This is a genomic window from Pseudomonas sp. TWI929, from assembly GCF_039673335.1.
Classification (GTDB): Bacteria; Pseudomonadota; Gammaproteobacteria; order Pseudomonadales; family Pseudomonadaceae; genus Aquipseudomonas.
Genome location: NZ_JBDJLK010000006.1, coordinates 1 through 55581 on the forward strand (window position 1 = coordinate 1; position 55581 = coordinate 55581).

The following is a 55581-nucleotide window of genomic DNA, read 5'->3' on the forward strand; positions in this document are numbered from 1 at the left end:
TTCGGCGCGCTGTCCCCCCCCCTCCCCGCCCCCCCCCGGCGGGCCGCGCCCCCGTTGTGCGCGGTGGTGGGCCCGCGACAGGGCTGCAAAGCAGCCCCAGATACCTCACCTGTATATGCCAAGGAGTCCCTGATGAAGAAAGCCCCCGCCTGGCTACAGATTCTCTCCCGCAGCGGCGCCGCGCTGCTCGGCGGCTATGCCCTCAGCTATGCCGCCAGCGCCTGCCTGGCGCGTATCCTGCCGCTGGCTGCCGCCGACGCGGTCATCGTCGCGACCCTACCGGCTTTTCTCTTCTACACCGCCGCCATCCTCTGGGCCTTCGCCAGCCGTGATGCCCTGCGTGCCTGGGCGCCGCTGGTGCTGGCCGCGCCTCTTGCCTTGATCGGCTTCTGGCCGCAGGCGCTGGAGTGGCTGGCATGAAAAACACCTTCACCCAATCGATGGCCTGGCTGCACACCTGGGCTGGGCTGATCTTCGGCTGGCTGCTGTTCGCCATCTTCGTCACTGGCACCCTGGCGGTGTTCGACAAGGAACTCAACCACTGGATGCAACCGGAAATCCCGGCCACCCAGGTGGCCCAGGCCGACGCCGCCCAGCGCGCCATCGCCTACCTGCAGGCCCATGAGCCGCAGGCGGGCAACTGGGGCATCAGCCTGCCGAGCGAGCGCTCGCCCGGGTTGCGTGTGTCCACCGGCGACCGGCGCCACGGCGGTGGCGTACAGCTCGACCCGCGCACCGGCGAAGCCATCGAGGTGCGCGACAGTGTCGGTGGCAACTTCTTCTTCCGCTTCCACTTCACCCTCGACCTGCCACGTAACTGGGGTATCTTCGTGGTCGGCGCCCTGGCGCTGGTGATGCTGGCTGCGCTGGTCACTGGCATCGTCGTCCATAAGAAGATCTTCAAGGAGTTCTTCACCTTCCGGCCGAACAAGGGCCAGCGCTCGTGGCTGGATTTCCACAACGCCAGTGCGGTGCTGTTGCTGCCATTCCACCTGATGATCACCTACACCGGCCTGGTGATTTTCATGCTCATCTACATCCCCGCCGGGGTCGATGCGCTGTTCGCCGGCGACACGCGCGCCTACTTCCAGGCCCAGGGCAATGCTCGCCTGGAACAGCCCCGTGGCCTGGCCAGGCAGCCGGCCACGCTGGTCGATGTGGCGCCGCTGCTGGCCCAGGCCGAGGGGCGCTTGGGGCCGATTGGTGGCTTGAACATCCGCAACCCCAATACTGCGGCGGCGCGTGTCGAAATCCGCCCCGAGCTGGGTAACCGCATCGCCTTGGCCAAGGGCCAGGCGATGGTCTTCGATGGGGTTAGCGGGCAATTGCTCAGCGACGTGCCCGAATGGCGCGCGGCGCCGTTGACCCAACGGGTCATGGTCGGCCTGCATTTCGCCCAGTTTGGTGGCTACCCGATGCGCTGGCTGTACTTCATCTGCGGGCTGGTCAGTTGCCTGATGATCGCCAGCGGCCTGGTGCTGTTCTGCGTGAAGCGTGGGCGCAAGTATGCCAGCGCCACCACCGAGGTTTCGGCGCGGCGCTGGTACCGGCTGGCCGAGGTATGCAACGTGGGTTTCATCAGCGGCCTGCTGTTGGCGTGTGTGGGGCTGTTGTGGGCCAGCCGCCTGCTGCCGGTGGAGCTGGTGCATCGGGAGAGCTGGGAAATACGCGCGTTCTTTGGCGTGTGGCTGCTGGCGCTGTTGCATGCTGGTATCAGGCCAGCGCGCCGGGCCTGGGTGGAGCAACTGCTGCTGACGGCGTTGCTGTGCATCGGCCTGGGTGCGTTTGGTGGCCTTGAAGATGCGATGCGCCTGTGGGTGGCGGCCAGTGCGCTGGTGTTGGGTGTATTGCTCGGGCTGGTGGCATGGCGGGTGCGGCAGGCACAGCCAGTAGCGCAGAAGGCCAGGGCGGGGCGGCATGTGGAGGCCGAGGCATGATGATGTGGATCACGGGCGGCGTGTTGTTCGCCTACGCCGGCATGCTCGGGCTGTGCCAAGGGCTGGAGCGGCATTACCAGCAGGTGTGGCACCGCACCTGCCCGCGCGCGCTGCGTATCGGTTTGCGGGGCGCTGGCTGGCTGGCGTTGCTGGTCAGCCTGGTGCTGTGCGCCCAGGCCTGGGGCTGGGCCATGGGGCCGGTGGCCTGGTTTGGTGCGCTGTCGCTGGCGGGGATGCTGCTGGTGATGTTGCTGCCGTACTGGCCGTGGCTGGCGGTGGGGTTGGTGCTGGCAGTGCCAGTGTGGAGCTTGGTGTTAGCGGTGGGCTGAACTGGCCTCATCGCCGGCGATGAGGCCGCCGCAGTAGATCGCCAAAAGCCTCGCGGCATGCTAAACCATGCGCCCCAGCCCGCCGCGAGAGAAACCTGGTGAAAGCCATCCGCCTGACCCTGATCTGCCACGCGCTGACCCAGGCGCAGAAGACCGGGCGCCTGCCCCATGCGGGCGACGGCATCCTGCCGTTAACCCAGCAGCCTTTCACCGACCTGCGCGCTGTGCAGGTGCTGACTGCGCCAGAGCAGCGCGCCTGCGAGACGGCGGCGTGGTTGTCGGAAGCTCCACAACTCGAGCCGGCATTGGCCGATTGCGATTTGGGCAGTTGGCAAGGGCTGGCACTGAAGCAGTTGCAGGCCGAGCAACCGCAAGCGCTGGCCGCATGGCTGCAGGATCCGGCCAGCGCGGTGCATGGTGGTGAGTCGTTCGCCGCGCTTTGCCAGCGCATGGCCGCCTGGTTGGCGGCCTTCGACAGGCCGGGGGAATGGCTGGCGGTGACCCACCCGATGGTCATGCGCGCTGTGTTGGTGCAGGTACTGGGCTGCCCAATGGGTGCCAGCCAGCGTATCGATGTGTTGCCGCTGTCGCGCCTGGAGCTGAGCTTTACCGGGCAGTGGCGCCTGCGCCTGGGCTGAAAGTCAGAACGCCAGTTTGTAGCCGATCAGCAGCAGCATCGCCGCCAGGCACGGGCGCAGCACGCGGTCGGAGATTCGCCCGGTGAGGTGGCTACCCAGGTAGATGCCCGGCAGCGAGCCCAGCAGCAGGTAACCCAGCAGCGACCAGTCCATGTTACCCATGCCCGCATGGCCCAGGCCCGCTACCAGGGTGAGCGGTACGGCGTGGGCGATTTCGGTACCGACCAGGCGGCGAGTGACCAGGAACGGGTACAGCAGGAACAACGCCACGGTACCCAGCGCGCCGGCGCCGATAGAGGTGAGGGTAACCATCACCCCCAGCACCACGCCGGTCAGCACGGTAAGGATGTTCAGGCTGCGGTCGCTGAGGTGGTAATGGTCACCGGCATGGCGGCTGGCGAAGGCTTGCAGGCGCGATTTGAACAGGATGGCCAGCGCGGTCAGGATCAGCACCACCGCCAGGCCTTGCTTGATGATGCCGTTCAGGGCAGAGGTGTCGGTATGCAGGGTGCTGAGGAACCACAGGGTAAGCGCTGCTGCGGGCACGCTGCCCAGGCTCAGCAGGCCGGTGATTTTCCAGTCGATGTTCTTGTTGCGCGCATGCACCCAGACACCACTGGCCTTGGTGATGGCGGCATAGAGCAGGTCAGTGCCGACAGCGGTTGCCGGGCTGATGCCGAACCACAGCAGGATTGGGGTCATCAGCGAGCCGCCACCGACACCCGTCATGCCGACGATGAAACCCACGACCAGTCCCGCAATGGTGAAACCAAAAGAACCTACATCCATACGCTACTCGACCGCCCAACTTGCCCGTTATCGGATGCAGCCAGCATATAGATTTTTTTATAGCCAAATAGACTTGTTCGTTATTAGGTTATAACCGAGGTGGCAGGGCAGACTATCGATCAGTCATCACCACCATCACATGTGCATCGCCGCCGTCATCACTCTCCGACAGGTAGATGTGCCCCACCTGGCTGTCGAAATACGCAGTTTCCTGCGGCCCGATGCTCACAGATTCACCCGTCTCGAATTCGATCCGCACGCGCCCGCTCAGCACCAGGGCGAACTCTTGCCCGGGGTGGCGGATAAAATCATCGAACTGGCCGCGTTCGCGGGCAATGATGCGGGCATAGGCCGGCGTCATGCGCCGCTCGGGGAAGTTGCCAGCGATCGGGTGGTAATCATAGGTGCCGGTCGAGTAGCCCGCCGCCGCAGGCAACGAGTCGACCACCACGGTTACCGGCACTGGCGCTGCAACCGTGCCGCTGGCACGCAACAGCTGGGCAATGTCGACATTCAACGCCCGGGCGGCGGCGGCGAGTTTTTCGTAGCTGACCGACACCTGCGCCAGCTCCATCTTCGACAGGGTGGACACCGGCACGCCACTGGCTTCGGACAATTGCTTGAGGGTCATCTGGCGCGCCTTGCGCACCTGGCGCAGGCGCTGGCCGACTACGGCGCGGTCAAGCAGGGGTAGGGCAGCGGGCATTCAGGGTTCTCGGCATGCGGCGTTGGTCGGGCATCTTACCTTGGACCCTTGCGCATTTCTAAATTCTCATATATTAGAATTCTCATAAATGATAATTAGCCTGGCAGGAGCGTGCATGACCCCGACCTACGACACCCTGATCATCGGCGCCGGCATTGCCGGTGCCTCCCTGGGCTATCGCCTGGCTGGCCAGCAGCGGGTGCTGCTGCTGGAGCGCGAGTCGCAGCCTGGCTACCACTCCACCGGGCGCTCGGCGGCGATGTTCATGGAGGCCTACGGTACCCCGCAGATTCAGGCGCTGACCCGCGCCAGCCGGGCCTTCTACGAGGCGCCACCGCAAGGCTTCTGCGAGCACCCGCTGCTGGAACCGCGTGGCTGCCTGTATGTGGCCAGCCTGGAACAGCGCGCGCTGCTGGAGCAGACCCATACGCAGAACCTGGCCAACGGCACCGAAGTCAGCCTGCTCGACCGCGACGCCGCCCTGGCCCTGGTGCCGAGCCTGCGTGGCGAAAACCTGGCCGGCGCGGTGCTGGAACCGGGCGCCATGGACCTGGATGTGCATGCCCTGCACCAAGGTTTCTTGCGCGGTTACCGCGCCGCTGGCGGTGAACTGCGCTGCAATGCCGAGCTGGTCCAGGCCCGGTACCTCGATGACCTGTGGCAAGTGGAACTGGGCGATGGCAGCCGGGTGCAGGCGCGCCAACTGGTCAACGCCGCAGGCGCCTGGGCAGACCGCGTGGCCGAGCAGTGCGCAGTGGCACGCATCGGCCTGCAACCCTGCCGGCGCAGTGCCTTCACCTTCCCGGGCCCGGCAGACCAGGACTTCGCCCGCTGGCCTGCGGTGATCGGCGTCGACGAAAGTTTCTACTTCAAGCCCGACGCCGGTCAGCTGCTGGGTTCGCCGGCCAATGCCGACCCGGTCGAACCGCAGGACGCCGCGCCCGAGGAGCTGGACGTGGCCTTGGGCATCTACAACATCGAAGCCATGACCACCCTGGCGATCCGCCGCCCCAGCCACACCTGGGCCGGGCTGCGCTCGTTCGTCGCCGACGGCGACCTGGTGATCGGTTTCGATAGCCACGCACCCGCGTTCTTCTGGCTGGCGGCCCAGGGCGGCTATGGCATCCAGTCCGCCGCCGGCGCCTCGCGCCTGGCCGCCGACCTGCTGCTCGGCCAACCCCTGTGTCCTAGCCTTGTCAGCCAGGGAGTGGTGCCCGAGCGCCTGTCCCCGGCCCGTTTCCAGCAACCCTGAAAGGAGCATCCCATGAGCAATGACATCCAGCGTTTCCCCAGCAGCCTGCCATTCCCGTTTTCCCGTGCGGTGAAAGCCGGTGGCTTCCTGTTCCTCTCCGGCCAGGTGCCGATGAGTGCCGGCGGTGAGGTAGTACGCGGTGATATCCAGACCCAGACCCGCGCTGCCTGCGAGCGCATTGCCGAAAGCCTGGCGGCCTGTGGCGCGCGTTTCGACCAAGTGGTCAAGGCCACCGTGTGGCTGTCGGACATGAGCCACTTTGCCGGCTTCAACGAGGTGTACAAGGAGTTCTTCGGGGCGGCGCTGCCGGTACGTTCGACCGTGGCCTCGGCGTTGGCGCTTGGGGTCGATGTGGAGATCGAAGTGCAAGCATTCCTCGGCGAAGCATGACCGAAGCACGAACCTGTGTGGGAGCGGGCGTGCCCGCTCCCACACAGATTGCGCAAGCCTTTAGATTTCCGAGCAAGACAGTTGCTCCTGCAAAAGGCATGCGGTGGCGGTAAGACAACAACAATAAATCCAGAGGTTCACATGCAAGAGCAGCTGAAGATTGCCGGCGCATTTGTCGGCGTGATCGTGGGGGCGGGGTTCGCTTCGGGGCGGGAACTGTTGTTGTTCTTTGTCGATTTCGGTGTATGGGGGCTGGTGGGTGCGTTGGTCAGTGCCGCCTTGTTCACTTTCCTAGGCATGGCCCTGGCGGGGTTGGGCAACCGCCAGCAGGCCACCTCGCACAAGGATGTGATCCAGGCTATCTGCGGCCGCCACCTGGGCCTGTTCGTCGACTGGCTGATCACCTTTTTCATGTTCGCCGTCACTGTGGTCATGCTGGCCGGCGGTGGCGCGCTGCTTGAGCAGCAGTTCGGCATCCCGGCATTGACCGGCAGCGTGCTGGTGACGCTGGTGGTAGTGGGTATCGTGTGCCTGGATGTGCGCAAGGTGATCCTCGCCATTGGCGCCATCACGCCGCTGCTGATTCTGGTGGCATCGGCAATTGCGCTGTACGCGGTGTTCACCCGTGAGCAGAGCTTCACCGCGCTCGACCAGCTGGCCAGCCAGCAGCAGGCCGGTACCCGCCACTGGTTGCTGGGCGCGTTCCTGTATGTGTCGTACAACATCGTTGCCGGTGCGCCGATCCTGGCCATTCTCGGCGGTTCGGCCAAGGGCGAGAAAACCGCGGCGTGGGGTGGCCTGCTTGGCGGCGCGGCGTTGGGCTGCCTGATGCTGGTGATGAGTGCCGGGCTGTTGTCGCGCCTGGACAGCGTGGCCGAGTTGCCGATGCCGATGCTGTCGATTGCCAACGAAGTGTCGCCGCTGCTGGGGCTGGTGATGTGCCTGATTATCTTCGGCATGATCGTCAACACTGCGGTGGGTACGCTGTTTTCGTTCCTTTCGCGGTTGTTGCCGGCGGGCACGGCGAAGTTCCGTTGGGGTTCGGTGGTAACCGGGGTGGTGGCGTTTGGCTGCAGCCTGGTGGGGTTCATCAGCCTGGTGGGCGAGGTGTACCCGTTGTTCGGTTATCTGGGCTTTGTGCTGATGGCGGCGGTGTTGCTGGCCTGGGTACGGCGGGGCAGGGCTGTTAAAGCGGCGGTGGCATAAGGGGGCTGCTGCGCAGCCCAATCGCGACACAAGGCCGCTCCCACAGGTGTTACGCGGTCCCTGTAGGAGCGGCCTTGCGTCGCGATTGGGGCGCGAAGCGCCCCCCGAGGTGATCAGATCCTGAAACTGCCCACCAACTGCTTCAAACGCCCGGCCTGCTGGGCCAGTTGGTCGCAATGGTGCAGGGTCTCGTTGAGGTTCTCCACCCCTTGCTGGTTCAGGGCGTTGATCTGGGTGATGTCCAGGTTGAGGCTCTCGACCACGGCGGTCTGTTCTTCGGTAGCCGTAGCCACCGACTGGTTCATGCCATCGATCTCGCCAATGCGCTGGGTCACGCTGGCCAGGCGCTCGCCGGCCTGGTTGGCCACCTGCACGGTCTGCTCGCTGGAAACCTGGCTGGTGTTCATGGTGTGCACCGCCTCGCGCGAGCCCACCTGCAGGCTGGTGATCATGCGGTGGATTTCTTCCGCCGACTCCTGGGTACGGTGCGCCAGGTTGCGTACTTCGTCGGCCACCACGGCAAAGCCACGCCCAGCCTCACCGGCACGCGCCGCTTCGATCGCGGCGTTCAGCGCCAGCAGGTTGGTCTGCTGCGAGATGCCCTTGATCACATCGAGGATCTTGCCAATTTCATCGGTACTGGCGTTAAGCGTTTCGATCTGCGCGCACGACTCGCTGATGCGCTGCGACAGGGCGGTCATGGCGCTGATCGCTTCTTCGACCACTTCACGGCCACCGTGGGCTTGCTCGCTGGCACCGCTGGCATGCTGTGAGGCATCGGCGGCGTTGCGGGCGATTTCCTGGGTAGCGGCGCCCAGTTCGTTGATGGCCGCAGCCACGCTGTTGGTGCGCATGCTCTGCTCTTCAGAGCCGCTGATCGACGCGTTGGAGGCACTGACTACCTTTTCCGACAGGTCATGCACCAGGCGGGTGGCCGAGGACACTTCGCTGATCGAAGCATGAATGCGTTCGACGAAGCGGTTGAACGAGGTGGCCAGTTCGCCGAATTCGTCCTTGTTCTGCACGTTCAGGCGGCGAGTGAGGTCGCCTTCGCCCTCGGCGATGTCGCGCATGGCGCGGCCCATGGTGGTCAGCGGGCTCATCAGCACCGGGATCAGCAGGCCGAGCAGGCCGGCGATGGCGGCCACGGCGATCAGCATGGCAATGATCGCCGAGGTGCGGAACTGGCTGAGCGCGGCGTAGGCCTTGTCCTTGTCGATCGACAGGCCGATGTACCACTGCGCCGAAGGCAAGCCGGCCACCGGGGCGAAGGAGATGATGCGGTCCTGGCCATTGAGGGTGACGTCCTGCATGCCAGTGGCGACCCGCAGGTTGCTACCGGGGTAGATGTCCTTGAGGTTCTTCATCAGCTGGTCTTTATCGGGGCTGACGATTACCTGGCCATTGCTGTCGGCCAGGAATGCGTGGCCGATGCCGCCGAAATCGACCGAGTTGATGATCTCGACCAAGGTTTCGAGGGTAACGTCGCCACCGACCACCCCTATCAGTTCGCCATTGCCCTTGCTCTTCACCGGCGTGGCGATGGTTACCATCAGGCCGCCGACCGCGCCTTGGTACGGGGCCGTCAGCACGGTTTGCCCGGCGCTGGCTGCGGCGCCGTACCACGGACGCTGGCGTGGGTCGTAACCGGCGGGCATCTGCGTATCGGGGCGCTGGGTGAACACCCCGTTGGCCTGGCCCAGGTAGGTGAACAGGAAATTACGCGTATAGGACGGCTGCTCGATCAGCCCTGCCAGGGTCTCGCCTGCACCCTGCTGGGCGATGTCCTGGGCCAGGTTTTCCAGTACCAGGATGCGCCCGCTCATCCAGTTCTGCACGCTGCTGGCGGTCAGTGCACCGGCCTGCTGCACGGACGCTTCGATGTTCTGGCGGATGGTGTTGCGTTGCAGGTAGTCGTTGTAGAGCGTGAACAGGGCAAATGCCAGGACCACGACGCTGCAGGCGCTAAGCAGGATCTTGTGGCGAAATTTCAGGTTCATGTTTCGAGACCTTGAGCCAATGAGGGGAGGGCGCGGCGCGCTTTTGACGCACTGCGGGGCCTGTCGACCGGGATATCGGCTCAAGGGGTAAAAGGTTGATGTGCCTACAGAAATTTCTTACGGACGTTTCGACAGACGGTATTCACCGGTTACACAACTGCTCGATCAACAGCCGTGCGGCTTGCTGCAGCGGCTGCTGCTTGCCCCAGAAAATGTGTACAGGCAACTGCAACTCATTGCGGGTGTTGCGGAAGTCCAGGCGCACCAGGCGCCCATTGGCCAGCAGTGGCGCTACCCGGGTCAGTGGCAGGTCGCCCCAGCCCAGGCCGGCTTCCACCATCTGCAGGGCAAGGTCGAAACTGTCGGTGGACCAGTGAGTAGCGCCGATCAGTGGGCGCGGGTCTGCCAGCGGCAGGTCGCGGCTACGCACCAGGATCTGGCGTACTTGGGTCAGGTCTTCGAGGTAGTGAATCCGCCCCTCGCGCAAGGCCGGGTGCGCCGGTGACAACGTGGCCACCAGCGACTCCATGCCGATGTGCTGGAAGCCGCGGCGGGCATCCACCTGCAGGCCGGCAAAGGCCACGCAGAGGTCGGCGCGGCCGCTGTCCAGCAGGTGCAGGGCTTCTTCCTGCGGGGCGCTGAGCAGGGCGATGTCCAGCAGCGGGTGGCGCTCACCAAGCTGGGCGATGGCCGCCAGCAGCGGGCGGTGGTCAATGTCCGGCACCACCGCCAGGGTCAGGCTGCTCTCCAACCCCTGGGACAGCTCCAAGGCATGCACCTGCAGTAGCCCCAGTTGTTCGGCGATCAGCCTGGCGTGCGGCTCCAGGGCCAGGGCTTGTGCGGTAGGGCGAACTTCACGCGAGCCGCGCTCGAACAGGGCGTAGCCTAGCTCGGCCTCAAGGTTGCCGATGGCCATGCTCACGGCCGAAGGCACCCGCTGCAGAGCGCGCGCGGCGGCGGAAAACGAACCGCGGTCGAGCACCGCAAGAAACAGCTGGATGTTGTCGCTGGAAAAGTTCATGGCAGCCTCCTGTCAGTAGATCTGACAGCTGCTGACTTTTACTGTCAAGCGCAGTGAAGCATGATCGTGCCCCATCGCTTTTGTCATTGGAGGTAACCCCGGGTGCAGGGACTGAAACGCAAACTGGTCTACGTGACTTTCTATGAACTGATCGGGCTGTGCATGTCTACCCTCGGGCTGGCCTACCTGTCAAACACCCAGGCGTCGCATACCGGGCCGCTGGCGGTGATGATCACCACCATCGCCATGCTCTGGAACCTGGTCTACAACACCCTGTTCGAGTATTGGGAGGGCCGCCAGGCCAAGCGCGGGCGCAGCGTGGCGCGGCGGGTGGCGCATGCCATCGGCTTCCAGCTGACCCTGGTGGTGTACCTGATTCCGCTGATTGCCTGGTGGCTGGGCATGACGCTGGTGGAGGCGTTGCTGGTGGACATGGCGTTCATTGTGCTGGTGCCTTGCTACACCTTTGCCTACAACTGGGCGTTTGACCGGATCTTTGGTTTGCCGAGCTCGGCCATGGCTACAGCCTGATTCAGCCTGTGCTGGCCTCTTCGCGGGCCCGCCCGCGAAGAGGCCAGCACAGGCAACCACTAAGGCGGCAGGCGAATAATCAGGGGTTCCTGCTGCTGCTTCACTTGCTGCTGTTCCACCGGTTGTTTCACCGGGCGCGGCAAGCTGGCCAGCAAATTGTCCTCAACCTGCCCCGACAGGTAATACACCCCTGCCATGGCCCCGCTCTGGCGGTTCTCCATCAGCTCCTGCCATTCCTGGTTCAACGCCACGTTCAAGATCACCCGCAACTGCTCGACCATCTGCGGGTGATCGCGGTCATGGGTCATCATCCCATAGCCGGCTGCCGCAATCGAAATCATCGCCCCCGCCACCTTGCCCACTGCCGACGCCACGGCACTGGCGATGCCACGTGGGGCCAGGGTGGCGCCGAGCTTTTCGCTGGCCTGGTTGGCCACCGAGTTCAGCCCGACATCAGTCTTGCCAGGGCCTTTGCTGGCCTGCTGGTGCAAGTGCTGGCGCATGGCTTGCCAGGCCGGTTGCTGGTCCAGCGACTTGGCCCGTAGCAGCTGATAGAGGCTGGCATTGCGCGCTTCTGGTGGCCCCAGGTGGATAGCGGGGATGCTGTTGAGCCGTTGGCTGACCTGTTCGGGTGGCGCGTTGTAGCGGCTGATGATGGCCGGCAATTGCTGGCCGAACAGTTGCAAGTACAGCTCGCAGGCACGGTCGCGGATGCCCTCGGGGTTGATCTGCTCGGCCACTGGTTCGATCACCCGCTGGTGGTACTGCTCCTGCAGGTACAGGGCAAGGCGCTTTTCCGCAGGTTCCCGGCCCTCGCCACTGTCGAGTTTGTACCAGGCCACCTTGAGGGTCAGCCACTGCTGGGTCCAGTAACCGGTGAACCAGGGGATGAAATCGCTTTCGGTGCGTTGCTGCACCTGCTCCTTCCATACCCGCATGGAGCGCCGGGCGTAGTCGTTGGCCGACCCGGCGGCGCCGACCGAGGCGTCGATCAGCTCCTGGTCGATGCGTTGCCAAGTGGCAGGGGTGAGCACTACGGGCGGCGGCGGGGCAGGCGGGCGCTTGCCCGCGCAGCCGCCAAGGGCCAGCAAGAGGCATAACAGTAGGAGGACTCGAACGCTCACGCAGCCGCCTCCCTGATAGAGGCTGTGGTGGTTCTTGGAGTATAGGGTGGGGGGCGGGGGGCTGCCGTGCAGCCCATCGCCAATCGCCCAGGTAACACGCTCCTACAGGGACCGCGTCAGCTTGTGCGGGTTATTCCAGGTCGAGTTTTTCTTCCAGGCGGTCGAGGTGCTTGTGCATCAGCCCCAGCGCCGTTTCGGCGTCACCTTGTTCCACGGCATCGATGATCGCCGCATGCTCCTCCCAGGCACAGTGGTCGCAGCACGGCGACTCGTAGCGGGCGATGATCAGCGAGGTCATCGGCACCAGGCCGTTGAGGAAGCGCGCCAGTGGCGCATTGGCCGCCACTTGCGCCAGTTTCAGGTGAAACTCGCCGCCCAGGCGGATCGCCGCGCAACGTTCGCCGTTTTCATGGTGCTGGCGCTCGCGCTCCACCAGTTGCCGCAGCTGGCGCACCTGCGCCGGCCGCGCACGTTGCGCCGCCAAGGTGATCAGCGTGGTTTCGGCCAGGCGTCGGGCGCTAAGCACCTGGCGTGCCTGGTCCGGGTCGGGCGCTGCCAGGTGTGCGGTGTGGCTGGGGCGTTGCACTACCACCTGCTGGTCGGACAGGCGCCCAAGCACGCGGCGGATCACCGTGCGGCTGACACCAAAGGCATGGCCCAGTGCCTGCTCGGGCAGCAGGCTGCCGGGCGGCAGGCGCTGTTCGAGAATGGCGTCGAACAGCCTTGGGTAGATCTGCTCGGCCGACAGGCGGGTTTCGCCGGCCGCAAGCAGGGCTGGCAAGTGGGGGGCGGCGTTCATGGTCGCTCTCCTGGGTTCATGGGTGCGGGTGTTCGTCCGGGATGTTCAGCGGGATGCCCATGCGCTGCCCTTCGGCGAGGATGTGTTGGCGCATCTGCGCACTGGCCTGGGCGCTGTTGCGTTCACGGATGGCGCGCACCACCGCTTCGTTTTCCTTCAGCCGCGCCGCCAGGTGCTCCGGCGAGTTGCGCAGCATGTCGGCGCTCTGCTTGAGGGCATTGCCGGTCTGCTGCACCACGCTCTGGAAGATCGGGTTGGTGGTCAGGGCGAACAGCGCCTCATGGAAGGCGATGTAGGCCTTGACCCCGGCTTCGCTGTCATCGGCCTCCAGTGCTTCGCGCATGTCCATCAGGGTCAGGCGCAGTTGGCCGATGTCCTGGCTGTTGGCCGACTGCGCCACCAGGCCGACGATGAACGGTTCGAGGGTGTAGCGCAGCTCCAGCACGTCGGCCAGGCTGGCTGCGGCGCTGCCATCCAGGCCCGGTTCGTGCGCGGCGGCATCGGCATCCAGCACCAGCACGCCCTTGCCCGGCAGTGAACGCACCAGGCCCAGGGTTTCCAGCACAGTCACTGCTTCGCGCAGGCTGGGGCGGCTGATGCCCAGTTGTTCGGCCAGCTCGCGCTGGCCCGGCAGCATGTCGCCGCTGCGCCATTGGCCGCGGGCCAGGGCCTGGCGCAGTTTTTCCACCACTGAGTTGACGACGGTCGATGAGCTGATCACGGTTCGCTCCTGGAAGGGCCGGCATCATTGCCGGCCACGTTCGCTCAGAATTCCTGTTGATGGGCGTTGGGCTGTTTGCGTGGCGTGGGGGCGAAGCCTGGCTTGCCGTCGAGCACGTTCTGCGCGCGCTCCAGGTCGATGTCCTTCTCCCAGCGGGCAATGGCCACGGTGGCCACGCAGTTGCCTATCAGGTTGGTCAATGCCCGGCCAATGCCCATGAACCAGTCCACCGCCAGCACCAGCACCAGGCCGACCACAGGAATCGCCGGTACGGCGGTCAGGGTGGCGGCAAGGATCACCAGCGCCGAGCCTGGGATGCCGTGAGCGCCCTTGGAAGTCACCAGCGACACCAGCAGGATGGTCAGCAGGTCGGTCATTTCCAATGGTGTACCGGTGGCGTTGGCGATGAACACAATGGCCAAGGTCAGGTAGATGGAGAAACCATCGAGGTTGAACGAGTAGCCGGTAGGGATCACCAGGCCGACGGTGGAGCTGCCAATGCCCAGGTGCTCCAGCTTGCGCATGATCTGTGGCAGCACGGCGTCGGAAGAGGCGGTGCCAAGGACGATGGTCAGTTCTTCGCGCAGGTACTTGATCAGCGGCAGCAGCTTCAGGCCCGACAGGCGCATGACCGTGCCCAGCACGATCAGCACGAAGCCGGCGCAGGTCAGGTAGAACAGCGCCACCAGCCCGCCCAGGTGTTGCAGCGATTCCAGGCCGTACTTGCTGGTGGTGAAGGCGATGGCGCCGAACACGCCGATGGGGGCCAGGCGTACGATCATGCCCATGATGCGGAAGATCACATGGCTCAGTTCGTTGATCAGTCGCGAAATGCCGGCTGCCGAGTCACCCACAAGATTCAGCGCACTGCCGAACAGCACCGAGAACAGCAGCACCTGGAGGATGTTGTTGTCGGCGAAGGCACCGATCACCGAAGTGGGGATCAGGTCCATGAAGAATGCCGTGGCGCCATGGATGTGCTGGCCGCGCTCGGCCAGGCTGCTGGCGTCGGCGCTGGCCAACTGGTCCAGGTGGATGTTGGCGCCGCTGCCAATGCCGCTACCGAAGGCGAACACCAGGCCGATCACCAAGGCAATAGTGGTCAGCACTTCAAAGTAGATCACCGATTTCAGGCCGATGCGCCCAACCTTTTTCAGGTCGCCAGCGCCCGAGATACCGCTTACCACCACACAGAACACGATGAGGCCGATGAGCATCTTGATCAGCTTGATGAAGCCGTCGCCGAGGGGTTTGAGTTGCAGGGAGAGGTCGGGGAAGCTGAGGCCGCAGGCGATGCCGAGGGCAAGGCCGAGCACGACTTGCAGGAATATCGAACGCGAGCACCATTTGAGCATGGGAGGAGTCTCAGATCGGTGTCCTTGCTTCGGTAGCCGCACGGGGCGAAAGAGCGCAGGACTTAATTATTGTGGTCTTACCGGTTTGTTCAGCGCGAAGCCATAAAAGCGCGAAAAATCCCGTTTGGCAAGGTTTTTTGGCCTTACCGGTCTGACCAGTTATGGGGCAATCTGGCCTGCCAGGCTCTAGTTCGGTGCGCGCCGGGAATGAGCTACGTGCGAATCAGAGCAGGCTGTGGCCAGCGCCTGGGAGCAGCGTTGCAAGCAGCTTGCCAAGCGGCTAACCAATCAGGATGGTCTGACCGGCCTGGGCTTTGATACCCGTTCAGCCGACCGTGAGTTTGACCTCGGCCAGCACCGGGTGCGCCACCAGCTTGTCGATGTGCAGGGCGTCGTCATTCATCCAGCTTTCGCTGAGCAGCCGGTAGTGCTCCATGTCGCGGCAGCGCAGGCGCAGGCTGTAGTCGAAGTGGCCGCTGATCAGTTGGCACTCGTGCACTTGGGGGCAGTTGCGCAGGGTGGCTTCGAAGGCCTTCTGGGCGGCGCGCCCGCTTTGGTTGGAGAGGGCGACCAGCACCAGCAGCGACACCCCGGGAGCCACCTTCTGCTGGTCGATGATTGCCCCGTAGCCACGGATCACGCCGCGGCGCTCCAGCTTGCGCACACGCTCCAGGCAGGGGCGCGGGGTGAGGTGGACGAGGGTGGAGAGTTTTTCGAAGGTGATGCGGCCGTCGTGGCGCAGGATATCGATGATCGCTTCGTCGATGCGGTCGAGAGGGTGGGCGTTGGCGTCCTTGGTGTCCATGCGCTTTGGCTTCTTTCGAAAGTGGGCATGGACAGGTTAGGCGGTAATGGGGGCCGCTGCGCGGCCCATCGCGACACCAGGCCGCTCCTACAGACGAACACATTTCCCTGTAGGAGCGGCCTGGTGTAGCGATGGGCTGCGCAGCAGCCCCAGGATCTATCAGGCGCAGGCGGAATCAGCTTTGGGCACCGCCCGCAACTCCACCACCTGCGGCTGCAGCAGTGCATACAAATCCTTCGGGTCCTCCAGCACCGGCACCAGCCCGATGTCCTTGCCGATACCCAGCGCCTGCGCCGCATCCAGCACATAGCGCAGTGCCGAGTAGTCCTCCAGGGCAAACCCGACCGAGTCGAACAAGGTCACCTGCCCGGCGTGCTCGCGGCCCTTGGTCTTGCCGGCAATCACCCGCCAGAACTCGGTTACCGGCGAGTCCGCCGGCATCTGCTGGATCTCACCTTCAACCCGGCTTTGCGGCTCGTACTCAACGATCACCCGGGCCTTCTCGACAATCGCCCGGTGCAGTTCGGTCTTGCCCGGGCAATCACCGCCCACGGCGTTCAGGTGCATGCCAGGCTCGATCATTTCCGGAGTGAGGATGGTGGCGTAGGCCTTGTCGGCGGTCACCGTGGTGACGATATCGGCACCGCGCACCGCTTCGGCCACGGAGCTGGCAATTGTCAGCTTGAGCCCGGGGCGGTTGGCCAGGTTGGCGACCAGCTTGGCCGAGGCGGCGGGGTCGATGTCGTACAGGCGGATTTCATCGATGCCCAGCAGGGCATTGAAGGCGATGGCCTGGAATTCACTCTGCGAGCCATTGCCGATCAACGCCATGCTGCGGCTGTCCTCACGGGCCAGGTAGCAAGCGGCCAGGGCCGAGGTGGCTGCGGTGCGCAGCGCCGTGGTCAGGGTCATTTCGCTGAGTAGCAGCGGTGCACCGGTAGCGACGCTGGCCAGGGCACCGAAGGCCATCACCGTGGGCAGCCCATGGCGGGTGTTCTTCGGGTGGCCGTTGACGTACTTGAAGGCGTAGTGGCTGGCGTCTGAAACCGGCATCAGCTCTATCACCCCATCCGCTGAATGGTTGGCCACTCGGGCGCATTTGTCGAAGTCGGGCCAGCGCAAGTAGTCCTGGCGGATGTACTCGGCCATTTCCAGCAGGCAGGTGGGCAGGCCTTTGCGGTTGACCAGGCGGGCCAGGTCTTGCACATCGATATAGCGGGTCATGAGGGGTCTCCCTGCGGCGACGCTTCCAGAGTGGGCTCTGGGTTCATTGTGCGGCGGGCGGGGCGGTAAAGCTGGCTGTACCGGGGTGTGCTGGCAGCGGCTTTGGCTGAATACGGGGCAGCGGCAGCCGAATCGGCTGTGGGGGGCGGTACAGGTCAAGGCAATCATTGCTCACGCAAGCGCTTGTACAACGTAGTGCGGCTGATCCCCAATCCACGTGCCACCGCCGACAGGTTGCCATTGGCCTGTGCCACAAGCGTCTGCAAGTCCGCATCCTCGGCCGCCACCCGCACCGGCCCCTGCAACTCGGCCAGAAAACCCGCAGGCAGGTGCTCGACACCGACCGGTCCATTATCCGCCAGGGCCAACGCCACCTGCAGAACACTCACCAGCTCGCGCAGGTTGCCTGGCCAGGGGTGCTGATCGAGCAGATCGATGATGGCCGTGGGTAGCCGCGCAGGCTGCCCAGGGTCGCGGTAGCGGGCATGTACCTGTTCGATCAGCTGTCGCCGGTCACTGCGCTCACGCAGCGGCGGCAGTACTACCGCCAGCCCGGCGATACGGTAATACAGGTCCTGGCGAAAGCGCCCGGCGCGCACTTCTTCGGCCAGGTCACGGTTGCTCGCCGACACCACGCGAATATCCACTGCCACCGGCTCGCCGCTGCCCAGTGGCTGGATGCTGCGCGACTGCAGCACACGCAGCAGGCGGGCCTGGGTGGGCAGCGGCATGTCGCCAATTTCATCCAGGAACAAAATGCCGTGGTCGGCCTTGCGGATCAGCCCTGGGTTGCCCTTGTGGTGGGCACCGGTGAACGCGCCCTTGTCGTAGCCAAACAGCTCCGACTCCACCAGTTCGGCCGGGATCGCCGCGCAGTTGACGGCGACCAGGGGCTGGCTGGCACGGCTGCTGGCTTGGTGCAGGGTGTTGACGAACACTTCCTTGCCCACGCCGGTTTCACCCTGCACCAGCAGCGGGATGTCCTTTTCCAGCAGCAGACTGGCCTGTGCCAGGGCCTTCTCCAGGCGTGGCTCGTTGCTGCCAGCAGTGGGGCTGTGCCTGGCTTCGCGCGGGGCCTGCCACTGGCAATGAAAACGGTTACGGCCGGTGGCCTGCAGGGCGAAGGGCTGTTGCCGGGGGTGGCTGAACAACTGCGCCATGGGCAACTGGAACAGCTGCTCGATGTTCTGCCGCAACGGGTTGGTGCCGAGCAGGCTGTCGGCCCGGTGATTGGCGGCCAGCACCTGCCCCTGCTCATCGAACACCAGCAGGCCGGCCCATGGGCTGTCGAGGTTATCGGAGGCGCTGTTGAAGATCAGTTGCGCGTGCTGGTTGGCATGTTCGGCGAGGATCAAGCGGTTCTCCAGGCTCTGGCCCATCATGCGCACCAGGCCCAGCGTCTGGCTGGCCGGCAGGTAGCCGTCGCTGGCCACGTCGAGCACCCCGACCAATAGCCGCGCAGCGTCGAACAGCGGCGCGGCGGCACTGGACAGATACCGGTTCTGGCGCAGGAAGTGCTCGTCCTGGCCAACGTGAATCGCCTCCGCGCAGACCAGTGCGGTGCCCAGTGCGTTGGTGCCGACGCCACGCTCTTGCCAGTGGGCGCCAGCGCTGAAGCCATGTTGCTGGCGCGGTTCGATGAAGCGCCGCGAGCCCCAGGTGTCGAGCAGGCAGCCACTGGCATCAGCCAGCATCACCAGATAGCTGGCGTTGCCCAGCAGGTGCGCGTATTGCGGCAGTACTTCCTCGCGGGTCAAGCGCAGCAGGGCCTGGCGCCGTTCCAGCACGGTGCTAAGTTCGGCGCGGGTCAGGCAGTCGAAGTCCGGCGCGTGCTGCGGTTGCAGGCCATGCTCGCGGCAGCGGGCCCAGGAAGCCTGGATCAGTTGGGCGTGGGTCGAAGCGGATGCGGCCATGGGCCTGTCCTGTGTGGTTGTTGTTATGGGCCGACCGCTGTTCAGTGTTGTTCACCGGTGTTCATTGTCAAACCGGCAAGTGTTCAGTTGTTCAGTGATTGTGTTCACTTGTGAACCCGCGATTTGCCAGCGCTGGCGCCCAGCTCCCGGGCCAGAGCGCCTGGGCGCAACTGGCACGGAACTGGCTGTGCCCGGCAGACGACAACTACAAAAAGGCCACGCCATGTCATTGGTGCTGGAACAGGTCAGCCGCAGCGTCGACAACCAGGCCTGGATCGTCGATGCCTCACTGCGTTTCGAGCCCGGTTCGTTCAACGTGCTGCTGGGCCGCACCCTGGCCGGCAAGACCAGCCTGATGCGCCTGATGGCCGGGCTCGACCGCCCGGACCGCGGGCGGGTGCTGATGGATGGCCAGGATGTCACCGGTGTGCCGGTGCGCCAGCGCAATGTATCGATGGTGTATCAGCAGTTCATCAATTACCCGACCTTGAGCGTGTACGAGAACATCGCCTCGCCGCTGCGCCAGGCGCGCATGGCCGAGCCGGAGATTCGCCGGAGGGTGCAGGAAACCGCCGAGATGCTGCGCATCGAAACCTACCTGCAGCGCCTGCCGCTGGAGCTGTCCGGTGGCCAGCAGCAACGCACGGCGATGGCCCGGGCGCTGGTCAAGGATGCCTCGCTGATCCTCTTCGACGAACCCTTGGTCAACCTCGACTACAAGTTGCGTGAAGGCTTGCGCCAGGAGCTGCGCGAACTGTTTGCGGCGCGCCACTGCATCGCCGTATACGCCACCACCGAGCCCAACGAGGCGCTGGCGCTAGGCGGCACCACCACCCTGGTGCACGAGGGCCGTATCGTGCAAAGCGGGGCCACCGCCCAGGTCTACCAGCGCCCAGGCAGCGTGCTGGCCGCCGAGCTGTTTTCCGAGCCGCCGATCAACCTGGTGCCAGGCCGTATCAGCGGTAACGAGGTGAGCCTGGCCCAGGCCGTGCACTTTGCCCGTAATGCCGACTTGCAGCAGCTTGCCGAGGGCGACTACCGCTTCGGCGTGCGCCCCAGCCATATCACCCTGGTGCCAGCCCATGACGATGACCTGGAGTTGGCGGTGCTGGTGGAGCTTGCAGAGATCAGTGGCTCGGAAACGTTCCTGCATGTGCGCAACGAACACTGGCGCATGATCCTGCACCTGCCCGGGGTGCACGAATACCAGGTGGACACGCCGATTCGCGTATTCATCCCCACGCACAAGCTGTTCGTCTTCGACGGCGCCGGGGCGCTGGTGCAGGCCCCAGGGCTGCGCCAGGCAAGGAGAGGCTGATGGCCGAGATCCGCTTGCGCCAACTTGCGCACAGCTACAGCCGACAACCCACCAGCGAAGCGGACTATGCCCTGCATGCGCTGGAGCATGTGTGGGAGCAGGGTGGCGCCTACGCTTTGCTCGGGCCGTCGGGCTGCGGCAAGTCGACCTTGCTCAACATCATTTCCGGGCTGCTGACACCGTCCCACGGCGAGGTGCTGTTCGACGGCAAGCCGGTCAACCAGCTGTCACCGCAGGCGCGCAACATCGCCCAGGTGTTCCAGTTCCCGGTGGTGTACGACACCATGACGGTGTTCGACAACCTGGCCTTCCCGCTGCGCAACCAGGGGCTGGACGAAGCCCGGGTACGCGCCCGGGTGGAGGAAATTGCCGAGGTGCTCGACCTGGCTGGCGTGTTGCGCAAGAAGGCGCGCAACCTCAGTGCCGACGAAAAGCAGAAGGTCTCCATGGGCCGCGGCCTGGTGCGCGACGACGTGTCGGCGATTTTGTTCGACGAGCCGCTGACGGTGATCGACCCGCACCTGAAGTGGAAGCTGCGGCGCAAGCTCAAGCAGATCCACGAGCAGTTCAACATCACCATGATCTACGTCACCCATGACCAGCTTGAGGCCTCCACCTTCGCTGACAAGATCGCGGTGATGCATGGCGGGCGCATCGTTCAGTTCGGCACCCCGCGCGAGCTGTTCGAGCGGCCGCGACACACCTTCGTCGGCTACTTTATCGGCAGCCCGGGGATGAACCTGATCGAGGTGCGCGCCGAGGCGGACGGGGTAGCGTTTGGTGATATTCACCTGGCGCTGCCCGACGGCTTGCGTGAGCGCCTGGCGGCGACAGTGGGCGGACGCCTGCAGGTGGGCATCCGCCCGGAATTCGTGCAGTTGTGGGACAGCCCGTTCGATGCCGCCTACCCGGCACGGGTGCTGGACGTCGAGGACCTGGGCACCTATCGCATCGTCACGCTTGAACTGGGCGGCGTGGCGCTAAAGGCTCGCCTTGGCGAGGATCGCCCGCTGCCTGTGGCCGAGGCCTGGGTCAGCCTGCCGACGCAGTGGTTGATGCTGTATGTCGACGATGTGCTGCTGGAGGTCGGGCCATGAACAAGGTGCCCAACAACAAAGCCTGGTGGCTGGTACTGCCGGTGTTCCTGCTGGTGGCATTCAGTGCGGTAGTGCCGATGATGACGGTGGTCAACTACTCGGTGCAGGACATCTTCGACCAGTCCAACCGCTACTTCGTCGGCGCCGACTGGTACCGCCAGGTGCTGCGCGACCCGGCGCTGCATGACGCGCTGTTGCGCCAGTTCATCTATTCCGCTTGTGTGCTGCTGATAGAGATCCCGCTGGGCATCGCCATTGCCCTGACCATGCCGACCAAGGGGCGCATGGCCTCGGTGTGCCTGATTGTCATGGCTATCCCGCTGCTGATCCCGTGGAACGTGGTCGGCACCATCTGGCAGATCTTCGGCCGCGCCGATATCGGCCTGCTTGGCGCCACCCTGGCCAAGCTCGGGGTCAACTACAACTACGCCGGCGACCCGTTCGACGCCTGGCTTACGGTGCTGGTGATGGACGTGTGGCACTGGACGTCGCTGGTGGCGCTGCTGTGCTATTCGGGGCTGCGCGCCATCCCCGACGTGTACTACCAGGCAGCGCGCATTGACCGCGCCTCGGGTTGGGCGGTGTTCCGCCATATCCAGTTGCCGAAGCTTAAGAACGTGCTGCTGATTGCGGTGATGCTGCGCTTCATGGACAGCTTCATGATCTACACCGAGCCGTTCGTGCTGACCGGTGGCGGGCCCGGCAACGCCACCACCTTCCTCAGCCAGACCCTCACGCGCATGGCCGTGGGGCAGTTCGACCTGGGCCCGGCGGCAGCGTTCTCGCTGGTGTACTTCCTGATCATCCTGCTGGTGTCGTGGCTGTTCTACACAGCCATGACCCATGCCGACAAGGACTAGGCCATGAGCACCCGCAAAACGCTGGCCCTGCTGCTGTATTTCTTCTTCCTGCTGGTGCCGATCTACTGGCTGCTGAACATGTCGTTCAAGAGTAACACCGAGATCCTCGGCGGCCTGACCCTGTGGCCGCAGGCGTTCACCCTCGACAACTACCGGGTGATCTTCACCGATGCCAGCTGGTACAGCGGCTATATCAACTCGCTGTACTACGTGTGCCTGAACACGCTGATTTCGCTGCTGGTGGCGCTGCCGGCAGCGTATGCCTTCTCGCGCTACCGCTTCCTCGGTGACCGCCACTTGTTCTTCTGGCTGCTGACCAACCGCATGGCGCCGCCAGCGGTGTTCCTGCTGCCGTTCTTCCAGCTGTACTCGTCGATCGGCCTGTTCGATACGCATATCGCCGTGGCTTTGGCTCACTGCCTGTTCAACGTGCCGCTGGCAGTGTGGATCCTGGAAGGTTTCATGTCTGGCGTGCCGAAGGAAATCGACGAAACGGCCTACATCGACGGCTACAGCTTTGCGCGCTTCTTCGTGAAGATCTTTATTCCGCTGATTGGCTCTGGCATCGGCGTCACGGCATTTTTCTGCTTCATGTTCTCCTGGGTCGAACTGCTGCTGGCGCGCACCCTGACCTCGGTGAATGCCAAGCCGATTGCCGCGGTTATGACCCGCACCGTGTCGGCCTCGGGCATTGACTGGGGCGTGCTGGCGGCGGCGGGGGTACTGACCATTTTGCCGGGCATGCTGGTGATCTGGTTCGTGCGCAACCATGTGGCCAAGGGCTTTGCCCTGGGCCGGGTGTGAGGAGGGCAACGCATGGAATGGATGGCCTGGACCTTGCCAACGGCGCTGTTCTTCGCCGCCGTTGGCGTGCTGCTGCTGGGCATGACCCTGCTCGAACTGCGCCGCCCCTGCGTGGAGCGGCGGGGCTTGCTGCCGCTGGTCACCAGCCGCGGCGATCGCTTGTTCATCGGCCTGCTGGCCAGCGCCTACCTGCATTTGCTGGTGGTCGGCGTCAGCGAGTGGCCGTTATGGGTGGCCTCGCTGCTGTCGCTGGCGTGGCTGGTGCTGGTGCTGCGCTGGGGCTGAGCGAGCGGCCCTGTGGGATAACTGAAACGGGAGATCACAATGTTCGATAACAAGCACAACAGGCGACATTTGACCCTGGCCGCGTTGCTGGTACTGGCCAGCGTGCAGGGCACTGCCTGGGCCGACCAGTATGAGGACGCGGCAAAAAAGTGGATCGGCAGCGAGTTCAAGCCTTCAACCCTTACCCCTGAACAGCAGTTGGCCGAGTTGCAATGGTTCATCAAGGCGGCCGAGCCGTTTCGTGGCATGAAGATCAACGTGGTGTCGGAAACCATCACCACCCATGAATACGAGTCCAAGGTGCTGGCCAAGGCTTTCACTGAAATTACCGGCATCCAGCTGACCCACGACCTGCTGCAGGAAGGCGACGTGGTGGAAAAACTGCAGACGCAGATGCAGTCGGACAAGAACATCTACGACGGCTGGGTTAACGACTCCGACTTGATCGGTACGCACTTTCGCTACGGCAAGGTGGAATCGATCACCGACCTGATGGCCAACGAGGGCAAGAACTACACTTCGCCGACCCTGGACCTGAAAGACTTCATCGGCATTTCCTTCACCACTGCGCCAGACGGCAAGGTCTACCAGTTGCCCGACCAGCAGTTCGCCAACCTCTACTGGTTCCGCGCCGACTGGTTCGAACGGCCCGACCTGAGGGCCAAGTTCAAGGAAAAGTACGGCTACGAGTTGGGCGTACCGGTTAACTGGTCGGCCTATGAGGACATTGCCAAGTTCTTCACCGAAGACGTCAAGGAGATCGACGGCAAGCGCGTCTATGGGCACATGGACTACGGCAAGAAAGACCCGTCGCTGGGTTGGCGTTTCACCGATGCCTGGTTCTCCATGGCCGGCGGTGGCGACAAAGGCTTGCCCAACGGCCTGCCGGTGGACGAATGGGGTATTCGCGTGGAGGACTGCCACCCGGTGGGCTCCAGTGTGACCCGTGGTGGCGACACCAACGGGCCGGCCGCTGTCTACGCCACGCAGAAGTACGTGGACTGGATGCGTGCCTATGCGCCGAAGGAAGCCCAGGGCATGACCTTCTCTGAAGCAGGCCCGGTGCCGGCCCAGGGCAACATTGCCCAGCAGATCTTCTGGTACACCGCGTTTACCGCCGACATGACCAAGCCCGGGTTGCCGGTGGTGAATGCCGACGGCACGCCGAAGTGGCGCATGGCACCCTCGCCGAAGGGCCCGTACTGGGAGGAGGGGATGAAGCTGGGCTATCAGGACACCGGCTCGTGGACCTTCTTCAAATCCACCCCCGAGAAGCAACGCCTGGCAGCTTGGCTGTATGCCCAGTTCGTCACCTCCAAGACCGTGTCGCTGAAAAAGACCATCGTTGGCCTTACACCGATTCGCGAGTCGGACATCAACTCCCAGGCCATGACCGAGCTGGCGCCCAAGCTGGGTGGGCTGGTGGAGTTTTACCGCAGCCCGGCGCGGGTGCAGTGGACGCCAACCGGCACCAACGTGCCGGATTACCCGCGGCTGGCGCAGTTGTGGTGGAGCCACATTGCCGAAGTAGCCAGTGGCGAAAAGACCCCGCAGGAAGCCCTGGATGGCCTGGCCCGCGACCAGGACCGCATGATGGAGCGCTTGCAGCGGTCCAACGCCCAGGCCACCTGTGCGCCCAAGCTGAACCCGGAAAAGGATGCCCAGTACTGGTTCGACCAGCCCGGTGCGCCGAAACCGAAGCTGGCCAACGAAAAGCCCAAGGGCGAGACGGTCAGCTACAACGAACTGCTGAAGTCGTGGGAGGCGGCCAGGAAGTGACCGGCTGAGCACCGCGAAGAGGCCGGTGCAGCCAGCGAAAGCCAAGGCAAAAAAAACGGCACCTGCCAGAGGTGCCGTTTTCATTTCACGCGCTATTACTTGTGCAGCTCTTCCGCCGCATACAGCGTGTTCTCCAGCAGGCACGCCCGGGTCATCGGCCCGACGCCACCCGGTACCGGCGTGATCCAGCCGGCGCGCGGCAGGGCGGTCTCGTAGACCACATCGCCAACCAGCTTGCCGTCGTCCTGGCGGTTGATGCCCACGTCGATGACGATGGCGCCTTCCTTGACCCACTCACCCTTGACCAGCCCCGGCTTGCCGGCAGCCACGACCACCAGGTCGGCGCGGCCGACATGGCCGGCCAGGTCCTTGGTGAAACGGTGGCAGACGGTTACGGTGCAGCCAGCCAGCAGTAGCTCCATGGCCATCGGGCGACCCACGATGTTGGACGCGCCAACGATCACCGCGTTCATGCCGTACAGGTCCTGGCCAGTGCTTTCCAGCAGGGTCATGATGCCTTTCGGCGTGCATGGGCGCAGCAGCGGGATGCGCTGGGCCAGGCGGCCGATGTTGTACGGGTGGAAGCCGTCCACGTCCTTGTCCGGGCGAATGCGCTCGAGCAGCAGCGAGGCGTCCAGGTGCGCCGGCAGCGGCAGCTGCAGCAGGATACCGTCGACGGCCGGGTCGTCATTGAGGCGATCGATCAGCTCGGTCAGGGCTTGCTGCGTGGTTTCGCTAGGCAGGTCGAACGCCTGCGAAATGAAGCCGACCTCTTCGCAGTCCTTGCGCTTGTGCGAGACATAGACTTGGGAGGCGGGGTCGGTGCCGACCAGGATCACTGCCAGGCCCGGCGTACGCAGGCCTTGCTGGCGACGCTCCACGACACGTTGAGCGATCTGCTGGCGCAGCTTGGCGGCGATCGCCTTGCCATCGATTAGGTGTGCAGTCATAGACGCGTGATTAACCATCGAGAAGGAAACAATAAAGAACGCGCATTCTCGCACGACACGGGCCAAGGGCAAAGGCGGGTGGTCGGGCAAATCCCCTAAGCCCTTAAATAATTTAAATTTTTTTTAAAAAGGTGTTGACGACTTTCGGGGTCGCCTATAAGATTCGCCGCACTTGTCGGGCACAGCCTAGCACTGGTTGGCTAAGTCGGGCAGAATGAGTGGTTTAGCAGTTACCTGTTAAATGCTTGTTCGGTTAGGCTTCAAGCTTAAGCGCCCGTAGCTCAGCTGGATAGAGCATCCGCCTTCTAAGCGGATGGTCGCAGGTTCGAGTCCTGCCGGGTGCGCCATTAGGCAGCTTTGGCAAGCAAGTAGGCTGTAATGCAATATGGTGGGCGTAGCTCAGTTGGTAGAGCGCCGGATTGTGATTCCGGTTGTCGTGGGTTCGATTCCCATCGTCCACCCCATATTCTTCAAAGGCGCCTCGATAGCATCTGGCGCCTTTGTTTTAAGCGTTACGCGGACGTGGTGAAATTGGTAGACACACTGGATTTAGGTTCCAGCGGCGCAAGCTGTAAGAGTTCGAGTCTCTTCGTCCGCACCATGCTTCTGTAAGGTTGTACCGCAACACCGCAATATGGTGGGCGTAGCTCAGTTGGTAGAGCGCTGGATTGTGATTCCAGTTGTCGTGGGTTCGATTCCCATCGTCCACCCCACATTCTTGAAAGGCGCCTTGATCGAAAGATCGGGCGCCTTTTTGTTTTCGGGCTATGCGCATGGCTTGGGTGGTTGGGCGCCTGGGCGACCGAGCGCCGCCCGCGCGGCGCATCACGAGCGAAGCTCGCTCCTGCATCTGTTTCGGGCCAGTTATTCCTGGAGCAGAGGTGCGCGATCCCTTGGAGCACCCTTCGATACCGTGTCGGGCAAGCAGGGCGGTTGTGCGCGCTGATGCGGGCAATATTGGCCCGAAACAAATGCAGGAGCGAGCTTCGCTCGCGATGCGCCGCGCGGGCGGCGCTTGATCTCGCAGGCGCTGAAAATGTCTCAGTGAACCGCCTCCCGGCCAAATCACCTCCCGCCCCCTTGCAATCCTCTGGTGGCGGCCCAATAAAAGCTGTTAGATTTCAGCCGGTTGAAACGCCGGCCCAGTTGGCCGACAGAGGAACAACCCAATGATTGCAAAAGAAGCCCGTCAGGCCCTGGCGCTGCAGCGCTTTGCCGAAGCCAATCCGCAGCTGCTCGAAGAGATCCGCGAGCTGGATGCGCGCGAGCAGGCCCAGCAGATCGAATGGGCGTTCGAGGATGCGGCTGATGAGCAGGGTATCCAGCCTTGGGAGCTGGCGCTGCAATTGATCGCCGAAACCCCGGAGCAGCTGCAGGCCATGCGCCTGGAGACGCACCGTGAGGTGGCCGAGGCGCTGGGGCTGGAGTGGGAAGAGTACTGCCAGTTCAACGAAATCGACCCTGAATAAAGGCAGCGAATTCGCCGCTGGCAGTTGTTTGACAAGTTATTTCGGCTGCATTGCGCCATTGGCGTGGTGCGGCCCTTGATGAAGGAGGCCTGGCGGCATGCCGTGCGGGCCTTGAAAGTTAATCGACCGGCGTGGCTTCCCGTCGTCCCGGGTGGGGTGACTTCTGCTGCGCGACTCACTAGAATGCTTGCCCTTGATTCTGGAGTCGGGCTAACGCCGGCTAACGTCTGTGCAACGAGGAATATCCATGCAAGTTTCTGTTGAAAACACTTCCGCTCTCGAGCGCCGCATGACCATCGCCGTTCCGGCCGAGCGCGTCGAGAACGAAGTCAACAAGCGTCTGCAACAGACTGCCAAGCGCGCCAAGGTTGCCGGCTTCCGCCCAGGCAAGGTGCCGATGAGCGTGATCCGTCAGCGCTTCGAAGCCGATGCCCGTCAAGAGGCTTTCGGTGATCTGGTTCAGGCTTCCTTCTACGAAGCCATCGTCGAGCAGAAGCTGAACCCGGCTGGCGCCCCTGCCGTTGAGCCCAAGTCCTTTGAAAAGGGCAAGGACCTGGAATTCGTCGCCATCTTCGAAGTATTCCCAGAGTTCACCGTTGCTGGCCTGGAGTCGATCAACGTCGAGCGCCTGAGCGCCGAAGTGGCTGACGCCGACCTGGACAACATGCTGGAAGTGCTGCGCAAGCAAAACACCCGCTTCGAGGCCGTCGAGCGCGCTGCGCAGAACGACGACCAGGTCAACATCGACTTCGTCGGCAAGGTCGACGGTGAAGTGTTCGCCGGTGGTTCGGCCAAGGGTACCCAGCTGGTACTGGGCTCCGGCCGCATGATCCCAGGCTTCGAAGACGGCCTGGTAGGCGCCAAGGCTGGCGAAGAGCGCGTTGTCAACGTGACCTTCCCAGAGGACTACCAGAACCTGGACCTGGCTGGCAAAGCTGCCGAGTTCACCATCACCGTCAACAGCGTTTCGGCTCCAGCCCTGCCAGAACTGAACGAAGAGTTCTTCGCCCAGTTCGGTATCAAGGAATCGACCCTGGAAGGCTTCCGCGCCGAAGTTCGCAAGAACATGGAGCGTGAACTGCGCCAGGCGATCAAGACCAAGGTGAAGAACCAGGTCATGGACGGTCTGCTGGCCGCCAACCCGATCGAAGTGCCGAAAGCCCTGCTGGAAAACGAAGTCAACCGTCTGCGCGTGCAGGCTGTTCAGCAGTTCGGTGGCAACATCAAGCCTGAGCAACTGCCAGCCGAGCTGTTCGAAGAGCAAGCCAAGCGCCGCGTAGTGCTGGGCCTGATCGTTGCCGAAGTGGTCAAGCAGTTCGAGCTGAAGCCAGACGACGCCAAGGTTCGCGAGATGATCGAAGAAATGGCTTCGGCTTACCAAGAGCCTGAGCAGGTCATCGCCTGGTACTACAAAAACGACCAGCAATTGAACGAAGTGCGTTCGGTTGTGCTGGAAGAGCAAGTTGTAGATACTGTTCTGCAGAAAGCGACTGTGACCGACAAGTCGGTCTCGTACGAAGATGCCGTTAAACCAGCTCAGGCTCCTGCCGACGCTGAGTAACAGGCTTCTCTCGTAGGAAACCCCCACAAGCCAGCCTTCGAGCTGGCTTGTGCGTATTCAAGCCATGACTATTTGGGAGTGAGCGCAGGACATGTCCCGCAATTCTTATATTCAGCAGAGCTCTGACATCCAGGCCGCAGGCGGCCTGGTCCCGATGGTTATCGAGCAGTCCGCCCGTGGCGAACGCGCTTACGACATTTATTCGCGCCTGTTGAAGGAGCGAGTGATCTTCCTGGTTGGCCCGGTAGAGGACTACATGGCCAACCTCGTCGTTGCGCAACTGCTGTTCCTTGAGGCGGAAAACCCGGACAAGGATATCCATCTGTACATCAACTCGCCGGGCGGCTCCGTCACCGCCGGCATGTCGATCTACGACACCATGCAGTTCATCAAGCCGGACGTGTCGACCATCTGCATTGGCCAGGCCTGCAGCATGGGCGCCTTCCTGCTGGCAGCAGGTGCCAAGGGCAAGCGTCACTGCCTGCCCAACTCGCGCGTGATGATCCACCAGCCGCTGGGCGGCTTCCAGGGTCAGGCTACCGATATCGAGATCCACGCCCAGGAAATCCTCAATATCAAGGCTCGTCTGAACGAGCTGCTGGCCTACCACACTGGCCAGGAGCTTGAGACCATCAAGCGCGACACCGAGCGTGACAACTTCATGAGCGCCTCGCGCGCGGCCGAGTACGGCCTGATCGACTCGGTCTACGACAAGCGGCAACTGGCCTCCTGAACCGGGGTGCCAGAGCAGGTAGGCGCGGAATGCGCCTACCTGCGGACTTGAAAAAGCCCGCAATTGCCTTCATCTTGTGTTGCAAGCCTACCGGATTGGATCGATCGAATGACTGACACCCGTAACGGCGAGGACAGCGGCAAATTGCTCTATTGCTCCTTCTGCGGCAAAAGCCAGCACGAAGTGCGCAAATTGATTGCCGGGCCCTCGGTTTTTATCTGCGACGAGTGCGTCGACCTGTGCAATGACATCATCCGTGAGGAGGTGCAGGAAGCCCAGGCCGAGAGCAGCGCGCACAAATTGCCTTCGCCGAAAGAAATCAGCGGCATCCTGGACCAGTACGTCATTGGTCAGGAGCGCGCGAAGAAGGTGCTGGCCGTAGCGGTGTACAACCACTACAAGCGCCTGAACCAGCGTGACAAGAAGGGTGACGAAGTCGAACTGGGCAAGAGCAACATCCTGCTCATCGGGCCGACTGGCTCGGGTAAGACCCTGCTCGCCGAAACCCTGGCACGCCTGTTGAACGTACCGTTCACCATTGCTGACGCCACCACCCTGACCGAAGCCGGTTATGTGGGTGAGGACGTCGAGAACATCATTCAGAAGCTGTTGCAGAAGTGCGACTACGACGTGGAAAAGGCCCAGATGGGCATTGTCTACATCGACGAAATCGACAAGATCTCGCGCAAGTCGGACAACCCGTCCATCACCCGTGACGTCTCGGGCGAGGGCGTGCAGCAGGCACTGCTGAAACTGATCGAAGGCACCGTGGCCTCGGTTCCGCCGCAAGGCGGCCGTAAACACCCGCAACAGGAGTTCCTGCAGGTTGATACCCGCAACATCCTGTTCATCTGCGGTGGCGCGTTCTCGGGCCTGGAAAAGGTTATCCAGAACCGCTCCACCAAAGGTGGTATCGGTTTTGGCGCCGAAGTACGCAGCAAGGAAGAGGGCAAGAAGGTCGGTGAGTCCCTGCGTGAGGTCGAGCCGGACGATCTGGTCAAGTTTGGCCTGATCCCGGAGTTCGTCGGCCGTCTGCCGGTACTGGCGACCCTCGACGAGCTGGACGAGGCTGCGCTGATGCAGATCCTCACCGAGCCGAAAAACGCCCTGACCAAGCAGTATGCCAAGCTGTTCGAGATGGAAAGCGTCGACCTCGAGTTCCGCAGTGATGCGCTCAAGGCCGTAGCACGCAAGGCCCTGGAGCGCAAAACCGGCGCCCGTGGCCTGCGTTCGATCCTCGAAGGCGTGCTGCTGGACACCATGTACGAGATCCCTTCGCAGAAGGATGTCAGCAAGGTGGTGATTGACGAGAGCGTCATCGAAGGCACCTCGCAGCCGCTGATGATCTACGAGAACAGCGAGCCGCACGCCAAGGCCGCGCCAGACGCCTGATTCAGGTAATGGCCGGTGACGGTTGCAAGCAAGAAGGGGGCCTACGGGCCCCTTTCTGCTTTTCCTGCGCTAGCGCTTGTAATTTCCCAAGCGTGCCCCCACATTAGGTCCAAGCATCATTTCCACCGGTTTCCGGCCATAAGGCCGCTGTAGAGGCGAAATCATGAAGACCACCCTCGACTTGCCTCTTTTGCCATTGCGCGATGTCGTTGTTTACCCGCACATGGTCATCCCGCTGTTCGTGGGGCGCGAAAAGTCCATCGAAGCCCTTGAGGCGGCGATGACGGGCGAAAAGCAGATCCTCCTGCTGGCCCAGAAGAACCCAGCCGATGACGACCCGGGCGAGGACGCCCTGTACCGCGTCGGTACCGTTGCCACCGTGCTGCAACTGCTGAAGCTGCCTGATGGCACCGTCAAGGTGCTGGTCGAGGGCGAGCAGCGCGGCGCCGTCGAGCGGTTTGCCGAAGTAGAAGGGCACATCCGTGCCGAAGTCTCCCTGATCGATGAAGTCGACGCCGCCGAGCGCGAGTCGGAAGTGTTCGTGCGTACGCTGTTGTCGCAGTTCGAGCAGTACGTGCAGCTGGGCAAAAAAGTCCCCGCCGAAGTACTGTCTTCGCTGAACAGCATTGAAGAGCCGGGGCGCCTGGTTGACACCATGGCTGCTCACATGGCCCTGAAGATCGAGCAGAAGCAGGAAATTCTCGAAATCGTCGACCTGCCAACCCGTGTCGAGCACGTGCTGGCGCTGCTGGATGCCGAAATCGACCTGCTGCAGGTTGAAAAGCGCATTCGCGGCCGGGTCAAGAAACAAATGGAGCGCAGCCAGCGCGAGTACTACCTGAATGAGCAGATGAAGGCCATTCAGAAAGAGCTCGGCGATGGCGATGAAGGCCACAACGAAGTCGAAGAGCTGAAAAAGCGCATCGAAGCCGCTGGCCTGCCCAAGGACGCCCTGGCCAAGGCCCAGGCCGAGCTGAACAAGCTCAAGCAGATGTCGCCGATGTCGGCCGAAGCCACCGTGGTGCGTTCGTACCTCGACTGGCTGGTGCAGGTGCCGTGGAAGGCCCAGAGCAAGGTGCGTCTGGACCTGGCCAAGGCCGAGGAGATCCTCGATGCCGACCACTATGGCCTGGAAGAGGTCAAGGAACGCATCCTCGAGTACCTTGCCGTGCAGAAGCGCGTCAAGAAAATCCGTGGCCCGGTGCTGTGCCTGGTCGGCCCGCCAGGTGTCGGCAAGACCTCGCTGGCCGAGTCGATCGCCGCCGCCACCAACCGCAAGTTCGTGCGCATGGCCCTGGGTGGCGTGCGTGACGAGGCCGAAATCCGTGGCCATCGCCGTACCTACATCGGCTCCATGCCGGGTCGCCTGATCCAGAAGATGACCAAGGTGGGTGTGCGCAACCCGCTGTTCCTGCTTGACGAAATCGACAAGATGGGCAGCGACATGCGTGGCGACCCGGCCTCGGCGCTGCTGGAGGTGCTCGACCCGGAGCAGAACCACAACTTCAACGACCATTACCTGGAGGTTGACTACGACCTCTCGGACGTGATGTTCCTGTGCACCTCGAACTCGATGAACATACCGCCGGCGCTGCTCGACCGGATGGAAGTCATCCGCCTGCCGGGCTACACCGAGGACGAGAAGATCAACATCGCGGTCAAGTACCTGGTGCCCAAGCAGGTCAAGGCCAACGGCCTGAAGAAGGAAGAGCTGGAGGTCGATGTATCGGCGATTCGCGACATCATCCGCTATTACACCCGCGAAGCCGGTGTGCGTGGCCTGGAGCGGCAAATCGCCAAGGTCTGCCGCAAGGTGGTCAAGGAACATACCGGGCAGAAGCAGGTCAAGGTCAAGGTCGCCAGCGAGCAGCTGGAGCATTTGCTGGGCGTGCGCAAGTTCCGCTACGGTCTGGCCGAGCAGCAGGACCAGATCGGCCAGGTTACCGGCCTGGCCTGGACCCAGGTGGGTGGTGAGCTGCTGACCATCGAAGCCGTGGTTATCCCCGGCAAGGGCCAGCTGATCAAGACCGGCTCGCTGGGCGATGTCATGGTCGAGTCGATCACCGCCGCGCAAACCGTGGTACGCAGCCGCGCCCGCAGCCTGGGTATTGCTGCCGACTTCCACGAGAAGCATGACGTGCATATCCACATGCCTGAAGGCGCCACGCCGAAGGACGGCCCAAGTGCCGGCATCGGCATGTGCACCGCGCTGGTGTCGGCATTGACGCAGATTCCGGTACGTGCCGACGTGGCCATGACTGGCGAAATCACCCTGCGTGGCCAGGTGCTGGCTATTGGCGGGCTGAAGGAAAAATTGCTGGCGGCACACCGTGGCGGGATCAAGACGGTGATCATTCCCGAGGAGAATGTCCGCGATCTGAAGGAGATTCCGGAAAATATCAAACAGGATCTGCAGATCAAACCGGTCAAATGGATTGACGAAGTCCTGCAAATTGCGCTGCAATACGCCCCGGAGCCCTTGCCAGATGTGGCTCCGGAGATTGTCGCGAAGGATGAAAAGCGCGACGGCGATGCTAAGGAAAGAATTAGCACGCATTAAGTAGTTTTTGGCTGGGGGGCTTTCCTTGACAGTTTTTTCGGGGCCTTGCTATAAAGCGGCACGCTATTGTCATCAGGCCACCCAGCGCACGTTTCATAAGCTTTTCATTACATACTTAGAAACAAACTCAATAGAGAAATAAGGGGACTTAGAGTGAACAAGTCGGAACTGATTGACGCTATCGCCGCATCTGCTGACATCCCGAAAGCTGTAGCCGGCCGCGCGCTGGACGCAGTAATTGACTCCGTGACCGGTGCCCTGAAAGCAGGCGACGACGTCGTTCTGGTTGGCTTCGGTACCTTCTCGGTCAAAGAGCGCGCAGAGCGCACCGGCCGTAACCCGCAAACCGGTAACGCGATCAAGATCGCTGCCGCCAAGGTTCCAGGCTTCAAGGCTGGCAAAGGCCTGAAAGACGCCGTCAACTAAGTCGTCTCTTTCAGCCGGACCAGGCCTGGCCAGGTCCGAGCACGGTGATGGCGGGGCGCAAACGTTCCCGCCTGACACGTTTGCTAAGAAAAGGCGCATCCTCGGATGCGCCTTTCTTTTATCAGGATTCTACCCACGCTCCGCGGTTGTCGACGCAGTGGTACAGCCGTTTCTGGGGGACGCATGCTGCAAAATATCAGGGACAATTCACAAGGTTGGATTGCCAAGACCATCATCGGCCTTATCGTCGTATTGATGGCGTTGACCGGCTTCGAAGCCATTTTCCAGGCCGCCACCCATAGCCAGGACGCTGCCAAGGTTAACGGCCAGACCATCAGCCAGAACGAGCTGAGCCAGGCGGCCGACATGCAGCGCCGTCAGCTGATGCAACAGTTGGGCAAGGATTTCGACCCAGCGCTGCTGGATGACAAATTGCTGCGTGAAGAGGCGCTCAAGGGCTTGATCAGCCGCAAGCTGTTGCTGCAAGGCGCTGAAGATGCCAAGTTCGCCTTCTCCGAAGCCGCACTGGATCAGGTGATCCTGCAGACGCCGGAGTTCCAGGTGGACGGCAAGTTCAATGCCGACCGCTTCGACCAGGTGATCCGTCAGATGGGTTACGGGCGCATGCAGTTCCGCGACATGCTCGGCGAAGAAATGCTCATCGGCCAACTGCGCACCGGCCTGGCCGGCAGCAGCTTCGTCACCGATCCGCAGGTCGAGGCCTTTGCCCGGCTGGAAAAACAGACCCGTGATTTCGCCTCCCTGACCTTCAAGGCCGACCCGGCTGCGGTCAAGGTCAGCGATGAAGAGATCAAGGCTCACTACGACCAGCACGCCAAGGAGTTCATGTCGCCTGACCAGGTGGTGATCGACTACGTCGAGCTGAAGAAGTCGGCGTTCTTCGACCAGGTCAAGGTGACCGACGAAGAGCTCAAGGCGCAGTACGAGAAGGAAACTGCCAACCTCGCCGAGCAGCGCCATGCTGCGCACATCCTTATCGAGGTCAACGACAAGGTCACCGACGCCCAGGCCAAGGCCCGGGCCGAAGAGATCGAGCAGCGCCTGGCCAAGGGTGAAGACTTCGCCGCACTGGCCAAGGAGTTCTCCCAGGACCCAGGTTCTGCCAATAGCGGTGGTGACCTTGGCTTCGCTGGCCCGGGCGTGTACGACCCGGCGTTCGAAGATGCGCTGTACAAGCTGCAGGATGGCCAGGTCTCTGCGCCGGTGCGCACCGAGTTCGGTTATCACCTGATCAAGCTGCTGGGCGTGCAGGCACCAGAAGTGCCGAGCTTTGCCAGCCTGAAGGACAAGCTGACCCGCGACCTGAAGACCCCGCTGGTAGAGCAGCGTTACGTCGACGCCAGCAAACAGCTGCAAGATGCTGCCTACGAGGCTTCCGACCTGGCCCAGCCGGCCCAGGACCTGAACCTGAAGGTGCACACCTCGGCAGCGTTTGGCCGCGAGGGCGGTGAAGGCATCACTGCCAACCGTTCCGTGGTACAGGCTGCGTTCTCCGAAGAAGTGCTGGATGAGGGTGCCAACAGCACCGCCATCGAGCTCGACCCGGAAACCACCGTGGTACTGCGCGTCAAGGAGCACCGCAAGCCGGAGCAACTGCCGCTGGAGGCTGTGGCCAAGAACATCAGCGAGCACCTGGCCAAAGAGAAGGCGACTGCCGAGCTCAAGACCAAGGCGGACAAGCTGATTGCCGGCCTGCGTGACGGTTCCATCGCAGCGGACAGCGTGCACGAAGGGCAGGGCTGGAAGGCCTACGAAGCGGTTACCCGCGGTGAGGACGGTATTGACCCGGCCGAGCTGCAGGCGCTGTTCCGCCTGGGCAAGCCGCAAGCCAAGGACAAGCCGGTGTATGGCAGCGTAGTGCTGCGTGACGGTAGCCTGGTGGTGCTGCAGCTCAAAGGCGTCAACGAAGGCGCTGCCGCCACCGACGAAGAAAAGCAGCAGATCCGCCGCTACCTCGCGTCGCGTGCTGGCCAGCAGGACTTCGCGGCCTACCGCAAGCAGCTGGAAGCCAATGCGGACATCACCCGCTACTAAGGTGATCTTCGTATGAAGAAACAGGCCGCCTCGTGCGGCCTGTTTCGTTTCCGCTCACTCACTGGGCAACGCGGTCATTGTGGGAGCGGCCTTGTGTCGCGAAAGGGCCGCAAAGCGGCCCCGGCAATTTTCGCGGCTAAGCTGCAAATCTGGGGCTGCTGCGCAGCCCTATCGCGACACAAGGCCGCTCCCACAATGACCGCGTGTTCCAGTACTAGCGCTTCACCCCTTCATAGTTGTCCAGCGTATCCCGCGCAATTTCCCGCCCCAGGGCGATCAGCTCTGGCGCCTTGTAAAACTCGAAAAACCGGCACACCCGCTTGGGCACGTTGATCAGCACATCCGGTGGATAGCCGGCGATCTTGTACTGTGCCAACGAGGTCTGCATGACCTCGAAGCTCTGGTTGATCAAGTCCAGCAGCGAAGCGGGCCCCACGTTGTCGATGATGAAAGAGCCGGTTGCCGATTTCGGCGCGCCCTCGCGCTCCGGTGCCGCTGCTGGTTGCTGGGCCTCCGGGTCGGCGGCATCGGCCAGCCACGGGTTCGGTGGTGCCAGCCCTTCGGCGACGATTTCCTGTTCAATGCGGATCAGTTCTTCTGCAGGCTTGCGGCGGAACGGCAAGCGCGAACCCAGCGAGCTCAGCAAGGAGTCAAAACGCATCTTGAATGCCGCCGGGCGCTCGATCACCGGCAACTGGTACTGCTTCTGGTTGGTGGCGTTGAGGTTGACCGCAATGATCATGTCACAGTGGCTGGACACCACCGGCACGATCGGCAGCGGGTTGAGGATGCCACCGTCAACCAGCATACGGTTGCCTTGCATCACCGGCGTGAACAGGCTGGGGATGGCCGCCGAGGCGCGCATGGCCTGGTGCAGGCAGCCCTCCTGAAACCAGATTTCCTGTTGGTTGGTGAGGTCGGCCGCAACCGCCGTGTAGGGGATGCGCAATTGCTCGATGTTGATTTCGCCGACGATCTTGCGGATCTGGCCAAACACCTTGTCGCCGCGAATCGCGCCGAGGCGAAAGCTGACGTCGACCAGGCGCAGCACATCCAGGTAGTCGAGGCTTTCGATCCAGTTGCGGTAGTCTTCCAGCTTGCCGGCGGCGTAGATGCCGCCAATTACCGCACCCATGGAACAGCCGGCGATGCAGGCGATGTCGTAGCCGCGGCGCTCGATTTCCTCGATCACGCCGATGTGTGCATACCCCCGGGCTCCGCCCGATCCCAGTACCAGTGCCACGCGTTTACTCATGAACATTCCCCGGCCATTGCAACCATGGTCCTACAATGCACCCATCGCTGCCTGTGCTTCAATGTAGATCGCGCTGAGCTACTGTAATTAAGCTGGCTAGGTAAAGCTGGCCGGGCAGGGCACTTTTCAGCTGCCGGGGCGTCGAACAGCCACCGTTTTTATCCATTGAGGAACTACTGATGAAAGCCTGGATCTGCCTTCCACTGATTGCCTTGGCCCTTGCGGGCTGTGCCGGCAAGACGGCCTACCGTGACAGCTGCGCAACCCAGCTGGATGCCGCCTGGAAGGAGCTGGACCTGGCCAAGGCCGAAGGCTTTGCCGGTGCGGTGAGTTACTCCAAGGCCTTGTCGCTGCTGACCGGGGCCAAGACCCAGCAGCAGTTCGAAGGTTATGAAAGCTGTACCAACAAAGCCGAAAAGGCGCGCTTCTACATTCGTGAGTCTCGCGCCGGGCGCTGACCAAGGAGCGTTGTATGTCCGCCATGCTCGATCATGTGGTTGCCCAGATAGTGGCCTTGCAGGTGCGCCTGCTGGCTTGCCGCGAACGCCTGGCTGCCGATACCGACAGCGAGGCCTTGCACGACCTGCGCATCAGCGTGCGGCGCCTGCGCAGCCTGCTGCGGCCACTGCGTGGGCTGCCAGGGGTAGAGCAGCTGGAGGATGCCGCCAGCGCGCTGGGTACCTTGACCACGCCGCTGCGGGACCGCGAGGTGCTGGCAGCCGAACTGATCGGGCGCGGGTATGACGCGGCGGGGCAGCGGCGCCTGGAAGGGCGTGGCAAAACCTTCGCCAGCGTTGCTGCCAGCCCACAGTTGGCCCGCGTGCTGGCGATTGTCGATGCGTTTCCGCTGTTCCTGCGTGCGGCTGGGCGCGAGGGCCTGGTCAAGTCGCTGGACAAGCGCATCGACAAGCGCCTGGTCAAGCAGTGGCGCACATTGCATGAAGCCCTGCAGGACCCCGCCCATGATCGCCATCGCCTGCGTTTGCTGATCAAGCGTGCGCGCTATGGCGACGAGGCTTACCCGCAGCTTGAGCACGCGGGCAAGAAACTGCAGCGCTTGCTGAAAAAGGCACAGGGCGACCTGGGCGATTGGCACGACCGCCTGCAGTGGTTGTTGCAGGCACGTGAGCAGGGCGACCTGGCACCGTGCAAAGTCGCTTGGGAGCAGGAACTGCACGAGGCTGAGCAACAGTCGGATGTGACGCTGGATGCCCTGCAGCAGGCGCTGGCGCGGCGCAAGCCCGAAAAATGACCGATATGCGGGCTGATTGCCTGCGGTTTGCTGGCTAGGATGGGCAGACCTTTTTCGCTGTAGGCAGGAGCCGGCCAATGAATTTCAACCAACTGCTCGACGCCGTGCGGGCCAACCCCGAGGCTGTCAGCATACCCCCCAGCTGGGCCCAGGGCCGTGCCGCCTTTGGCGGACTGATGGCGGCCATGGTGTATGAGGCCATGCGCCTGAAGCTCAGCGACAGCCGCCCTGTGCGCTCGCTGGCCATCAGCTTCGTGGCGCCGGCAGCGGCAGATGTGCCAGTGCGCTTCGAGGTGGAGGTACTACGGGAAGGCAAGGCAGTCAGCACGTTGCTGGGGCGCGCCATTCAGGATGGCCAGGTGGTGACCCTGGTACAGGGCAATTTCGGCGCCGGTCGGCCTTCGGTGGTCGAGGTGCCGGCGTTGCCGGCCATGGAAATGAAAGCGCTCGAAGACGCGGCCCCGGAGTTACCCTACATCAAAGGTGTCACGCCGGAGTTCATGCGGCACGTGGCCTTGCGCTGGGCGGTGGGTGGGCTGCCGTTCAGTGGCAATCAATCGCGCAAGATGGGCGGTTGGGTGCGGTTGCGAGATGTGGCCGAGGAGCAGGTCAACGAGGCGCACTTGTTGGCCTTGGTCGACGCCTGGCCGCCAAGCTTGATGCCGTTTCTCAAGCAACCCGCTGCCGGCAGTACCTTGACCTGGACCATCGAATTCATCCAGCCCACGGCGCAGCTGTCGACGCTGGACTGGTGCCGGTATTGCGTGGAAACGGAGCATGCGCGGGATGGTTATGGGCACGCTGCTGCAGCACTGTGGACGGCGCAGGGCGAGCTGCTGGCCTTGAGCCGACAGACTGTGACCGTGTTTGCCTGATCGACCCCTTGGAGCGCTACGCGCTCCTTTCGCGACGCAAGGCCGCTCCCACAGGGGGGCGCGCAAGCTCCAAGACATGCGCGACTCCTGTGGGAGCGGCCTTGCGTCGCGATTGGGCTGCAAAGCAGCCCCATGGCATCAATGCCGATGCTTATGCCGTTCACGCCAGGCCTTCCACCAGGCCCCGCTCAACACAAAGCGCGGAAAGGTGATGAACTGTTCGGTCAGCAGGCGCTGCACGGCATCCTGGCGGTTGGCGAACGGCTCGGGCTGTTCAGCTTCCAGGCGGTGGCCTTGGCGCTGCAGGCCCAGGCCGGCAATCAAGGCAATGATGCCAACGGCTATCTGGCCCAGGTCCAGGCCGAACAGGCCAGACAGCACCAGCAGCGCACCCAGAATGAACAGCGGCACGGCAATCAGGTGCAGCACCAGGTTGGTCGGGTGGCGGTGATTATGGTGGTAGCCGCGCCATTGCCAGGCGGGCAGGTTGGGCAGGCGTTTGCTCATGGGCATTTCCTCACGGTAATGCCCAAAGCTTAGTGCGGGCCCCGGGCGGGGGCCAATCGAGGCTGGCTATGGCGACTATAGCTTGAGCTGGCCAATGGCCTTGTTCAGCTCGCCAGCCAGGGTCGCCAGTTCGCTGCTGGTGGTCGCCGAGCCCACCGTCTGCTGCACGGTCTGTTCGGTGACATCGCGGATGCTCACCACGGCGCGGTTCATTTCCTCGGCCACCTGGCTTTGCTGCTCGGCTGCCACGGCAATCTGGGTGTTGCTTTCACGCATCTGCGCTACGGCGCCGGTAATCTCGGCCAGCGCTTCACCGGCCTCTTGGGCCTGCCGGACACAATCGTCGGCCTTGTATGAGCTTTCCTGCATGAACTCCACCGCATCGCGGGTGCCCGACTGCAGGGCCGAGACCATGGTGGTGATCTCGTCGGTGGAGGTCTGTACGCGCTTGGCCAGGTTGCGCACCTCATCGGCCACTACGGCAAAGCCACGGCCCAGGTCGCCGGCGCGCGCGGCTTCGATGGCGGCGTTGAGCGCCAACAGGTTGGTCTGTTCGGCGATGCTGTGGATCACACTGACCACACCGTTTATTTTCTGGCTGTCTTCGGCCAGCTGACGAATCATCTCGGCAGTTTGCTGCACGCCGCTGGACAGCCCGGAAATCGAGTCCTGCACCCGGCTGACCACTTCTTTGCCACTGCCGGCCAGGCTGTCGGCGGTTTGTGACAGGTCACGGGTGGCGCCAGCATGCTGGGCAATGTGGTACACCGTCGCCGACATTTCGTTGATGGCGGTGGCCGCCTGGTCGGTCTCGCTCTGCTGGCCAAGCATGCCGTGGCGCACGTCGCTCATGCTGGCGGCCAGGCGCGCGGCACCCGAGTCCAGCTTTGCGGCGGTGTGGGCAACGGTACTGACCACGCGGTGGTAGGTTGCCTGCATGGCGTTGAAGGCCCCGGCCATCTGGCCGACTTCGTCGCCACAGGCCAGTGGCACGCGCGCCGCCAGGTCGCCAGTTTTTTCCACGTGCAGCATCACGTCCTTGAGGGTGTTGAGCTGGCTGAGCAGGAAGCGGATCAGCAACTGCGACGCCCCGAGCATGGCCAGCATCAGGATCAGCACGCAAACAGCGTAATTGCCGAAACGGTCGAAGAACACCTGGCGCAGGCTTGGCGACTGGGCCAGCACAGCCACTTGCTGGTCGCCGTTGCGCAGTACCTGCGCGCCATGCAGCGGGTTGTTGCCGAGGACCTGGGCTGCGGGTAGTTCGACCCAGCCCTGGGCATTGCGCAGGGCCTCGAGGGGTTCACCCGCAAAGGTAGGCGTTTGCCCGGCTGACCAACTGATGACGTTGGCCGGGCGGGGCAGCGGCTGCCCGGCTGGCCAGGCGGCCAGCAGCTGGGCTTGTGCCGCCGCCTGGGCCTGCGCCGCTTCGGCGCGGGCGCGCTGCTCCAGGTGCACGGCATAGAGCACCAGCAGCAAGGTCGTGACAAAGGCCACCGCGTTGACGGCCCAGAACTTGTACTTCAGGGAAACATTGCTAAGCCAGGCACCCATGGGCAGGTCTTCTCTGAGTTGAGCGGGAACAATATTGGCAAGGTGCCATCATTGTGCCTGCCCAAGCCAGGCCCTTTCTTGATGTGTATCAAGAAAGGGCCTGGCGCGCTCCTGCAACGGATCGCGTCTGGTTCAGGGCAGTTGGAAAAACGCCCGCGCCGTCGCCGTGGTATGTGCTGCGGTGTGCTCCAGCGGCTCACCCCGGTGCAAGGCCACTTCGCGCAATACCTCTGGCAGGAACGCTGGCTCGTTGCGCCCGTTCTTCGGCTTGGGCCGCAGGCTGCGGGGCAGCAGGTAGGGCGCATCGCTCTCCAGCATCAGCCGCCCTTCGGCAATGTTGCCCACCAGCGGATGCAGGTGCGTTCCGCGGCGTTCGTCGCAAATCCAGCCGGTAATGCCGATGTGCAGGTCCATGTCCAGGTAAGCGAACAGTGCGTCGCGCTCGCCGGTAAAGCAGTGCACCACGGCACCGGTCAGGTGGTCGCGGTAATCCTTGAGGATCGCCAGCAAGCGTTCGCTGGCATCGCGCTCATGCAGGAACACTGGCAGGCGTAGCTCTGCGGCGATTGCCAGTTGGGCTTCCAGGGCTTTTTCCTGCAGCGGGCGAGGGGAGAAGTCGCGGTTGAAGTCCAGGCCGCATTCGCCCACGGCGCGCACACGCGGCTCATTCAGCAGCTGGCGCAACTGGCGCTCGCTGCCGGCATCCCAAGCTTTGGCATCGTGGGGGTGTACGCCTGCCGTGGCAAACAGGTGCGCACCGCTCGCATCCAGCTGCTGGCACAGCTCCAGCGCCTGTTCGCTGACTGCCAGGCTGGTGCCGGTCAGCACCATTTGCGTGACCCCCGCCTCAAGGGCGCGCTCGACGATTGCCGCCTGCTGGTCGTGGAAACTGCTGTTGGTCAGGTTGACGCCGATATCGATCAGTTGCATGGTGCTAACTCGTGCCGCGGGGCGGCCAGCATAGCAAAAACCGCGTTTTTCTGAAAAAACCAAGAACTTCATGCTGTTGCCGTGGTCTTTTACCGTCATTTCTCACTTGGCGGTGCAATCCCATGGATGCCGCCCACCGACCATGGACACGTTTTCGCATGCTGCGATGCTGGCTTATCTTCCTGCTGTCGCTTGGGCTGGCCTTGGCGGGCCCCGCCCACGCGCGCCTGCCGGGGCCGCAGCAGAATATCCCCCCCGCCAAGGTGCGTGACCTGCAACAGATTCGCACCAGCAAGGTGCTGCGGGTGCTGGTCAACCAAAGCCGCAACAGCTCCGGTGAAATCAAGGGCGAGCCGGTCGGCATCGAATACTATCGCCTGCGCGCCCTGGAGCATTACCTCAACGCCCGCGCCGCCGATGGCCAGCAGATCCAGCTCAAGCTGGTCCCGCGGGCCAAGGAGCAGTTGCTGGGCGCCTTGGCCCGCGGTGAGGGTGACCTGGCCGCGCCGGGTGAATTGCTCGACCCGAGCCTGGTGCGGGCGGTCAGCAGCAGTGCGCCGATCCTCGATCAGGTACCGCTGTTGCTGGTGGGGCGCAAAGGCGAGCGCAGTTTCAGCCATGTGGAACAACTGTCCGGGCGCACCGTAGCCTTGACCAGTGCCAGTGCCGCCGGCCCGTTGATCCAGCAGGTCAACCAGCAACTGGCACTGCGCAAGCGGGCGCCGATCAAGGTGGAATGGGTCGACTCGACGCTGGCGGTGGAGGATGTGCTGGAAATGGTCCAGGCCGGCATCTATCACCTGACCGTGGTCGAGCAGCCGATTGCCCGGCGCTGGGCCCGAGTGATGCCGCGCCTGCGCCTGGATAGCCGCGTACACCTGGGGGCGCCACAAGCCATGCGCTGGTATGTGGGGCGCGATGCGCCGCAGTTGCTGGCCGCGGTTGATCGCTTTTTGCAGGGCTACCGCGCGCCGGACAACCAGGATGCCGCGTTCGAGCGCATTTACCGCCGCCAGTACCGAGTGCACAACCCGCTGGCCAGCAAGGACCGCCAGCGGCTTGCCTCACTGCGGGCGGTGCTGCAGAAGCACGGTGAGGCGCAGCAGATCGATTGGCTCAACTTGGCTGCGTTGGCCTTCAAGGAATCCACCCTCAACCCGGCTGCGCGCGGCAGTGGTGGTGCCCATGGCCTGATGCAGATCACCCCTTCGGCGGCCCAGCGCGTGGGGGTGAGCAACACCGCCACGGTGGATGGCAATGTTCAGGCCAGCGCCCGCTATCTGGCGCTGATCCGGCGCAAGTTCTTTGCCAGTGCCAAGATCAACGAGCGTGAGCGCATGGCCTTCGTGTTGGCTGCCTACAACCTCGGCCCCGAGCGGGTCCAGGCCATGCGCGCGGAAGCCCGGCGGCGCGGGCTTAACGGCAATCAGTGGTTCTTCCAGACCGAGCGTATTGCCATGGAGCAGGTGGGCATGGGGCCGGTCAACTTCGTCAACAGCGTCAACAAGTACTATTTGGCGTTCAACCGCGAGCGTGCCGTGCTGGAGCGAGTAGCCAAACGCTGACAAATCGATTTTATCGATTGTTATGTTGGGTTTTTTGCGATTTTCATATCTATTGAATTGATTATCATGGCGCCCATCCCAACACAACTTCTTCGCTTCAAGGACGCTTCAACATGAACAACACTACTCTCAACGCCCTGTTCTCCACCCGCGCCGGCACTGGCCTCAGCGTAATCCGCATCCTGGTTGGCATCATCTTCATGGCGCACGGCGCGCAAAAACTGTTCGGCCTGTTCGGCGGCTATGGCCTGGAAGGCACCGGCCAGTGGATGGAAAGCATCGGCCTGGCCCCGGGTTACCTGATGGCCCTGCTGTCCGGTAGTGCCGAGTTCTTCGGTGGCCTGGCCCTGGTGATCGGCCTGCTGGCCCGCCCGGCGGCCCTGGCGCTGACCGTCACCTTGGTGGTGGCGATCTTCTCGGTGCACATCGGCAATGGCCTGTTCATGTCGAACAACGGTTATGAGTTTGCCTTGGCGCTGCTGGCCGGCACTGTTGCAGTCATGATCGAAGGGGCTGGCCGCTTCTCGCTGGACCGCCTGATCGCTCGCTGATACGTCGCCAATGACAAGATACAGGCCTCATACGGATTGAGGCTTGTATCTTGTCGCTTGTAGCTCTAGCATACCGCCTGCGCCGATTTAAACAGCTACTTGCGGGGCGCAGGAAAGCCCCACCTCCGGGTCATCCGAAATACCGCTAAAGCGCTGGTTCGGTGACGCCTCCCACCGCTGCCCAGCGGGATTTGCGAGGCGGAGAGAAACTCCATGAGTTGCCCACGTACCAGTGTCTGTTTGAGCCCTTTGCCTGCCAGCCAGGCGACCCGCACACCGCGCATTCTGCTCGGCGGCCAGCATCAGCCCACTCTTTTGCGTCACCTCGAAGGCCTGTCCCGGCGCAAGGGCCAGGCGCGTGCGTTCCTGATCCAGTTCGCCGATACCGGCGGCCACCTCGAGCAATATGGCAACGACCGCTTCGACCTGGCCGTAATTCAGGCGCCGGCGCCGGAAGAGGCCGCCGAAGTCATCGGCCATCTCACCCGCATCGCGCGCCAAGGCCTGATTACCCGCCGCTGAGGAGCGCGCTGTTGAGCACCAACATCATCACCACGGAAGGCCATGAGGCGCTGAAGAAAGAGCTTGACCACCTGTGGCGGGTGTATCGCCCGGAAATCACCCAGAAGGTCGCCTGGGCGGCGTCGCTGGGTGACCGCAGCGAGAATGCCGACTACCAGTACAACAAAAAGCTGCTGCGCGAAATCGACCGCCGGGTGCGATACCTGCGCAAGCGTCTTGAAGATGTGAAGGTGGTGGCTTACTCGCCACAGCAGGAGGGCAAGGTGTTTTTCGGTGCCTGGGTAGAGATCGAGAACGACGAAGGCGAGACCATGAAGTTTCGCATCGTTGGTTATGACGAGATCTATGGGCGCAATGACTACATCTCGATCGACTCACCCATGGCCCGTGCCCTGCTGAAGAAGGAGGAGGGTGATGAGGTGGTGGTGCATACGCCTACCGGTGAAGCGACCTGGTATGTGAACAGCATCACTTACGGCCAGTAAATTGATGTTGCCTGTGCGGGCCTCTTCGCGGGTAAACCCGCTCCCACAGGAGTTGCACAACCTTCGAGGATGATGCAGTACCTGTGGGAGCGGGTTTACCCGCGAAGAGGCCGGCACAGGTAAGCCTCAACTCTCCCGCAACACCGCCAACGGGCTGGCATTCAGCGCCCGCTGCGTGCCCAGCACCCCCGCGCCACCCACCAGCAGCGCCCCCGCCAACGGCAGCACCAGCAGCCACGGATGCGGGCTCCACTGCAAGTCGAACGCATAGCGGTACAGCACCAGGGTAATCAGCTCACATCCCACTGCGGCCAGTAGCCCGCTAGCCGCGCCCAGCAAGCCGAATTCGATACGCCGTGCCTTGACCAACAATGGCCGCGCCGCCCCCAGCGCACGCAGCAAGGCGCCTTGGCGGATGCGTTCGTCCAGTGTGGCCTGCAACCCGGCGAACAGCACCGCCAACCCGGCCGCCAGCACGAACAGCAACACATACTCCACCGCCAGGGTGACCTGGGCGAGGATGCTGCGCAGCTGATCGAGCAGGGCGTCCACCTGCAAGATGGTCACTGCCGGGAACGCCCGCGACAGCGCCACTACATCCAGGTCATGCCCCGGTGCCAGGTAGAAGCTGGTCAGGTAGGTGGTTGGCAGCCCCTGCAGCGTGCCGGGTTGGAAGATCATGTAGAAGTTAGGCTGGAAACTGTCCCAGTGCACGCTGCGCAGGCTGCTGACCCTGGCTTGGCGCTGCTGGCCGCCAATGTCGAAGGTCAGCAGGTCGCCCAGTTGCAGTTTCAGGCTACTGGCCAGTTGTGCTTCCACCGAGACCCCTGGGATTTCATCGTCGGCTGGCAAGGCTTGCCACCAGCTGCCCGCGGCCAGTGTGTTGCCCTCAGGCAGCTCGGCGGCCCAAGTCAGGCTGAGGTCGCGCTGTACGGCGCGCTCGCCTGCCGAGTCCTTGCTGACGATTTGCTGCACCGGTTGCTCATTGATTTGCACTAGGCGGCCAGGTGTTACCGGGTACAGCGGTGCCGATGCAGCGTTGACCTGGTGCAGGCGCTGGGCGAATGGTTCACGGTCATCCGGCAGGATGTTCAGGGCGAAATGGTTGGGTGCATCCTTGGGCAACTGCGCCTGCCAGGTGTCGAGCAGCTCCGCGCGCAGCAGGGCGACCAGGGCCATGGCCAGCAGTATCAGGCCGAAGGCCAAGGCTTGGCCGGCCGCCGCCATGGGGTGGCGCAACAGCTGGCCCAGCCCCAGGCGCCAGGTTAGTGGCGCCCCGGCCAGCAACTGGCGCAGGCTGCGCAAGCCGAGCAACAGCAAACCGCCGAGCAGCAGCGCGGCAACCAGGCCACCACCCAGCAGGGCGAAGGTGAGTAACAGGTCTAGGCTCAGGCGCCACATGATCAGGCCCAGGGCGAACAAGGCCGCACCGTACACCAGCCAACTGCTGGGCGGTATTGGCAGCAGGTCACGGCGCAGCACCCGCAGTGGCGGCACCTGGCCCAGGGCGGCAATCGGCGGCAGGGCGAAGCCAGCCAAGGCAACCAGCCCGGTAGCGATGCCGGCCAGGGCCGGGACGATACCACCGGCGGGCACCTCGCTTGGCAGCAGGCCATGCAGCAGGCGGAACAGGCCCAGCTGGGCCAGCCAGCCGAGCAGGGCGCCAGCCAGGGCGGCGACCAGGCCAAGCATGGCCAACTGCAGGCAATACAGGCCTAGCGCCTGGCGGCGCGACAGGCCCAGGCAGCGCAACAGGGCGCTGGCATCCAGGCGCCGTGCGGCATAGCGGCTGGCCGACAAGGCCACCGCGACCCCGGCCAGCAACACCGCCACCAGGCTGGCCATGTTCAGGTAGCGTTCGGCCTTGCCCAGGGCGCCGCCGATCTGCTGGTTGCCATCGCGGGTGTCGCGCAACCGCTGGTTGGCGGCCAGGTCTTTTTCCACGGTCTGACGGTATTTGCCCAGCGCCTCGGCATCGCCGCGCCACAGGTCGCGGTAGGTGACCCTGCTGCCCGGCTGGATCACGCCGGTGGCTTGCAGGTCAGCCAGGTTCATCATCACCCGTGGGGTAAGGCTATAGAAGTTGTTGGCGCGGTCTGGCTCGTAGGTGAGTACGCGGCTCATGCGCAGGGTTTTCATGCCCACGTCGATGCTGTCGCCAATCGCCAGCCCCAGTGCCGCCAGCAAGCGCGGTTCGACCCACGCCTCGCCAGGCTCCGGGCCGCCGCCGGGCGTTTCCTCGGTATAGGGTGCCGGGGCACTGCGCACTTGCCCGCGCAATGGGTAAGCGCCATCGGCAGCCTTGACGCTGGACAGCTGAATACCCTTGTCGCCGCCCACCACGCTGGTGAACTCGACCACCTGAGCGTGGCGCAAGCCAAGCGCCTTGCCGGCGTCAATCTGTTGCTCGCGGGCCGGGGCGCTGCCTTGCAGCACCAGGTCGGCGCCGAGGAACTCGCTGGCACGCAGTTGCATGGCACCGTTGAGGCGGGCGCCGAAATAGCCGATGGCAGTGCTGGCCGCCACGGCCACCAGCAGGGCGAAGAACAGCACGCGCACTTCACTGGCGCGAATGTCGCGCAGCAACTGGCGCAGGGCCAGGCCGCACAGGCGGGACAATGGCATGTGGGTCATCAGGCCTCCACCGGCGCCACCAGGCGGCCCGCGTCCAGGCGGATCTGGCGCCGGCAGCGCCGGGCCAGGCGTTCGTCATGGGTGACCAGCACCAGCGTGGTGCCGCGCTCTTTATTCAGTTCGAACAGCAGGTCGCTGATGCGCTCGCCGGTATGGCTATCGAGGTTGCCAGTGGGCTCGTCGGCGAACAGCACTGCCGGTTGCGCGGCGAAGGCGCGGGCGATGGCCACCCGCTGCTGCTCGCCCCCTGACAACTGACGTGGGGTGTGGCTCAGGCGTTTGCCCAGGCCGACCCGTTCCAGCAAGGTGCGGGCGTGTTCGCGAGCGTCGCGGCGGCCGTCCAGCTCCAAAGGCAGCATGACGTTTTCCAGGGCGTTGAGGCTGTCGAGCAACTGGAACGACTGGAATACGAAGCCCACATGTTCGGCGCGCACCCGGGCGCGCTGGTCTTCATCCAGTGGCCCCAGGTCGTGGCCGGCGAGGATGACCTTGCCAGCGCTGGGCTGGTCGAGGCCGGCGAGCAGGCCGAGCAGGGTCGACTTGCCCGAGCCCGAAGCGCCGACGATGGCCAGGCTGTCGCCTTGGGCCAGGTCGAGGGAGAGCGCGTGCAGGATAGTCAGGTCACCTTCCGCGCTGGGGACCACTTTGCTAAGGTTCTGCGCAACGAGAATGCTGGGGCCCATGGAGAATCCGATGCGAGTGTGGTGGTTGAGTGCCGGTCTGGCCCTGTATTGCCTGGCCCAGAGCGCGGCGGCGGGAACACTGCTGGTTGTCGGCGATAGTATCAGCGCCGGTTTTGGCCTGGATACCCGCCAGGGCTGGGTGTCTTTGTTGCAGGCCCGCCTCAGGGACGAAGGTTTTGATGACAAAGTGGTCAACGCATCGATCAGCGGCGACACCAGTGCAGGTGGCCAGGCACGGCTGCCGGCGCTGCTTGCAGCGCACAAACCAAGCCTGGTGGTACTGGAACTGGGTGGCAACGATGGCCTGCGCGGGCAGCCACCCGCGCAATTGCAACAAAATCTTGCCTCGATGATCGAAAGCGCGCGCAAGGCCGGGGCCAAGGTAGTGCTGCTGGGTATGCGCCTGCCGCCCAATTATGGTGTGCGCTACACCAACGCCTTCGCCCAGGTGTATGAACAGCTGGCGGCGGACAAACAAGTGCCGTTGGTGCCGTTTTTCCTCGAGGGGGTAGGGGGCGTGCCTGAGCTCATGCAGGCCGATGGCATCCACCCGGCCCAGGCTGCCCAGCAGCGCTTGCTGGAAAATGCCTGGCCGGCGATAAAACCCTTGCTCTGACGCTTTAAACGGCGCCGGCTTTCGGCTAATGTTGCGCCCCCCGTTTCGAGTGCCCCCGATGCCGCGCCCTGCCTGGTCCCTGTTCGCCTACCAACTGATCGAGCCCGATGAGCAGCTCGACCTGTTCGCTTGCCAGGAAATCCGCGTCCACCTGGTGGCTCGCCAGCTCGAGCTGGGCGTGCCGGTCGACCGTACCCTGTGCGGCGGCCTGTTGCCGGCGCAGCCGCGTTGGTCGGGGGTGCCGCGTTCGATCTACCGCGACGGCCGCTTGTGTGACCTGTGCCGCGCCATCCTCGATGCCCAGCGGCGCGGCATGCGCCCGGTCTGGCCAGAGCTGCAGGGCAGCTGAACGCCAGGCACCTTTCATCATCTGAAACGCTTGCATGGCGCCAATGCCTCCCGCTTGCATCGGTGCGGGTGTACAATCGATCCTCTTGACCCACCTTTCGAAGGATTTACCGGATGTTGCCGCGCTTTCCTGTCGTCACCCGTAGCCTGTCCCTGGCCGCCCTGCTGGTAGCGGGCCCCGCTGCTGCGCTGGAGCTGCCACTGCCACCGCCCGGTGAAGACATCGTCGGCCAGGTGCATGCGATCAAGGCAAAATACGAGGATACGTTCGCCGATATCGGCACTGCCAACGACCTCGGCTACCTGGAAATGATCGCCGCCAACCCGGGTGTCGACCCCTGGTTGCCAGGTGCCGGCACCGAGATCGTCCTGCCGACCCGCTACATTCTGCCGCCAGGTCCGCGTGAAGGCGTAGTCATCAACCTGGCCGAGTATCGCCTGTATTACTACCCGAAAGGCCAAAGTGTGGTGTACACCTTCCCGCTTGGCATTGGCCGTGAGGGCTGGGGTTCGCCGATCGCCAACACCAAGATCACCGCCAAGACGCCTAACCCGACCTGGACGCCGCCCGCTTCGATCCGCAAAGAGCACGCGGCGGACGGTGACATCCTGCCGGCCGTAGTGCCGGCCGGTCCAGACAACCCGCTGGGGCCGTTCAAGTTCACCCTGGGCGTGCCAGGCTACCTGATCCACGGTTCGAACAAGAAGTTCGGTATTGGCATGCGTACCAGCCACGGTTGCTTCCGCATGCTCAACAACAACGTGCTGGAACTGTCCAAGCTGGTGCCGGTGGGTACGCCGGTGCGCATCATCAACGAGCCTTACAAGTTCGGCATCAGTGGCGGCAAGGTCTACCTGGAGGCGCACACGCCGCTGGACGACCAGGGTAATCCGTCGGTAGTCGACAAACACACCGCGGTTATCAACGCCTTGCTCAAGCGCGAAGACCTGGCCAATAACCTGCGCATGAACTGGGATATGGTGCGTGACGTGGTGGCCGCAGAAGATGGCATGCCGGTAGAAATTGCCGTGCCGGTCGAAAACCAGGGTGGCGCACCGATGGTTTCGAGCATTCCGCCCGAACTGCAGTAAGGTACTAGCGAGACACCCGGGCCTGCCTTAGTGCAGGCCTTTTCGTTTCTGCCTGCCGCGTTTGCCTGGAGCGCAGGCAATAAAAAAGCCGACCCACAAGTGGGTCGGCTCCTTAACAATCCGTGAGGATTATTACTTGCGGCTGGCTTTGTCCAGCATACGCAGAGCGCGCTCGTTGGCTTCGTCAGCGGTCTGCTGAGCCTTCTGAGCGGCTGCCAGTGCGTCGTCAGCCTTACGGTAGGCTTCGTCAGCACGAGCTTGAGCGCGAGCTGCTGCGTCTTCAGTCGCAGTCAGACGAGCTTCGGTTTCTTTGGATACGCTGCTGCAACCGGTAGCCAGAACTGCGGCCAGAGCCAGAGCAGAGAATTTCAGAACGTTGTTCATCGTGTTCCCCTTCAAGGACTTTCTATTAAATAGCCATCTCTCGGAAAAGAGAAACTGGCCGGCGTACATAGTACCCATTACTTGTAGTAAGTAAACTGACTGAGCGCAAGAACTGCAAAAAAAATGTTGCTTGACGCGGCGCCGACAAGATTTGCGACGCCCATGTGAAAAAAATGTGCAGGGGGCGCAAGCGATTGTAGTACAGGAACTTTTTTGTTGAACTAACGGTGACTTTAACTGTCCCTCAGCGTCTTAAGCTCTAGAACATCCGGCGGCTGTTGGCAGGCAGGGAAAAGTCGCTGTTGCTGCGCTTTCTCCATTTTTACCCGTTTTACCCGTCGCCACCTTGAGCAATCCCGCTTGCGGCGCCTACTATCTTGTGAGCGCCAGAGGATGCGAACCATTGCAATCGTCCAATGGTCGAAGGGGCAACAGGTGGCGTAGAGGATTCTGTGCCGGATAAACCACCATCGGTTAAGGTATGGGTCTGCCGAGAAGACCTGCGAGGAGTAGTGATGAGCGAAACGCTGACCATCCACCATGACCAGGCCGGTCATCAGTTTGAGACCACCGTGGACGGTCATCGTGCCTATCTGACGTACATGGATCTGGGCAAGCAGACGCTGGACATCTATCGCACCTTCGTGCCCAACGCCCTGCGAGGCCGCGGGATTGCTGCCGCACTGACCGAAAGGGCCCTGGAGTACGCCGAGCAGATGGGCTATACGGTGATCCCGTCCTGCTCGTATGTAGAGCGCTACATGGAGCGTCAGCAGCGGCATTCGAGCAAGGTCTGAATCTGTAAATAAAAAGCGGGGCCGCTTCGCGCCCCGTCGCGACACAAGGCCGCTCCTACAGGGTTATGCGATCCCCTGTAGGAGCGGCCTTGTGTCGCGACGGGGCGCGAAGCGGCCCCGCTTTTTATTGCATCAATCAGCCGCGCTTGCGCTGCGGCAGCACATCCTTCAGCTTGGCATGCATGCTGCGCAGGGTTTTCTCGGTGGCCGACCAGTCGATGCAGGCATCGGTGATCGACACGCCATACTGCAGCTCGTCGAGGTTTTTCGGAATCGACTGGCAGCCCCAGTTCAGGTGGCTCTCGACCATCAGGCCGATAATCGACTGGTTGCCTTCGAGGATCTGGTTGGCGACGTTCTCCATCACCAGTGGTTGCAGGGCCGGGTCCTTGTTGGAGTTGGCGTGGCTGCAATCGACCATGATGTTGGCCTTGATCTTGGCCTTGGCCAGGTCCTGTTCGCACAGGGCGACGCTGACCGAATCGTAGTTCGGCTTGCCGTTGCCGCCGCGCAGCACCACGTGGCCGTACGGGTTGCCCTTGGTGGTGACGATCGATACACCGCCTTCCTGGTTGATGCCGAGGAAGCGGTGCGGCTTGGACACCGACTGCAGGGCGTTGATGGCAACGGTCAGGCCGCCGTCGGTGCCGTTCTTGAAACCGACCGCCGAGGACAGGCCCGAGGCCATCTCGCGGTGGGTTTGCGATTCGGTGGTGCGCGCGCCGATGGCCGACCAGCTGATCAGGTCTTGCAGGTACTGCGGGGAAATCGGGTCGAGCGCTTCGGTGGCGGTCGGCAAGCCCATTTCGGCCAGGTCCAGCAGTAGCTGACGGCCGATGTGCAGGCCATCCTGGATCTTGAACGAGTCATCCAGGTATGGGTCGTTGATCAGGCCTTTCCAGCCGACGGTGGTGCGCGGCTTTTCGAAGTACACGCGCATGACCAGGTACAGCGTGTCGGACACTTCCTCGGCCAGCACTTTCAGGCGCTCGGCGTATTCGTGGGCAGCCTTGATGTCGTGGATGGAGCAAGGGCCGACCACGACGAACAGGCGATGGTCCTTGCCGTCGAGAATATTGCGCACCACTTCACGGCCGGCAGTCACGGTCTGCAGGGCCTTGGCGCTGAGGGGGATTTCCTTCTTGAGCTGATCGGGGGTGATCAGGGTCTCGTTGGAGGCAACGTTCAAGTCATCGATCGGTAAATCAGCCATCGTGTTACTCGTCAGGTCACGGTGCCGGCCGCCAACTATCCCCGTGCGGCCCAGCAGCAAGAATAATCGCAGCGGGGAGCCGAACCTTAGCGCGTTACAGGTGGCGCGACAATGGGCTGGGCCCAGTCAGTGTGGGGTTTTTCCGTGATGGCAGGCATTTGCCGCGAATGGGCTGCCCAGCGCTGCGCAACCTGTGTAAAAAGAGGGCTGACTTTTACCTGGAGACCAGCATGCATCCGCGCACACCACGTATCGGCATCATTGGCAGCGGCGCCATCGGCGGCTTTTATGGGTTGATGCTGGCCCGGGCCGGTTTCGATGTGCACTTTCTGTTGCGCAGCGAGTACCAAACCGTTCGTGAGCAGGGGCTGGTCGTGGACAGTGCCGTGCATGGCGCGCTGCAGATGAAGGTGCAGGCCTATGCCAGTGCCGCCGACATGCCACCTTGCGACTGGTTGCTGGTCGGTGCCAAGGCCACCAGCAACGACCAGCTGGCGCCGCTGATCGTGCAGGCGGCCGCGCCCGGTGCCAAGGTGGTGTTGTTGCAGAACGGCTTGGGCGTGGAGGAGCAATTGCGCCCGGCGCTGCGCAGCGACATGCACCTGCTTGGCGGCCTGTGTTTCATCTGCGTCAACCGCCAGGCGCCTGGCGTGATCCGTCATCAGGCCTTGGGTGCGGTCAACCTGGGGTATCACGGCGGCCCGGCCAGCGATGGCGGGGCCGCACTGGTCAATGAAGGCACGGGGTTGTTCCAGGCTGCCGGCATCGATTCGCAGGCCATGGCCAACCTGGCTCAGGCGCGTTGGCAGAAGCTGGTATGGAACGTGCCCTACAACGGCCTGTCGGTGCTGCTGGGTGCCAGCACCACGCCGCTGATGGCAGACAATCACAGCCGCGATCTGATCCAGGCCTTGATGGCCGAGGTGGTGCAGGGCGCGGCAGCCTGCGGCCATGTGTTGCCCGAGGGCTATGCCGAGCACCTGTTCCAGGTAACCGAGCGCATGCCCGACTACTGGCCAAGCATGTACCACGACCATGCGCACAAGCGCCCGCTCGAACTGCAGGCCATCTATGCCGAGCCGCTGGCGCGTGCGCGTGCGGCAGGCTGCAGCTTGCCGCGTATGGAAATGCTGTACCAGGCGCTGAGCTTCATCGACAGCAGCGACAGGCAGCGCTGAGGCAGCGGCTTTTGACCTTGGCGGCCTCTCTTGAGGGGCCCTCCAGCCCACGCCAGCAGTGCGCCAGACGGCAAAGCGTGCCTCTGGTGCACTGCTAAGCTGAAGCTTGCTCTGCCGTTGCGGCAGTCGAGGAGGTCGAATGATCCGCTCCATGCTGTACGCCACCGACCTCGGTGTCTACGCCCCATTTGTGATGCAGCACGCGCTGGCCATGGCGCGCACGTTCAACGCCGAGCTGTATGTGATCCATGCGGTAGAGCCGATGGGCCAGTTCGCCGAATCCCTCCTGCAAAGCTACCTCGATGAACAGACGCTCGACCAGCTGCACAGCCAGGGGGTGAACACGGTGATGGCCAACATCGAGCAGCGTGTGCTGGAAAACTTTCGCGATGAGCTGGGCGAGGAGGCTGACCTGGCAGTGATCAAGGCCGTGCGTGTACGCCAGGGCGACCCGGCGCAGGTGATCCTCGACCAGGCGCAGCGGCTGAGCGTAGACCTGCTGATTTTCGGCAGCCACAGTGCTGGCGCAGGTGTGGATGTGCCGTTGGGGCGCACCGCTGTGCGGCTGCTGCAGCTGTCGCCGGTACCGGTGTACATGGTGCCGTTGGCACAGCATTTAGGGCGTAGGAAAGCATGAAGATGGCCGTAGGCTATTTCCGGGGGCATGTAACAAAATAGTTCTAGATTTATTTCCAGAACCACTAATATAGTTATATATCGTCGCTGCCTGCTGCCGCGGACTCATCGCTGAACCGAGGGGAATCTATGAAGCTTCAACAACTGCGCTACATCTGGGAAGTGGCGCACCATGACCTCAACGTGTCCGCGACGGCGCAAAGCCTGTATACCTCCCAGCCAGGTATCAGCAAACAGATCCGCTTGCTCGAGGATGAACTGGGTGTTGAAGTCTTTGCCCGTAGCGGCAAGCACCTGACCCGTGTCACACCGGCCGGTGAGCGCATCATCAACACTGCCGGCGAAATCCTGCGCAAGGTAGAAAGCATCAAGCAGATTGCCCAGGAGTTCTCCAACGAGAAAAAGGGCACGCTGTCCATCGCCACCACCCACACCCAGGCGCGTTATGCCTTGCCGCCGGTGATCAGCAGCTTCA

At 63.2% G+C, this 55581-nt stretch carries 55 protein-coding genes and 4 tRNA genes (1 of these 59 only partly in view); 39 read left to right on the top strand and 20 right to left on the bottom strand.

Annotation, left to right across the window (positions count from 1 at the left end):
- Positions 1-132 precede the first annotated feature (132 nt).
- The 4 genes from ABE456_RS04645 to ABE456_RS04660 all read left to right on the top strand — a co-directional run bounded on the left by ABE456_RS04645 (position 133) and on the right by ABE456_RS04660 (position 2904).
- Positions 133-420, top strand: coding sequence for an iron transporter (locus ABE456_RS04645; protein ID WP_346642911.1), 288 nt, complete (start codon positions 133-135; stop codon positions 418-420).
- A complete protein-coding gene (locus tag ABE456_RS04650) occupies positions 417-1937 on the top strand; it encodes a PepSY-associated TM helix domain-containing protein (protein ID WP_346642912.1) in 1521 nt (506 codons plus the stop codon). Before ABE456_RS04645 ends, ABE456_RS04650 begins: the two co-directional genes overlap by 4 nt.
- Complete coding sequence (locus tag ABE456_RS04655; RefSeq protein WP_346642913.1) at positions 1934-2266, top strand: DUF3325 domain-containing protein; 333 nt, start codon at positions 1934-1936, stop codon at positions 2264-2266. Before ABE456_RS04650 ends, ABE456_RS04655 begins: the two co-directional genes overlap by 4 nt.
- Positions 2267-2364: 98 nt before the next feature.
- On the top strand, positions 2365-2904 hold the full coding sequence (locus ABE456_RS04660; protein WP_346642914.1) for a histidine phosphatase family protein: 540 nt from the start codon (positions 2365-2367) through the stop codon (positions 2902-2904).
- 3 nt (positions 2905-2907) lie between these two features.
- Here ABE456_RS04660 and ABE456_RS04665 read toward each other — a convergent pair whose 3' ends face one another.
- The gene (locus ABE456_RS04665; RefSeq protein WP_346642915.1) at positions 2908-3693 is read right to left on the bottom strand and encodes a sulfite exporter TauE/SafE family protein; all 786 of its coding nucleotides are present in this window, start codon (positions 3691-3693) and stop codon (positions 2908-2910) included.
- A 112-nt stretch (positions 3694-3805) separates the two neighbouring features.
- Positions 3806-4399, bottom strand: a complete 594-nt coding sequence (locus tag ABE456_RS04670) for an XRE family transcriptional regulator (protein ID WP_346642916.1) — start codon at positions 4397-4399, stop codon at positions 3806-3808.
- Between the two features lie 115 nt (positions 4400-4514).
- On the opposite strand from ABE456_RS04670, the gene ABE456_RS04675 reads away from it, so the two are divergent.
- The 3 genes from ABE456_RS04675 (at position 4515) to ABE456_RS04685 (ending at position 7247) form a co-directional block, all read left to right on the top strand.
- Complete coding sequence (locus tag ABE456_RS04675) at positions 4515-5651, top strand: FAD-dependent oxidoreductase (protein WP_346642917.1); 1137 nt, start codon at positions 4515-4517, stop codon at positions 5649-5651.
- Between the two features lie 12 nt (positions 5652-5663).
- Positions 5664-6041, top strand: coding sequence for a RidA family protein (locus tag ABE456_RS04680; RefSeq protein WP_346642918.1), 378 nt, complete (start codon positions 5664-5666; stop codon positions 6039-6041).
- A gap of 141 nt (positions 6042-6182) precedes the next feature.
- The gene (locus ABE456_RS04685; RefSeq protein WP_346642919.1) at positions 6183-7247 is read left to right on the top strand and encodes a hypothetical protein; all 1065 of its coding nucleotides are present in this window, start codon (positions 6183-6185) and stop codon (positions 7245-7247) included.
- A gap of 113 nt (positions 7248-7360) precedes the next feature.
- Here the strand turns inward: ABE456_RS04685 and mcpA are convergent, their stop codons facing one another.
- Complete coding sequence (gene mcpA, locus ABE456_RS04690) at positions 7361-9247, bottom strand: methyl-accepting chemotaxis protein McpA (RefSeq protein WP_346642920.1); 1887 nt, start codon at positions 9245-9247, stop codon at positions 7361-7363.
- A 142-nt stretch (positions 9248-9389) separates the two neighbouring features.
- Positions 9390-10268, bottom strand: coding sequence for a LysR family transcriptional regulator (locus ABE456_RS04695; RefSeq protein ID WP_346642921.1), 879 nt, complete (start codon positions 10266-10268; stop codon positions 9390-9392).
- A gap of 102 nt (positions 10269-10370) precedes the next feature.
- On the opposite strand from ABE456_RS04695, the gene ABE456_RS04700 reads away from it, so the two are divergent.
- Entirely contained in the window at positions 10371-10799 is a 429-nt protein-coding gene (locus ABE456_RS04700) for a PACE efflux transporter (protein ID WP_346642922.1), read from the top strand.
- 59 nt (positions 10800-10858) lie between these two features.
- Here the strand turns inward: ABE456_RS04700 and ABE456_RS04705 are convergent, their stop codons facing one another.
- The 7 genes from ABE456_RS04705 to ABE456_RS04735 all read right to left on the bottom strand — a co-directional run bounded on the left by ABE456_RS04705 (position 10859) and on the right by ABE456_RS04735 (position 18740).
- Positions 10859-11923: a hypothetical protein gene (locus ABE456_RS04705; RefSeq protein ID WP_346642923.1), complete on the bottom strand. Its 1065-nt coding sequence runs from the start codon at positions 11921-11923 to the stop codon at positions 10859-10861.
- A 130-nt stretch (positions 11924-12053) separates the two neighbouring features.
- Positions 12054-12722, bottom strand: coding sequence for a GntR family transcriptional regulator (locus tag ABE456_RS04710; protein WP_346642924.1), 669 nt, complete (start codon positions 12720-12722; stop codon positions 12054-12056).
- A gap of 16 nt (positions 12723-12738) precedes the next feature.
- Positions 12739-13443 carry a FadR/GntR family transcriptional regulator gene (locus ABE456_RS04715; protein WP_346642925.1) on the bottom strand — a complete coding sequence of 235 codons (705 nt, stop codon included), beginning with the start codon at positions 13441-13443 and terminating at the stop codon, positions 12739-12741.
- A 44-nt stretch (positions 13444-13487) separates the two neighbouring features.
- Positions 13488-14798, bottom strand: a complete 1311-nt coding sequence (locus ABE456_RS04720) for a C4-dicarboxylate transporter DctA (protein ID WP_346642926.1) — start codon at positions 14796-14798, stop codon at positions 13488-13490.
- A gap of 325 nt (positions 14799-15123) precedes the next feature.
- On the bottom strand, positions 15124-15603 hold the full coding sequence (locus ABE456_RS04725) for an Lrp/AsnC family transcriptional regulator (protein WP_346642927.1): 480 nt from the start codon (positions 15601-15603) through the stop codon (positions 15124-15126).
- A 159-nt stretch (positions 15604-15762) separates the two neighbouring features.
- Entirely contained in the window at positions 15763-16827 is a 1065-nt protein-coding gene (locus tag ABE456_RS04730) for an ornithine cyclodeaminase (protein ID WP_346642928.1), read from the bottom strand.
- 164 nt (positions 16828-16991) lie between these two features.
- Positions 16992-18740, bottom strand: coding sequence for a sigma-54-dependent Fis family transcriptional regulator (locus ABE456_RS04735; RefSeq protein ID WP_346642929.1), 1749 nt, complete (start codon positions 18738-18740; stop codon positions 16992-16994).
- Between the two features lie 223 nt (positions 18741-18963).
- On the opposite strand from ABE456_RS04735, the gene ABE456_RS04740 reads away from it, so the two are divergent.
- From ABE456_RS04740 to ABE456_RS04765, 6 genes are read left to right on the top strand one after another with little or no spacing between them, the layout of a single operon-like run.
- Positions 18964-20058, top strand: coding sequence for an ABC transporter ATP-binding protein (locus tag ABE456_RS04740; RefSeq protein ID WP_346642930.1), 1095 nt, complete (start codon positions 18964-18966; stop codon positions 20056-20058).
- Positions 20058-21155, top strand: a complete 1098-nt coding sequence (locus ABE456_RS04745; RefSeq protein ID WP_346642931.1) for an ABC transporter ATP-binding protein — start codon at positions 20058-20060, stop codon at positions 21153-21155. Before ABE456_RS04740 ends, ABE456_RS04745 begins: the two co-directional genes overlap by 1 nt.
- Positions 21152-22015, top strand: a complete 864-nt coding sequence (locus ABE456_RS04750) for a sugar ABC transporter permease (protein WP_346642932.1) — start codon at positions 21152-21154, stop codon at positions 22013-22015. The genes ABE456_RS04745 and ABE456_RS04750 overlap by 4 nt, the downstream gene beginning before the upstream one ends.
- A gap of 3 nt (positions 22016-22018) precedes the next feature.
- Positions 22019-22819: a carbohydrate ABC transporter permease gene (locus tag ABE456_RS04755; RefSeq protein ID WP_346642933.1), complete on the top strand. Its 801-nt coding sequence runs from the start codon at positions 22019-22021 to the stop codon at positions 22817-22819.
- Positions 22820-22831: 12 nt separating this feature from the next.
- A complete protein-coding gene (locus ABE456_RS04760) occupies positions 22832-23104 on the top strand; it encodes a DUF2160 domain-containing protein (protein ID WP_346642934.1) in 273 nt (90 codons plus the stop codon).
- 39 nt (positions 23105-23143) lie between these two features.
- Positions 23144-24883 carry an ABC transporter substrate-binding protein gene (locus tag ABE456_RS04765; protein WP_346642935.1) on the top strand — a complete coding sequence of 580 codons (1740 nt, stop codon included), beginning with the start codon at positions 23144-23146 and terminating at the stop codon, positions 24881-24883.
- A gap of 95 nt (positions 24884-24978) precedes the next feature.
- On the opposite strand, the gene folD is transcribed toward ABE456_RS04765, so the two are convergent.
- Complete coding sequence (gene folD / locus ABE456_RS04770; protein WP_346642936.1) at positions 24979-25833, bottom strand: bifunctional methylenetetrahydrofolate dehydrogenase/methenyltetrahydrofolate cyclohydrolase FolD; 855 nt, start codon at positions 25831-25833, stop codon at positions 24979-24981.
- 270 nt (positions 25834-26103) lie between these two features.
- Between folD and ABE456_RS04775 the strand changes: the two genes are divergently transcribed.
- The 11 genes from ABE456_RS04775 (at position 26104) to ABE456_RS04825 (ending at position 36029) form a co-directional block, all read left to right on the top strand.
- Positions 26104-26180, top strand: a tRNA-Arg gene (locus tag ABE456_RS04775).
- Between the two features lie 41 nt (positions 26181-26221).
- Positions 26222-26297, top strand: a tRNA-His gene (locus ABE456_RS04780).
- A gap of 52 nt (positions 26298-26349) precedes the next feature.
- A tRNA-Leu gene (locus tag ABE456_RS04785) sits at positions 26350-26434 on the top strand.
- Positions 26435-26470: 36 nt separating this feature from the next.
- A tRNA-His gene (locus ABE456_RS04790) sits at positions 26471-26546 on the top strand.
- Between the two features lie 456 nt (positions 26547-27002).
- Complete coding sequence (locus ABE456_RS04795) at positions 27003-27302, top strand: DUF6388 family protein (protein WP_346642937.1); 300 nt, start codon at positions 27003-27005, stop codon at positions 27300-27302.
- Between the two features lie 247 nt (positions 27303-27549).
- A complete protein-coding gene (gene tig / locus ABE456_RS04800) occupies positions 27550-28863 on the top strand; it encodes a trigger factor (protein ID WP_346642938.1) in 1314 nt (437 codons plus the stop codon).
- Positions 28864-28954: 91 nt separating this feature from the next.
- On the top strand, positions 28955-29596 hold the full coding sequence (gene clpP, locus ABE456_RS04805; protein WP_003250240.1) for an ATP-dependent Clp endopeptidase proteolytic subunit ClpP: 642 nt from the start codon (positions 28955-28957) through the stop codon (positions 29594-29596).
- A 108-nt stretch (positions 29597-29704) separates the two neighbouring features.
- A complete protein-coding gene (gene clpX, locus ABE456_RS04810) occupies positions 29705-30988 on the top strand; it encodes an ATP-dependent Clp protease ATP-binding subunit ClpX (protein ID WP_167069594.1) in 1284 nt (427 codons plus the stop codon).
- Between the two features lie 163 nt (positions 30989-31151).
- Positions 31152-33548, top strand: a complete 2397-nt coding sequence (lon, locus tag ABE456_RS04815) for an endopeptidase La (protein WP_346642939.1) — start codon at positions 31152-31154, stop codon at positions 33546-33548.
- Positions 33549-33701: 153 nt separating this feature from the next.
- Positions 33702-33974, top strand: coding sequence for an HU family DNA-binding protein (locus ABE456_RS04820; RefSeq protein ID WP_346642940.1), 273 nt, complete (start codon positions 33702-33704; stop codon positions 33972-33974).
- A gap of 183 nt (positions 33975-34157) precedes the next feature.
- Positions 34158-36029, top strand: a complete 1872-nt coding sequence (locus ABE456_RS04825; RefSeq protein WP_346642941.1) for a SurA N-terminal domain-containing protein — start codon at positions 34158-34160, stop codon at positions 36027-36029.
- 214 nt (positions 36030-36243) lie between these two features.
- Here the strand turns inward: ABE456_RS04825 and ABE456_RS04830 are convergent, their stop codons facing one another.
- Entirely contained in the window at positions 36244-37284 is a 1041-nt protein-coding gene (locus ABE456_RS04830) for a patatin-like phospholipase family protein (RefSeq protein WP_346642942.1), read from the bottom strand.
- A gap of 179 nt (positions 37285-37463) precedes the next feature.
- On the opposite strand from ABE456_RS04830, the gene ABE456_RS04835 reads away from it, so the two are divergent.
- The 3 genes from ABE456_RS04835 to ABE456_RS04845 all read left to right on the top strand — a co-directional run bounded on the left by ABE456_RS04835 (position 37464) and on the right by ABE456_RS04845 (position 39411).
- On the top strand, positions 37464-37742 hold the full coding sequence (locus ABE456_RS04835; protein ID WP_346642943.1) for a hypothetical protein: 279 nt from the start codon (positions 37464-37466) through the stop codon (positions 37740-37742).
- 14 nt (positions 37743-37756) lie between these two features.
- On the top strand, positions 37757-38536 hold the full coding sequence (locus ABE456_RS04840; RefSeq protein WP_346642944.1) for a CHAD domain-containing protein: 780 nt from the start codon (positions 37757-37759) through the stop codon (positions 38534-38536).
- 77 nt (positions 38537-38613) lie between these two features.
- Positions 38614-39411, top strand: coding sequence for a thioesterase family protein (locus ABE456_RS04845; protein ID WP_346642945.1), 798 nt, complete (start codon positions 38614-38616; stop codon positions 39409-39411).
- A gap of 138 nt (positions 39412-39549) precedes the next feature.
- Here ABE456_RS04845 and ABE456_RS04850 read toward each other — a convergent pair whose 3' ends face one another.
- The 3 genes from ABE456_RS04850 to ABE456_RS04860 form a co-directional block, all read right to left on the bottom strand.
- On the bottom strand, positions 39550-39918 hold the full coding sequence (locus tag ABE456_RS04850; protein WP_346642946.1) for an Mpo1-like protein: 369 nt from the start codon (positions 39916-39918) through the stop codon (positions 39550-39552).
- A gap of 75 nt (positions 39919-39993) precedes the next feature.
- Positions 39994-41472: a methyl-accepting chemotaxis protein gene (locus tag ABE456_RS04855; RefSeq protein WP_346642947.1), complete on the bottom strand. Its 1479-nt coding sequence runs from the start codon at positions 41470-41472 to the stop codon at positions 39994-39996.
- A gap of 132 nt (positions 41473-41604) precedes the next feature.
- A complete protein-coding gene (locus ABE456_RS04860) occupies positions 41605-42402 on the bottom strand; it encodes a TatD family hydrolase (protein ID WP_346642948.1) in 798 nt (265 codons plus the stop codon).
- A gap of 158 nt (positions 42403-42560) precedes the next feature.
- Here ABE456_RS04860 and ABE456_RS04865 point away from each other — a divergent pair, with 158 nt between their 5' ends.
- From ABE456_RS04865 to greB, 4 genes are all read left to right on the top strand, one after another.
- Positions 42561-43967, top strand: a complete 1407-nt coding sequence (locus ABE456_RS04865) for a transglycosylase SLT domain-containing protein (RefSeq protein WP_346643024.1) — start codon at positions 42561-42563, stop codon at positions 43965-43967.
- Between the two features lie 113 nt (positions 43968-44080).
- Positions 44081-44518 carry a DoxX family protein gene (locus ABE456_RS04870; protein ID WP_346642949.1) on the top strand — a complete coding sequence of 146 codons (438 nt, stop codon included), beginning with the start codon at positions 44081-44083 and terminating at the stop codon, positions 44516-44518.
- A gap of 213 nt (positions 44519-44731) precedes the next feature.
- Positions 44732-45040: a hypothetical protein gene (locus tag ABE456_RS04875; RefSeq protein WP_346642950.1), complete on the top strand. Its 309-nt coding sequence runs from the start codon at positions 44732-44734 to the stop codon at positions 45038-45040.
- Between the two features lie 11 nt (positions 45041-45051).
- Positions 45052-45525 (top strand): transcription elongation factor GreB, encoded by a 474-nt coding sequence (greB, locus tag ABE456_RS04880; RefSeq protein WP_346642951.1) that lies wholly within the window; start codon positions 45052-45054, stop codon positions 45523-45525.
- 126 nt (positions 45526-45651) lie between these two features.
- On the opposite strand, the gene ABE456_RS04885 is transcribed toward greB, so the two are convergent.
- Together ABE456_RS04885 and ABE456_RS04890 are read right to left on the bottom strand one after the other, a co-directional pair.
- Positions 45652-48159: an FtsX-like permease family protein gene (locus ABE456_RS04885; RefSeq protein WP_346642952.1), complete on the bottom strand. Its 2508-nt coding sequence runs from the start codon at positions 48157-48159 to the stop codon at positions 45652-45654.
- Positions 48159-48842, bottom strand: coding sequence for an ABC transporter ATP-binding protein (locus ABE456_RS04890; protein WP_016714756.1), 684 nt, complete (start codon positions 48840-48842; stop codon positions 48159-48161). Before ABE456_RS04890 ends, ABE456_RS04885 begins: the two co-directional genes overlap by 1 nt.
- 10 nt (positions 48843-48852) lie before the next feature.
- Here ABE456_RS04890 and ABE456_RS04895 point away from each other — a divergent pair, with 10 nt between their 5' ends.
- The 3 genes from ABE456_RS04895 (at position 48853) to ABE456_RS04905 (ending at position 50898) form a co-directional block, all read left to right on the top strand.
- Entirely contained in the window at positions 48853-49458 is a 606-nt protein-coding gene (locus tag ABE456_RS04895; protein WP_346642953.1) for an arylesterase, read from the top strand.
- 58 nt (positions 49459-49516) lie between these two features.
- Positions 49517-49807, top strand: a complete 291-nt coding sequence (locus tag ABE456_RS04900) for a hypothetical protein (RefSeq protein ID WP_346642954.1) — start codon at positions 49517-49519, stop codon at positions 49805-49807.
- Between the two features lie 113 nt (positions 49808-49920).
- Complete coding sequence (locus ABE456_RS04905) at positions 49921-50898, top strand: L,D-transpeptidase family protein (RefSeq protein ID WP_346642955.1); 978 nt, start codon at positions 49921-49923, stop codon at positions 50896-50898.
- Between the two features lie 132 nt (positions 50899-51030).
- Here the strand turns inward: ABE456_RS04905 and oprI are convergent, their stop codons facing one another.
- Positions 51031-51282, bottom strand: coding sequence for an outer membrane lipoprotei OprI (gene oprI / locus ABE456_RS04910; RefSeq protein WP_003259780.1), 252 nt, complete (start codon positions 51280-51282; stop codon positions 51031-51033).
- A gap of 515 nt (positions 51283-51797) precedes the next feature.
- On the opposite strand from oprI, the gene ABE456_RS04915 reads away from it, so the two are divergent.
- Entirely contained in the window at positions 51798-52079 is a 282-nt protein-coding gene (locus ABE456_RS04915) for a GNAT family N-acetyltransferase (protein ID WP_346642956.1), read from the top strand.
- Positions 52080-52215: 136 nt separating this feature from the next.
- Here the strand turns inward: ABE456_RS04915 and ABE456_RS04920 are convergent, their stop codons facing one another.
- Positions 52216-53292, bottom strand: a complete 1077-nt coding sequence (locus tag ABE456_RS04920; protein WP_085674649.1) for a 3-deoxy-7-phosphoheptulonate synthase — start codon at positions 53290-53292, stop codon at positions 52216-52218.
- Between the two features lie 230 nt (positions 53293-53522).
- Between ABE456_RS04920 and ABE456_RS04925 the strand changes: the two genes are divergently transcribed.
- The 3 genes from ABE456_RS04925 to cysB form a co-directional block, all read left to right on the top strand.
- The gene (locus ABE456_RS04925; protein ID WP_346642957.1) at positions 53523-54470 is read left to right on the top strand and encodes a putative 2-dehydropantoate 2-reductase; all 948 of its coding nucleotides are present in this window, start codon (positions 53523-53525) and stop codon (positions 54468-54470) included.
- 139 nt (positions 54471-54609) lie between these two features.
- Positions 54610-55107, top strand: coding sequence for a universal stress protein (locus ABE456_RS04930; protein WP_346642958.1), 498 nt, complete (start codon positions 54610-54612; stop codon positions 55105-55107).
- Positions 55108-55235: 128 nt separating this feature from the next.
- Positions 55236-55581, top strand: partial view of an HTH-type transcriptional regulator CysB gene (gene cysB / locus ABE456_RS04935; RefSeq protein ID WP_010953293.1) — the start only. 629 nt of this gene lie beyond the right edge of the window; 346 of the gene's 975 nt are visible here — the first part of the coding sequence; its start codon is at positions 55236-55238; the stop codon falls past the right edge of the window.

Coding starts and splice junctions, on each gene's coding strand:
- ABE456_RS04670 (WP_346642916.1), bottom strand. CDS start 4,399: ATGCCCGCTGCCCTACCCCTGCTTGACCGCGCCGTAGTCGGCCAGCGC.
- oprI (WP_003259780.1), bottom strand. CDS start 51,282: ATGAACAACGTTCTGAAATTCTCTGCTCTGGCTCTGGCCGCAGTTCTG.
- ABE456_RS04725 (WP_346642927.1), bottom strand. CDS start 15,603: ATGGACACCAAGGACGCCAACGCCCACCCTCTCGACCGCATCGACGAA.
- ABE456_RS04845 (WP_346642945.1), top strand. CDS start 38,614: ATGAATTTCAACCAACTGCTCGACGCCGTGCGGGCCAACCCCGAGGCT.
- ABE456_RS04825 (WP_346642941.1), top strand. CDS start 34,158: ATGCTGCAAAATATCAGGGACAATTCACAAGGTTGGATTGCCAAGACC.
- ABE456_RS04750 (WP_346642932.1), top strand. CDS start 21,152: ATGAACAAGGTGCCCAACAACAAAGCCTGGTGGCTGGTACTGCCGGTG.
- ABE456_RS04885 (WP_346642952.1), bottom strand. CDS start 48,159: ATGACCCACATGCCATTGTCCCGCCTGTGCGGCCTGGCCCTGCGCCAG.
- ABE456_RS04765 (WP_346642935.1), top strand. CDS start 23,144: ATGTTCGATAACAAGCACAACAGGCGACATTTGACCCTGGCCGCGTTG.
- ABE456_RS04730 (WP_346642928.1), bottom strand. CDS start 16,827: ATGACCCGCTATATCGATGTGCAAGACCTGGCCCGCCTGGTCAACCGC.
- ABE456_RS04895 (WP_346642953.1), top strand. CDS start 48,853: ATGCGAGTGTGGTGGTTGAGTGCCGGTCTGGCCCTGTATTGCCTGGCC.
- ABE456_RS04840 (WP_346642944.1), top strand. CDS start 37,757: ATGTCCGCCATGCTCGATCATGTGGTTGCCCAGATAGTGGCCTTGCAG.
- ABE456_RS04830 (WP_346642942.1), bottom strand. CDS start 37,284: ATGAGTAAACGCGTGGCACTGGTACTGGGATCGGGCGGAGCCCGGGGG.
- mcpA (WP_346642920.1), bottom strand. CDS start 9,247: ATGAACCTGAAATTTCGCCACAAGATCCTGCTTAGCGCCTGCAGCGTC.
- folD (WP_346642936.1), bottom strand. CDS start 25,833: ATGACTGCACACCTAATCGATGGCAAGGCGATCGCCGCCAAGCTGCGC.
- ABE456_RS04905 (WP_346642955.1), top strand. CDS start 49,921: ATGTTGCCGCGCTTTCCTGTCGTCACCCGTAGCCTGTCCCTGGCCGCC.
- ABE456_RS04875 (WP_346642950.1), top strand. CDS start 44,732: ATGAGTTGCCCACGTACCAGTGTCTGTTTGAGCCCTTTGCCTGCCAGC.
- ABE456_RS04930 (WP_346642958.1), top strand. CDS start 54,610: ATGATCCGCTCCATGCTGTACGCCACCGACCTCGGTGTCTACGCCCCA.
- clpX (WP_167069594.1), top strand. CDS start 29,705: ATGACTGACACCCGTAACGGCGAGGACAGCGGCAAATTGCTCTATTGC.
- ABE456_RS04870 (WP_346642949.1), top strand. CDS start 44,081: ATGAACAACACTACTCTCAACGCCCTGTTCTCCACCCGCGCCGGCACT.
- ABE456_RS04665 (WP_346642915.1), bottom strand. CDS start 3,693: ATGGATGTAGGTTCTTTTGGTTTCACCATTGCGGGACTGGTCGTGGGT.
- ABE456_RS04890 (WP_016714756.1), bottom strand. CDS start 48,842: ATGGGCCCCAGCATTCTCGTTGCGCAGAACCTTAGCAAAGTGGTCCCC.
- ABE456_RS04755 (WP_346642933.1), top strand. CDS start 22,019: ATGAGCACCCGCAAAACGCTGGCCCTGCTGCTGTATTTCTTCTTCCTG.
- lon (WP_346642939.1), top strand. CDS start 31,152: ATGAAGACCACCCTCGACTTGCCTCTTTTGCCATTGCGCGATGTCGTT.
- ABE456_RS04650 (WP_346642912.1), top strand. CDS start 417: ATGAAAAACACCTTCACCCAATCGATGGCCTGGCTGCACACCTGGGCT.
- ABE456_RS04740 (WP_346642930.1), top strand. CDS start 18,964: ATGTCATTGGTGCTGGAACAGGTCAGCCGCAGCGTCGACAACCAGGCC.
- ABE456_RS04695 (WP_346642921.1), bottom strand. CDS start 10,268: ATGAACTTTTCCAGCGACAACATCCAGCTGTTTCTTGCGGTGCTCGAC.
- ABE456_RS04915 (WP_346642956.1), top strand. CDS start 51,798: ATGAGCGAAACGCTGACCATCCACCATGACCAGGCCGGTCATCAGTTT.
- clpP (WP_003250240.1), top strand. CDS start 28,955: ATGTCCCGCAATTCTTATATTCAGCAGAGCTCTGACATCCAGGCCGCA.
- ABE456_RS04900 (WP_346642954.1), top strand. CDS start 49,517: ATGCCGCGCCCTGCCTGGTCCCTGTTCGCCTACCAACTGATCGAGCCC.
- ABE456_RS04835 (WP_346642943.1), top strand. CDS start 37,464: ATGAAAGCCTGGATCTGCCTTCCACTGATTGCCTTGGCCCTTGCGGGC.
- ABE456_RS04680 (WP_346642918.1), top strand. CDS start 5,664: ATGAGCAATGACATCCAGCGTTTCCCCAGCAGCCTGCCATTCCCGTTT.
- ABE456_RS04865 (WP_346643024.1), top strand. CDS start 42,561: ATGCTGCGATGCTGGCTTATCTTCCTGCTGTCGCTTGGGCTGGCCTTG.
- ABE456_RS04720 (WP_346642926.1), bottom strand. CDS start 14,798: ATGCTCAAATGGTGCTCGCGTTCGATATTCCTGCAAGTCGTGCTCGGC.
- ABE456_RS04655 (WP_346642913.1), top strand. CDS start 1,934: ATGATGATGTGGATCACGGGCGGCGTGTTGTTCGCCTACGCCGGCATG.
- ABE456_RS04855 (WP_346642947.1), bottom strand. CDS start 41,472: ATGGGTGCCTGGCTTAGCAATGTTTCCCTGAAGTACAAGTTCTGGGCC.
- ABE456_RS04685 (WP_346642919.1), top strand. CDS start 6,183: ATGCAAGAGCAGCTGAAGATTGCCGGCGCATTTGTCGGCGTGATCGTG.
- ABE456_RS04925 (WP_346642957.1), top strand. CDS start 53,523: ATGCATCCGCGCACACCACGTATCGGCATCATTGGCAGCGGCGCCATC.
- ABE456_RS04850 (WP_346642946.1), bottom strand. CDS start 39,918: ATGAGCAAACGCCTGCCCAACCTGCCCGCCTGGCAATGGCGCGGCTAC.
- ABE456_RS04860 (WP_346642948.1), bottom strand. CDS start 42,402: ATGCAACTGATCGATATCGGCGTCAACCTGACCAACAGCAGTTTCCAC.
- ABE456_RS04710 (WP_346642924.1), bottom strand. CDS start 12,722: ATGAACGCCGCCCCCCACTTGCCAGCCCTGCTTGCGGCCGGCGAAACC.
- ABE456_RS04920 (WP_085674649.1), bottom strand. CDS start 53,292: ATGGCTGATTTACCGATCGATGACTTGAACGTTGCCTCCAACGAGACC.
- ABE456_RS04675 (WP_346642917.1), top strand. CDS start 4,515: ATGACCCCGACCTACGACACCCTGATCATCGGCGCCGGCATTGCCGGT.
- ABE456_RS04795 (WP_346642937.1), top strand. CDS start 27,003: ATGATTGCAAAAGAAGCCCGTCAGGCCCTGGCGCTGCAGCGCTTTGCC.
- tig (WP_346642938.1), top strand. CDS start 27,550: ATGCAAGTTTCTGTTGAAAACACTTCCGCTCTCGAGCGCCGCATGACC.
- ABE456_RS04735 (WP_346642929.1), bottom strand. CDS start 18,740: ATGGCCGCATCCGCTTCGACCCACGCCCAACTGATCCAGGCTTCCTGG.
- ABE456_RS04745 (WP_346642931.1), top strand. CDS start 20,058: ATGGCCGAGATCCGCTTGCGCCAACTTGCGCACAGCTACAGCCGACAA.
- ABE456_RS04760 (WP_346642934.1), top strand. CDS start 22,832: ATGGAATGGATGGCCTGGACCTTGCCAACGGCGCTGTTCTTCGCCGCC.
- ABE456_RS04645 (WP_346642911.1), top strand. CDS start 133: ATGAAGAAAGCCCCCGCCTGGCTACAGATTCTCTCCCGCAGCGGCGCC.